The 52079-nt window shown below is 47.1% G+C and carries 38 protein-coding genes; 24 read left to right on the top strand and 14 right to left on the bottom strand.

The window, feature by feature from the left end:
• The 4 genes from QUA34_RS03040 to hppD form a co-directional block, all read left to right on the top strand.
• On the top strand, positions 1-1320 hold a 1320-nt coding region (locus tag QUA34_RS03040), incomplete at its 5' end, for an APC family permease (protein WP_333384031.1).
• Positions 1321-1362: 42 nt separating this feature from the next.
• Positions 1363-2772, top strand: coding sequence for an NYN domain-containing protein (locus QUA34_RS03045; protein ID WP_333384034.1), 1410 nt, complete (start codon positions 1363-1365; stop codon positions 2770-2772).
• Positions 2773-2855: 83 nt separating this feature from the next.
• On the top strand, positions 2856-3563 hold the full coding sequence (locus QUA34_RS03050; RefSeq protein ID WP_333085141.1) for an SDR family oxidoreductase: 708 nt from the start codon (positions 2856-2858) through the stop codon (positions 3561-3563).
• Between the two features lie 408 nt (positions 3564-3971).
• Complete coding sequence (gene hppD, locus QUA34_RS03055) at positions 3972-5033, top strand: 4-hydroxyphenylpyruvate dioxygenase (RefSeq protein ID WP_333384036.1); 1062 nt, start codon at positions 3972-3974, stop codon at positions 5031-5033.
• Positions 5034-5053: 20 nt separating this feature from the next.
• Here the strand turns inward: hppD and QUA34_RS03060 are convergent, their stop codons facing one another.
• Together QUA34_RS03060 and QUA34_RS03065 are read right to left on the bottom strand one after the other, a co-directional pair.
• Positions 5054-5587 carry a GNAT family N-acetyltransferase gene (locus QUA34_RS03060; protein ID WP_333322199.1) on the bottom strand — a complete coding sequence of 178 codons (534 nt, stop codon included), beginning with the start codon at positions 5585-5587 and terminating at the stop codon, positions 5054-5056.
• Positions 5568-7697, bottom strand: a complete 2130-nt coding sequence (locus QUA34_RS03065) for a diguanylate cyclase domain-containing protein (RefSeq protein WP_333384039.1) — start codon at positions 7695-7697, stop codon at positions 5568-5570. The genes QUA34_RS03060 and QUA34_RS03065 overlap by 20 nt, the downstream gene beginning before the upstream one ends.
• 598 nt (positions 7698-8295) lie before the next feature.
• On the opposite strand from QUA34_RS03065, the gene QUA34_RS03070 reads away from it, so the two are divergent.
• A complete protein-coding gene (locus QUA34_RS03070) occupies positions 8296-8982 on the top strand; it encodes an HAD family hydrolase (protein ID WP_333384042.1) in 687 nt (228 codons plus the stop codon).
• A 181-nt stretch (positions 8983-9163) separates the two neighbouring features.
• Here QUA34_RS03070 and QUA34_RS03075 read toward each other — a convergent pair whose 3' ends face one another.
• Positions 9164-9775 (bottom strand): CPP1-like family protein, encoded by a 612-nt coding sequence (locus tag QUA34_RS03075; RefSeq protein ID WP_333384045.1) that lies wholly within the window; start codon positions 9773-9775, stop codon positions 9164-9166.
• Between the two features lie 243 nt (positions 9776-10018).
• Positions 10019-10897 (bottom strand): peptidoglycan editing factor PgeF, encoded by an 879-nt coding sequence (pgeF, locus tag QUA34_RS03080; protein WP_333384048.1) that lies wholly within the window; start codon positions 10895-10897, stop codon positions 10019-10021.
• Between the two features lie 570 nt (positions 10898-11467).
• Between pgeF and QUA34_RS03085 the strand changes: the two genes are divergently transcribed.
• From QUA34_RS03085 to QUA34_RS03095, 3 genes are all read left to right on the top strand, one after another.
• The gene (locus QUA34_RS03085; protein ID WP_333384051.1) at positions 11468-13231 is read left to right on the top strand and encodes a peptidoglycan DD-metalloendopeptidase family protein; all 1764 of its coding nucleotides are present in this window, start codon (positions 11468-11470) and stop codon (positions 13229-13231) included.
• 74 nt (positions 13232-13305) lie between these two features.
• Positions 13306-15666 (top strand): hypothetical protein, encoded by a 2361-nt coding sequence (locus QUA34_RS03090; protein ID WP_333384054.1) that lies wholly within the window; start codon positions 13306-13308, stop codon positions 15664-15666.
• A gap of 171 nt (positions 15667-15837) precedes the next feature.
• The gene (locus QUA34_RS03095; RefSeq protein ID WP_333384057.1) at positions 15838-16728 is read left to right on the top strand and encodes a glycosyltransferase; all 891 of its coding nucleotides are present in this window, start codon (positions 15838-15840) and stop codon (positions 16726-16728) included.
• Between the two features lie 196 nt (positions 16729-16924).
• Here QUA34_RS03095 and ribE read toward each other — a convergent pair whose 3' ends face one another.
• On the bottom strand, positions 16925-17638 hold the full coding sequence (gene ribE / locus QUA34_RS03100) for a riboflavin synthase (protein WP_333384060.1): 714 nt from the start codon (positions 17636-17638) through the stop codon (positions 16925-16927).
• Between the two features lie 227 nt (positions 17639-17865).
• Here ribE and QUA34_RS03105 point away from each other — a divergent pair, with 227 nt between their 5' ends.
• From QUA34_RS03105 to QUA34_RS03120, 4 genes are all read left to right on the top strand, one after another.
• On the top strand, positions 17866-18372 hold the full coding sequence (locus tag QUA34_RS03105) for a bifunctional nuclease family protein (RefSeq protein ID WP_015176672.1): 507 nt from the start codon (positions 17866-17868) through the stop codon (positions 18370-18372).
• Positions 18373-18377: 5 nt separating this feature from the next.
• Positions 18378-19508, top strand: a complete 1131-nt coding sequence (locus QUA34_RS03110; protein ID WP_333384063.1) for an aldo/keto reductase — start codon at positions 18378-18380, stop codon at positions 19506-19508.
• 629 nt (positions 19509-20137) lie between these two features.
• The gene (locus QUA34_RS03115; RefSeq protein ID WP_333384066.1) at positions 20138-23383 is read left to right on the top strand and encodes a PAS domain-containing protein; all 3246 of its coding nucleotides are present in this window, start codon (positions 20138-20140) and stop codon (positions 23381-23383) included.
• Between the two features lie 135 nt (positions 23384-23518).
• Positions 23519-24046, top strand: a complete 528-nt coding sequence (locus tag QUA34_RS03120; RefSeq protein ID WP_333322185.1) for a hypothetical protein — start codon at positions 23519-23521, stop codon at positions 24044-24046.
• A 38-nt stretch (positions 24047-24084) separates the two neighbouring features.
• Here the strand turns inward: QUA34_RS03120 and QUA34_RS03125 are convergent, their stop codons facing one another.
• Positions 24085-25194 carry an extracellular solute-binding protein gene (locus QUA34_RS03125; RefSeq protein WP_333322184.1) on the bottom strand — a complete coding sequence of 370 codons (1110 nt, stop codon included), beginning with the start codon at positions 25192-25194 and terminating at the stop codon, positions 24085-24087.
• A 93-nt stretch (positions 25195-25287) separates the two neighbouring features.
• On the opposite strand from QUA34_RS03125, the gene QUA34_RS03130 reads away from it, so the two are divergent.
• A complete protein-coding gene (locus QUA34_RS03130; RefSeq protein ID WP_333322182.1) occupies positions 25288-25509 on the top strand; it encodes a hypothetical protein in 222 nt (73 codons plus the stop codon).
• Positions 25510-25977: 468 nt separating this feature from the next.
• Positions 25978-26376, top strand: a complete 399-nt coding sequence (locus QUA34_RS03135; protein WP_333213295.1) for a hypothetical protein — start codon at positions 25978-25980, stop codon at positions 26374-26376.
• 428 nt (positions 26377-26804) lie between these two features.
• Here QUA34_RS03135 and cobT read toward each other — a convergent pair whose 3' ends face one another.
• From cobT to QUA34_RS03155, 4 genes are all read right to left on the bottom strand, one after another.
• Positions 26805-27911: a nicotinate mononucleotide-dependent phosphoribosyltransferase CobT gene (gene cobT / locus QUA34_RS03140; protein ID WP_333322179.1), complete on the bottom strand. Its 1107-nt coding sequence runs from the start codon at positions 27909-27911 to the stop codon at positions 26805-26807.
• An 80-nt stretch (positions 27912-27991) separates the two neighbouring features.
• Positions 27992-28747, bottom strand: coding sequence for a DUF2232 domain-containing protein (locus QUA34_RS03145; protein ID WP_333322177.1), 756 nt, complete (start codon positions 28745-28747; stop codon positions 27992-27994).
• A gap of 249 nt (positions 28748-28996) precedes the next feature.
• The gene (locus tag QUA34_RS03150; RefSeq protein ID WP_333322175.1) at positions 28997-29494 is read right to left on the bottom strand and encodes a universal stress protein; all 498 of its coding nucleotides are present in this window, start codon (positions 29492-29494) and stop codon (positions 28997-28999) included.
• 90 nt (positions 29495-29584) lie between these two features.
• Complete coding sequence (locus tag QUA34_RS03155; RefSeq protein ID WP_333099436.1) at positions 29585-30298, bottom strand: Crp/Fnr family transcriptional regulator; 714 nt, start codon at positions 30296-30298, stop codon at positions 29585-29587.
• Between the two features lie 700 nt (positions 30299-30998).
• On the opposite strand from QUA34_RS03155, the gene QUA34_RS03160 reads away from it, so the two are divergent.
• From QUA34_RS03160 to pgsA, 8 genes are all read left to right on the top strand, one after another.
• On the top strand, positions 30999-31160 hold the full coding sequence (locus QUA34_RS03160; RefSeq protein ID WP_333322171.1) for a hypothetical protein: 162 nt from the start codon (positions 30999-31001) through the stop codon (positions 31158-31160).
• A gap of 232 nt (positions 31161-31392) precedes the next feature.
• Entirely contained in the window at positions 31393-35754 is a 4362-nt protein-coding gene (locus QUA34_RS03165) for a hypothetical protein (RefSeq protein ID WP_333384071.1), read from the top strand.
• Between the two features lie 274 nt (positions 35755-36028).
• A complete protein-coding gene (locus tag QUA34_RS03170; protein ID WP_333384074.1) occupies positions 36029-36739 on the top strand; it encodes a sugar transferase in 711 nt (236 codons plus the stop codon).
• Positions 36740-36821: 82 nt separating this feature from the next.
• Positions 36822-37667, top strand: a complete 846-nt coding sequence (locus QUA34_RS03175; RefSeq protein WP_333384077.1) for an ADP-ribosylglycohydrolase family protein — start codon at positions 36822-36824, stop codon at positions 37665-37667.
• Positions 37668-37816: 149 nt separating this feature from the next.
• Positions 37817-37981: a hypothetical protein gene (locus QUA34_RS03180; RefSeq protein ID WP_333384079.1), complete on the top strand. Its 165-nt coding sequence runs from the start codon at positions 37817-37819 to the stop codon at positions 37979-37981.
• Positions 37982-38696: 715 nt separating this feature from the next.
• On the top strand, positions 38697-40409 hold the full coding sequence (locus QUA34_RS03185) for a pentapeptide repeat-containing protein (protein WP_333384082.1): 1713 nt from the start codon (positions 38697-38699) through the stop codon (positions 40407-40409).
• 320 nt (positions 40410-40729) lie between these two features.
• Positions 40730-42091 carry a calcium-binding protein gene (locus QUA34_RS03190; protein WP_333384085.1) on the top strand — a complete coding sequence of 454 codons (1362 nt, stop codon included), beginning with the start codon at positions 40730-40732 and terminating at the stop codon, positions 42089-42091.
• 485 nt (positions 42092-42576) lie between these two features.
• On the top strand, positions 42577-43095 hold the full coding sequence (gene pgsA / locus QUA34_RS03195) for a CDP-diacylglycerol--glycerol-3-phosphate 3-phosphatidyltransferase (RefSeq protein WP_333384089.1): 519 nt from the start codon (positions 42577-42579) through the stop codon (positions 43093-43095).
• Positions 43096-43200: 105 nt separating this feature from the next.
• Here the strand turns inward: pgsA and QUA34_RS03200 are convergent, their stop codons facing one another.
• From QUA34_RS03200 to QUA34_RS03210, 3 genes are all read right to left on the bottom strand, one after another.
• Complete coding sequence (locus QUA34_RS03200; RefSeq protein WP_333384091.1) at positions 43201-44946, bottom strand: diflavin flavoprotein; 1746 nt, start codon at positions 44944-44946, stop codon at positions 43201-43203.
• The gene (locus QUA34_RS03205; protein ID WP_333082706.1) at positions 44939-45568 is read right to left on the bottom strand and encodes a hypothetical protein; all 630 of its coding nucleotides are present in this window, start codon (positions 45566-45568) and stop codon (positions 44939-44941) included. Before QUA34_RS03205 ends, QUA34_RS03200 begins: the two co-directional genes overlap by 8 nt.
• 324 nt (positions 45569-45892) lie before the next feature.
• Positions 45893-47620, bottom strand: coding sequence for a diflavin flavoprotein (locus QUA34_RS03210; protein ID WP_333384095.1), 1728 nt, complete (start codon positions 47618-47620; stop codon positions 45893-45895).
• A 238-nt stretch (positions 47621-47858) separates the two neighbouring features.
• Between QUA34_RS03210 and QUA34_RS03215 the strand changes: the two genes are divergently transcribed.
• Both QUA34_RS03215 and QUA34_RS03220 read left to right on the top strand, forming a co-directional pair.
• Positions 47859-48089: a hypothetical protein gene (locus tag QUA34_RS03215; RefSeq protein WP_333322151.1), complete on the top strand. Its 231-nt coding sequence runs from the start codon at positions 47859-47861 to the stop codon at positions 48087-48089.
• Positions 48090-48098: 9 nt separating this feature from the next.
• Positions 48099-48299, top strand: coding sequence for a hypothetical protein (locus tag QUA34_RS03220; protein ID WP_333384098.1), 201 nt, complete (start codon positions 48099-48101; stop codon positions 48297-48299).
• 472 nt (positions 48300-48771) lie between these two features.
• On the opposite strand, the gene QUA34_RS03225 is transcribed toward QUA34_RS03220, so the two are convergent.
• Positions 48772-51378 carry a Calx-beta domain-containing protein gene (locus QUA34_RS03225; RefSeq protein WP_333322145.1) on the bottom strand — a complete coding sequence of 869 codons (2607 nt, stop codon included), beginning with the start codon at positions 51376-51378 and terminating at the stop codon, positions 48772-48774.
• Positions 51379-52079 lie beyond the last annotated feature (701 nt).

A 52079-nucleotide genomic window follows, 5' to 3' on the forward strand; every position in this document is an offset into this window, starting at 1 on the left:
TCCACAACAAACAAATATTTTTGTGCAGGCATCTTGCCTAGTATATTTATGTCTTCACCACTGCTGAAGCGAGAGTTAGGTATTTTCGGCGCAACTCTCATGGGCCTGGGCTCAATCCTCGGTACCGGAGTATTTGTGAGTATCGGCATTGCTGCGGAAGTTGCGGGGCCGGGAGTGATTTTGGCTGTAGGTATTGCGGCTTTAGTGGCTGTTTGCAATGGCCTTAGCAGCGCTCAATTAGCGGCAAATCATCCTGTTAGCGGCGGTACTTATGAATATGGCTACAAATATCTCAATCCTTGGCTGGGTTTCACTGCCGGCTGGATGTTTCTGTTGGCGAAAACGGCTTCTGCGGCTACTGCTGCTTTAGGTTTTGCGGGGTATTTTTTAAATGCAGTTGGTGTAGCCGATCGCACTTACCTGATCCTAACAGCTTTATTCGCCCTCGCCACCCTCACTTTAATTGTATTGACGGGAATTAGGCGATCGAATATTGCCAATACTGCCATAGTCTCAGTTACACTTCTATCCTTAGCGGTGTTTGTTGCGGTCGGTTTGCCAGAGGTAAGGTGGGAAATGGCCACCGTACAGAATGATAGCTCGATCGGCTCCATCCTCCAAGCCACCGCCCTGATGTTTGTCGCTTATAGCGGTTACGCCCGCATCACCACAATGAGCGAGGAAGTGCGGGAACCGAGGGAAACCATTCCCAAAGCCATAATTTTCACTTTGGTGCTGACAATGCTGCTTTACGTCGGGGTAGCAGTAGTTGTCGCGGGCGCGGGGGGAGCCGATAAATTGTCTTTACAACCAGGCGGCACGACTGCACCCTTGGAAGTCATCGCCCGCAGTTTCCCAATTCCGGGAGTTTCTCAACTGCTAGCCGTCGGCGCCATTACCGCTATGTTGGGAGTTTTGCTGAACTTAATTTTAGGGCTGTCGCGCATCTGGCTGGCGATGGGGCGGCGCTTGGATATGCCGAGAGTCTTGGCGCGGCTGAATCCTTCGGGGACAACTCCCTACGTGGCTGTTGTGGTTGTGGAAGTTACGATCGCACTTTTAATCCTCGTCGGCGATGTCAAAACCACTTGGTCATTTAGCGCTTTTAGCGTTTTGATATATTACGCTATCACCAACCTCGCCGCGCTGCAACTTTCCCCCGCCGAAAGGCTTTATCCGCAGTGGTTGGCTTGGGTGGGTTTGGGGAATTGTCTGTTTCTGGCTTTCTGGGTGGAGAGGGAAATTTGGCTGACAGGATTGGCGCTGATTGCCGTCGGTTTAATTTGGCGGGCGATCGTCCGACTCCCGGCGAGAAACTAGAAGTGTGATAAATTGAAACAGCATCCCGCATTGTAGAGGGCCATGCCCGATCGAACTCCCTTGCTGGCGACTCAAGAATCTCTTGCATTCAGCGCCATCAGTCGCTATATAGCTCAAACCCTAATTACCATTCAGGAACAGCATCCCGAATGGATAGCTGAAAAATATAGGAAAACCCCCTGGGCTAAACCTGATTTTCAGTCAGTTTTGATTGGAAAATTGACAAAAAGTTTCACTGTAGCCAGCGATACAGATTCCCTGCTGCTGACTGCAAAAAAATACCTACAAATTCTGCTGGTTCCAGAATTCGTTAATTCACCTCAATTCAGCAAATTATTTGCCAAAATTCAGCAGCTAGCCCAATCTCAAACAGCACCCGCTAAATCACAAAACTCAGTTTCGTCCAAACCTCCCACTCCCACTACCAATCAAACAAATTCACTTCCTCTCGGCATTGCTATCTTGCTGCTAGATGTCGAAAACTTGCAACTCACCATCGAAACCGAAAAATTCCTAGAGGGAATTTGCCACTATCCCATCCAAATCAAAGTCGCCTTTGCCAACTGGCGCAGCATGGGCAAAAAAGATGCCGAATTTCACCAGCGCGGCTATCAACTAATTCACGTCCCCCCCGGCAAAGACAGTGCCGACTTAAAAATGGCTACAGTCGGCGCATCGATTTTCGTACATTATCCCACAGCCAAAGAGATTTTTGTCTGTTCGTCTGATCGCGCCCTCACTCACCTCAGCAATACACTGCAAGCCCACGGACTAACCGTATTTCAAGTCCGCAAACAAATAGATAAAATCATAGTTTTAAACAGCAAAACCGGACAAGTTGAAACCCATTCCCTTGTAACCCTACCGGAAATTACACCTCTCGAAGAATTAGTTATTCAGCTCAAAGAATTAATCAAAAAAGAGCAGAAACGCACCTCAACTCAGTGGATAAAACTTTCCACTGTTTCAGCTTTATTTAGAGAAAATTACGGCTTAGTCCTCAATCAAGTTGTTGCCCATCATTTGCTCGGTACTAAGACCAGGGATATCTTTCTGAAATATCCCACCGATTTTGTCCTCCACAAACCATCAGAAACTTCTCAAACTTATGTCACTCTTTTTGAAGTGAGATTGTCGCCCCCACCGCCAATACTAAGCCAAGAAAATCTGAATAACCACCAGGCAGCCCCTGCAACTTTGACAGATATTAATTCTCTGGAAGACTTGGAAAGAGCTCTTGTCAAAATCGTTGGCGACTTAACCGACAACTCTCCTGACAATTCTGTATTTCTCTCCAATGTAGGCAGCGAATTTCACCGACAATACGGTAAACAAATTACCCAAATAATTAAAGATTTTAATCTCGGTAGGAAATTTACTAAATTTTTGCAATCCTGCGCTTCTCTCCAGCTAAAAAAAGCCGAAAAAGGCTGGCAAGTTTCCCTCAATTAATTAAAAATTAAAATATATCAACATCCCCATTACTAGCAACTTGAGTTATCATACAATCTGGACGTAAAGAAATGTAAAGGGATATGCACGACAAAGTTGTGGTTGTGGTGGGTGCGACTGGCGGCATCGGTTCAGCAGTGGCCCGGAAACTTGCTGATGCGGGTGCGAGGCTAGTGCTCGCCGCCAGAGACAGCAGTAAATTAGACGCTTTAGCTAGCGAAATTTCGGCAACAGAGGTACTGTGCGTGCCCACAGATATCACCGATTTGCCACAAGTCGAGACGTTGATGCAGACAACTCTGGAACATTTCGGACAAATTGATGCCCTCATAAACGCCGCTGGTGCCGGAATTCTCAAGCAGTGGAACAAGTTAGAACCCGCTGATTTAGATGCAATGCTTGACTTGAACTTAAAAGGCAGTTTTTACACGTCTCAAGCAGCGGCGAATGTGATGAAAGAGCGTAAATCCGGCCACATTTGCAATGTCATCGGGATTTTGGGCAAGCATTCGATGGCGATGGGAACGGCTTATTGCGCTTCAAAGTTTGGGGTAGTTGGTTTCAGCAAGTGCATGGCAGATGAGCTGCGACGCTACGGCATTAAGTTTACGCTATTCTATTTTGGCGGGGTGGATTCTCCGTTTTGGGATAATGTGAGTTTGAAGGTAGACAGGTCAAAAATGCTGAGTACCGAAACTGCCGCCAATGCGATTATGTTTGCTCTTTCGGCTGACCCGCAAGCTGTGCCGATGGAGATTAATATTCAGCCGGAAAGTCATTTGTTCTTTTAGCTATTGAGGAATGATTTGAAGGCAGAACGCAGCGGAAGCTGAAGGCAAGAAAAATTATGATATTTTTAGGTTTGAGAACTTGTACAGCACTTAATTATGTAGGGTGCACGGGCTGGCGCACCTTACCCCTATAATTCGCGCGTCAAACTATTTGTTTTTTGCGTAAGTCCTTTTGGCGAAGGCGTCGCGGCAAACCCAAGTTATCCCAGACACCGGGTGTCTTTTCTTTTAAGTGCTGACGTATTTCTGCCTTCAGAGGGAGCTAGGATATTCAATCTTTAGGTTATTATTAAGTGGGCGCCCAATAAAAAGTATGAAAAATATCCATTACTCAGTCTCTACCTTGCAATTTTGCCTTGAAAATCAGCAGATTTTCCATTTTTCAGTTTCCATTTTCAATTATTGATTATGGAGTTCGATCGCATTCAATTTTACGTTGAAAACGCTAAAGTATCCCGCGACTGGTTTGTCGGCAAGTTAGGCTTTCAATCAATAGCAGGTTATGCCAACAGCCACACTCACACTGAAGTTGTCAGCAGCGGCAATGTATGTTTTGTTTTATCTTCGCCTCTGACACCCGCTAGTCCCGCTGCTAGTTGGTTGAAGTTTCATCCTCCAGGGATTGCCGATGTGGGTTTTCGGGTAAAAAATATTGAATTAGCGGTAGCTAGAGCGGCTGCTGAAGGCGCTAAAATCCTGGAACCGATTCAAGAAGACCTAAACGCAGGAGGCTATTTTAAGCGGGCAAAAATCGCGGGCTGGGGAGATTTAAGCCATACGATCGTGGAGCGAATTGGCAGCCATTCACTGCTATCGGCTTCGGATAAGCTGCCGTTGTTTACCCGGATTGACCACGTAGTGTTAAATGTTGAATCGGGCGATTTGTCAAGTGCTGTTAGTTGGTATCAAAAAATATTAGGTTTTCAACCGCAGCAAAATTTTGACATTCAGACTGAGAAATCGGCTTTGCGGAGCCAAGTTATGGTGCACGCTGAAGGTGGGGTGCAATTCCCGATTAATGAACCGGCATCAGCTAATTCTCAAATTCAAGAGTTTTTGAGCGCCAATCGGGGGCCGGGTATTCAGCACATGGCTTTGCAAACTAATAATATCGTGGGGGTTGTTGCCGATTTGCGATCGTGCGGTTTGCCTTTTCTGCCAGTTCCTCCAACATACTACTCCGAATTACAGCAGCGGCAAAACTATTTGCCCGCAGATTGGCAAGCAATTGCAGCTTGTCAAGTTTTGGCAGATTGGCAAGAAGATACTCCTGCAGCAATGCTGCTGCAAATATTTACCCAGCCAATTTTTGCAGAACCGACTTTCTTTTTCGAGATTATTGAGCGCCGAGTTAGTTTAGTTAACGGGAAACAGGTGCAAGCTGGAGGTTTTGGGGCGGGGAATTTTCGAGCTTTGTTTGAGGCAATTGAACGTGAACAAATGAAGAGAGGAAGTTTGATAGATGATTGATAAAACTTCCACTTTTTCGGTCATACAGGCGTGTTAATCAGCACTGCGATGTCTTTCCAACCGTAGGCAATTTCTTTGAGTGCAACTCCTGCTCTACTTGTTTGCTGTTCCTCTACTTTTTCACCTCCTAATAATTCATAAAACTTATAGGCTGGATTGTCTCCTAGTACCCAAACTAGCATCGAGTTCAAACTTAATTCTGCCAATTTTGTGGCAACTGTTTTCACGAGTTGCCGTCCAATTCCTTGACGCTGATATTCCTCCAAAATATAGATGGCAAATAATTCTCCTTTATATACATATTTGCCTGTGCGCTCGCAACCACCCGCAGCAAAACCCACAATTTCTCCCGATTCATTCTCAGCAAGGCAGACAAAAACGCCAGTCTTTTTGACGTTTGCCAGGATTTCTTGCCAATTGCTTTCTCGCTTTTCATAGGATAACTGTGCGAGGTAATTTGCTGGTACAATTTCCCGGTAAGCTGTGCGCCAAGTATCTAGATTCACCCGTGCGATTGCAGGTGCGTCAGCGATGTTAGCTTCTCTCACAATCATCAGAACATACTCCTTTCGGGCCCTGAAATTCTATTTTCAAGTCTAGGGCAACTATACGATCGCGTCCTTCTAGTTTAGCTCGATACAGCGCTCGATCGGCCTGTCCAATTAACTCCTCGATCGATAAACCAGCAGCAGGTACAGTAGTAGCGATACCCATACTGAGAGTTATAAACTTACTTACCTTGGAAGCAGCATGAAAAATTTCCGCTGCTTTCAAATCGCTGCGAATTGCTTCAGCTACCCGCTTTGCTTCTTGCACATCAGTTCGCGACAAAATTACCGCAAATTCTTCGCCACCGTAGCGGCCGGCTAAATCTCCTGCCCGCTGAGCGTTGCTAGCTAAAATCTCGGCTACTTGTTTTAAACATTCGTCGCCTCCTTGATGCCCGTAATGATCGTTGTAAAGTTTGAAAAAATCGATATCGCACAAAATTAAAGATAGCGACTCTTTTTCTCGCTCCATCAACTGCCATTCTAACTCCAATTTTTTGTCAAAACAGCGACGGTTGGGAATTTGAGTCAATCCATCCACCGCAGCGAGGCGCTGCAATTCCATGTTAGCTGCTTGTAATTCTAATTTGGCTTGTTCTAAAGCTAAGTTTTGCCGAGCTAATTCTTCACTTTGGCGTTTTTCTTGTTCGTACAAAAAGCGGATTGAAGCTTCAGCTTCTTGCAATTCTTGCTCTGCATATTTGCGCTTGACAAATTCTCCTAATTGAGAACTTACCACAGCTATGATCTGAAGTAAATCTTGATCTGGTTGCAGTTCTTCCCGGCAAAAAAAAGTCATTACTCCTACAACTTGGCTCCTAGCGTGAATGGGGAAACCGAATCCCGATCGCAATCCCGCTTCCTCGGCCAAGCGCGATCGCACGAAATTGGGATCGCCCACAAGATCAGTAATCCACTGCGTACAACCGCTTCTGGAAACCGCTCCCGGCAAACCCTCACCCGCAGCAAAAGTAATCTGCTGGTCGTTTTCGGCAAACTCCCTAACTTCCTCCGCTGCCTGCCAAACGGCCACCCGCCGCCAACAAGGAGTTTCCTCGATCGGACAGCAAAGCGGCAGGCACCAAAGCGGATCTGTTTCAGATTTTATTTCCTCACCCAATCTAGTTTCTTTCTCCGCCTCAGCAGGCGTCCAAAGTTCGCCAAAATCCCACCCAAAACTTTGGCAAATAGCTTGCAAAATTTTCGGAGTGGCGCTATCTAGAGAAGTTGATTCTGACAGGATATGAGTCACAGCATACTGTGCTTCTTGACACTTTTTTATGCGTTGTTGCTTGGTAATGTCTTTGCCGATATAAACAAAATCTTGTATAACCCCGCTATCTCCATCCTTGCTTCCTGGGCTTGTCTCGAAAGTAGAACATGAAAACGCAACAATCAGCTTTAAACCTATTTTCGTTTGGCAAGCTACTTTTACTTGAGGCCAATATTCGCTTTTAAGTGCAGGAGGTAGCTGGCTGACTTTGCGTAACAATTCCTCCTCTGCCGTAATCATGGATATGGATTTGCCAATTAATTCCGATTCGGTATATCCAAATAATTGCTGTGCAGCTTTATTCACTTTTTTGATTTGGCCCGATGTTCCTGTTACGAACAAAACATCCCCTAGGGAATTAATAATTTTGTCAATATAATCGCCAGCCGCCGCTAAGTTATCGCCTTTAATACTTGTTTTATTGGCAGCCTGAACAATGGTTGGCTGAGATCCAATGCTATCTGTCACATCTTCGCATAACATAATCAATCTGTCAGCATTGGCTTGTCCTTTACAACCAAAAATGTACAAATTTAGATACAAATAAGATCCGTCTTTGAGAACTCGGCTAATTGATTTTAACTGACAATCTTGCTGTCGTTCTTCAATAATATCTTCAAGGATTCCTTCAATTCCGATTAGTTCAGGAAAACTATCGCGCACGTCTTTTCCTTCGCCTACTTCCTCATGAATGTAGGCAAAATCTTGCACTTTCAAAGATATTTCTTTAATCTTAAGATCCCGATCGACTGTGAGGTACTCAATCCTGCGTAAGGATAACAGCTTATAAAGAAGAATATTAATACTTCTGGGGCTGCTCTCTACAGTTAATGTGGGAAGCATCTCGTTATTGTAGAGCATCTCTCTCAAAGGTTAGCCGGTAAAGTTAGTTGTTGTTTGGATGCGATTTCTCATGGGAATTTTTATCCTGGCAAATGTCATCACCTGTTACCGCTGGCTAATTTATGCAAACAGTACACTTTGGATTCTCCAAGCAGTTTTTTGCTTATTTTAAAAATGGGGTCAAATATTAATTGAACCAAATTTTTTTGAGAAAACGAAGTCAAAATCAGCCTCGATTGAGGTTGAGATTTATGAACAATATGTAGCGGTTTACACTATTTGTGCGGCACATTTTAATTTTAAATTCCCCGATATGGCTGACAACCGCTCAAGTTGAGGAACAGCACAGTTTAATTCAAATGTTTGCTTTAATTAGCACCATTCCTATAGACCTTACCTCCCCTGGGTATTTGTGTCAATTTTTGTAAAGAAAGTGTTACCTTTAAATGATATATAGCCTTTCTCAGTAACATGAGGTGCACGCTTGATAAGCGGGCATAGGGCATAGGCCTCCGTGGGCATAGGGCATACCTCACCAAGATTGAGAACTGCTATAGTATCGAAGGATTTGTATAAAAGCTTAAAAATACTCTGCTAAATGCTGAGACTTATTACCGACTTTGACGGCCCGATTATGGACGTGTCCGATCGCTACTACCGAGTTTACCAGTATTGTCTCGCCGAGACTAAGCGTTCGGGCCAACCAGTGCGAGAACTCCCCAAAGCCGAGTTTTGGGACATGAAGCGCGCGCGGGTTCCCGAAACCGAAATTGGCATTGTCTCAGGATTAGACGCAGCCCAAGCCCGCGATTTTGCCCAGAAACGCCGTCAAACCGTCCACACCCTACCCTACATGATTTATGATCAACCAGTTCCCACCGCTCTGGAAACTCTCGAAAAGGTGCAGGGCGCTGGAGTAGACTTAGCGGTGATGACCATGCGCCGTGTTAGGGAACTAGATGAAGCCTTCAACCGCTGCAATTTAGGGCATTTTTTCCCAGAAAACCGCCGCTATTGCCTCCCCAACGATTACGTTAAAACCGGGGATGTCAAAGATAAGCCGTTGTTGATGGCAAAAGCTCTTGCCGAACTGCCTCCGGCTTCTGACACTTGGATGGTTGGGGATACGGAGGCAGATATTATAGCAGCAAAGACGCACGGTGTCAAGGTAATTGGTGTTTTGTGCGGAATTCGCGATCGCGCCCAACTAGAAATGCACCAACCGGATTTAATTGCTAACAATTTGAGCGAAGCAGTTGAGATTATTTTAGGTCACAAAAATTAGTCATTAGTCATTAGTCATTAGTCATTAGTCATTAGTTATTAATTGTTAGTCATTAGTCATTAGTCATTAGTTATTAATTGTTAGCTGATGTTATTGGTCGGAGGTCTTGATTCCACAGTTATTAGTGGTTGGCTGCTGACTAATAACTGCTGACTAATAACTGCTGACTAATGACTGCTGACTATCGCAGAAAACCGCTGACCAGCCACAGAATTAAAAACGTAAACAAAGCGATAAATTTCTCTGTTGTTATAAATGCCGGACTGACCAAAGAACCCAAAAATCCTCCCAGCAACAAGCCTATAACCAAGCCAGCCACAGTCAGCAGCACGGCGCGACCAAATTTTTGTTCCTTGCGATTAATAAAATAAAGACAAGAGCCGACCCCAAGAGCCAGAGTCAACTGTAGTAAACCATCATTAGCCGCCGGATAAATACTCAGTCCGCCTAACCCCACATACACCCCAGCCGGCCACAAAATGTCTGATCGACTAGGAGTATCGATTAGCCGCTGCAACCAAGCTGGGCTGCCACTAGGAGGAGAGGGAGTAAAGCTTGGGGGTGGGGGAGTCAGCCGTTCGGGAAAGCGGATGCGTTCAGGTACTTTAATTTTCCCTTCCTGTCGCTGCCGCAGGCGATCCATGAGGATCGCGTCGTAAGCTGCTTCGAGCAATTCCAAACGTTTCTTGTCACCGCTGTACTGCTCAGCTAGGCGCGTGCGGGCCTCTTGCACTTCATCAAAGGAAGCATCTTCATCGACTTCAAGAAGTTGATAGGGAGTTGGCTCACTCATGGTAATAACCCGCTGAAGACTCTCGTTATAGAGTAATCTTAACAAGAGAGGAAAGCGGGGCGGGAGCTCTGCCGCTTTCCCAAAAGTTTTGCTGCTAGTTTTTGGTGCTTTAAAACAGGAACCAGCAAACCTTACGAAAATAGAAACTAGAAGGCATTTGGCATTCGTAAATAAAAAATAATGAATCCAAAGATTGTTATTTTTATCTTGGCCGTCTAAAATTTTACCTTCTGCCAAATGCCCTCAGAAGGGACTTGTCCTGCTGGAACTCACAATTCCCGACCACTGGACTTTTTTAAGTCGATCGCGGCGGTAGGAAAAAAAGCGAGCCGAGTCAGAATAAGTACAGAAAGGAGCGATCGCCACTTGAGAAACATCGATTCCCAACTGCTGCAATTGCAGAGCATTGCAGAGGCGAACATCCAAGCGTACTTTTCCCGGTTCTGGATCGGCTAAGACAGGCGTTTCCGGCAGTTGGTGCAAAAACTCTAGAATGCCGTCGGCTGTCGCACTAACGCCACTCTTAGGAGCAATGGTGGCTCCCAGTTCCGCTGCTACTTCCACAGATACCTGGTAAACCTCTCCAGCGATCGCCGGCCCCATAGCAATCTTCAGATTTTCTAGTTGACTGCCTTGTGCCACAAGTTGAGCGATCGCCTCTGGTAATATCTTAGCAGCAGTCCCGCGCCAACCCGCGTGAACTGCCGCAACCAGTCCCGTGCGATCGTCAGCAATCAGCACCGGCACACAGTCAGCCGAGCAAACCCACAGCGCCTCCAATTCTCGATGGGCAACCAAGCCATCAGCCTCAGCATAGCTTGGGGCAGCGGTTTCCGGGCCCGGAGCCACAACCGGGGACAACTCAGTGGTTTTGAGTACCGCATTGCCGTGTACCTGTTGGAGTCGGTAAACCTTAGCTCCAGGTTCCAGAACTTCCGTCAGATCGATCGGCCCCTGGGGCGAGAAATCGCGAGTAAAAAAGCCGTGAGACCAGCGAGAAAGCAAGCTGCAAGTCAGATAGGGCAAGCCTTCAGAACTCTGCCAGTCCCAACTGATACCGTCAGGCTGTCCGCCACACTCAGAGTCAGGAAAATTTGTCAAGCGATCGCCAGCTACAGTCATGAAACCTATCCTTACCCAAGCGAATCATTTAGCTTGTATTCTAAACAATCAAAAATTTTGTCCGCGAATTTTAAAGGCAGGGCCAGCTTTCAGGAAAAAATCGCGATGAGTAGGCGGTTTTAGGACAACTCACATCTTGCAGCATTCTCGCTCGCACAGGCTTTCCGGCCTGTTCCACAAAGAGTAGATTTTCTTGTGGGGAGTAGGGGTTGGGCAGGAGAGTCCGCCCTGAAAAGATTATTGAGAATGGTGCAATATTTCAGGACGACCGACAGCGCAGAAATTTTGCAGAATCTGACAAATATAGGCAACTAATTAACATAGACGAACGCCAAAGCGCTATCATCAGTGTGGCCCTAAGACACTTTTACGCAAGTGCCATCGGGATCAAAAAAACCGGATATCGATCGCGACTGAATGCGTAAAGCATTTGAGCTTGTTCTATGTGCAAAAAAAATTGCCTCAAGCCCGGTAAAATCAGTTAGGCCTGTATATAAAGACAAGGATTGCCATACATTCGATCCTGACTTCGAGATCCTTGTGCCCCCTGTTGAGTTGGGAAAAAAAATCGTGAAACCAGTTCCAGACAAGCAAATAACAGCCCCTTTGAACACCAAACAGCAAAAAAAGAACCCTACAGGCGCCCGGACTCGATCGCGCCTTTTGTCCGATCGCTCACTGCTGGTGGGACTGGGTTGCCTTGCCAGTCTGGGACTGCTCAGCAAAGGCTTAGTTTGGGCCCAAGCCGAAACTCCGCCCGCAGAACAAGCCGTCCCCGGCGCAGCAGACCTCCAGCCATTATTTGAAGCTCCTCTCCCGCCCCCGGAACCCGAATTTAGCCAAGGGTCGCCGGAACCCTACCCTGAACCGCAGGCAGAAGTTCCGCCGTCGGAGCCTTTCGATGCCGCACCGCCGTCAGAGCCTGAGTACGCCAGCGAATCACCTCCGACCCAATATTATCTGCCGGAACCCGCGCTGATTCCCCTGCCAGAAGCGACGGCCCAGGAGCCGCCTTTTGAAGCGCCAGTTAACCCAGCCCACGCTGAAATCGACCAAACAGACTACAGCGTTGGCGCTACCAGCGAGTACGAAGCGCCAACCAGGATAGAGTTTGCAGAACGATCGACTGGGTGCGAAGGAGAAGGCGGTTTGTGCGCGCCTCCTCCTGTTTCCGAGCCGGTGACGGCAGATGCAGGAGAACCCAACTACAGACAGGAACCTCCGATCGCAGACGACGGCTATATTGCAGCCCCTCCTCCTCGAAATCGGCCAGAAAGCCTTCCGGGCTTGGTTCGGGGAACTGTTGCCGGAAATAGTAGCGGAAATCCTGTGAGTAAACTCGGTCAAGCCGTTCAACAAATAGGCAGCCAGGTTTGGAGGGATTCAAACCCACCGGAATCTGCTTACGCACCCCCGCGCTACTCGGCTAACGCAGGATACTCAGCAGACACTGGATACTCGGCTAACATCGGCTACTCCGCAGACACTGGATACTCCGCAGACGCTGGGTATTATGCCGGATCTGCATCTTACAGCGGCGGCCCTCCAGCGCCCAGCATGGGACTCGGGCCGGTTCAAGTCGGTGCGGTTAGTGTCAGCAGCGGCAGCAATACCGGTTTTGCTTACTACAATCTCACACCGCGTCCCGCAGGCCTGCCCGGAAATGGCAACACCAGCTTGCTGTTTCCGCTATCTATTGCTTCGGCAATTACTTCGCCGTTTGGGTGGCGGACTCATCCGGTTATGGGCTACGGCAGGTTTCACACCGGAACTGACTTGGGGGCCCCGATGGGAACGCCCGTACTGGCAGCCTATGCAGGTCAAGTGGCGATCGCCGATTGGTTGGGCGGCTACGGTTTGACGGTGGTTCTCAACCACAGCAAAAAGTCTCAGGAAACTCTCTACGGCCACCTTTCGGAACTGTTTGTGAAACCGGGAGAGTGGGTGAAACAGGGAGAGACGATCGGCCGCGTCGGCAGTACGGGAATGTCTACAGGGCCTCACCTCCACTTCGAGATCCGGCAAATGACTGACCAGGGTTGGGTGGCGATCGACCCGGGCTCTCAACTAGAATTCGCTCTGGCAAAAATGATCGGCAGTTTGGAAACCGCCAAAGTACCGCAAATGCCGAAAATGGTGGAAATACAAACCGCTAGCGGACTCAAGGATTTGGAAAACGATCTGCCCCAGCTTCCACCTCTGCCGCTGGGAATGGACATCGAAGTTCACAACCTCCAGCCACCATTCCCAGAACTGTTAAAAGCTGACATTTCTAAGCCCAAAGATACTGAAGCAGTCAAACCCAAACCTCAGAAGCAAGCTAATAACAGGTAAAAATTGGGGATTGGCTAGATAAATTTTCTTGTGGAACGGTCGAAAAGCCCACCCCACAAGAAAATTTATGTTTTGTGCAACGAGCTCGCGTGTTCGTTACTTTTCCTCGTTACCAGGCTCTTTCGGGTAACGAGGAAAAACTGATAAAAAATGGTAACTTGCAGCTTATGCTAATAGCGCAGCATTTGTGGGAATTAATTTTATTTCTGATTATTCTAGTCGGGCCGATTCCCTTAAGCTTGTCTCTTGCCTTCGAGAATCAGAAACAAAACAATAACTATTCATTTCCCCATTTTCTCCTCATGCTCCTGACGGGATGGAGCATTGCACAAGTTTGTATCGGCTTGATTCTAGGAAGTGCCGATCGCCTAAATATTGCTGCGGTGATTATAGCAGAAATTTTGATTTGTGCGATCGGCTTAATCCTGATTTATGCCAAAAACCACAAAACTTTTACCTTCTCGCAGTGGCAGATTCCCCAACTCAAGCAACCTTTGGGCTACTCAGAATCCCTAATTATTGTTGCCACCGCTGTTGTAGGAGTTGTGCTGTTGGAAACTCTGGCAAGCAAACCCACCACCAATTATGATTCATTGTGGTTTCACCTGCCTGCGATCGCCCGATGGTATCAAACCCATTCATTGACATTATTAGATGCCGCCGGAAATTGGATTTTTGAACAAGAACAAGCACGAGTATATCCCTACAATTGGCACGTTTTATCTGCTTTGTGTGTAATCCCATTCAAAGAAGACTTTCTCGCAGCTTTTCCCCTGCTAATTGCGTGGCTACTTGAGGGAATTGCCGTCTATCTATTAAGCGTAAAATTTGGAGCAACACGACTTCACGGTATGGCAGCAGCATCTTTAGTATTGACAGTACCAATGATGCTCAACCAAGTGAACACCATTCAGCCAGACTTACCGCTAGCTGCAATATTTACAGTGGGTTTGTATCTAGGTTTATCCTATCATAGCAGCAGAGCGCAATCCGAACTCTCCATATTTTTGGCAGCCACAGGAATGCTAGCCGGAATTAAAATCACGGGAATAATCTATGCAGCCTCACTTTTAGGAGGATTAGCAATATTAGAAATTAAAAGATTCGCGGTTAATAAAAAATCTACACCAGCTAAATTTAGAATTCGCCACTTTCTCAAACCAGTCTTGCTGTGCGGCATAGCTTGTTGCTTGCTTTTAGGAGGTTTTTGGTATGCGAGAAACTTGCTGCAAATCAATTATCCTGTCGCCGAAGTCGGCGATATTAAAGTTCCCTTAGAGCCTGTCCCCTTACCGTCTCCCATACCTCCGGTACAGCAGCCGCCCGCTTCGCCACTTCTAAAGATTTGGCAAAGCACTTTAGCAGCTCAATTTAATCCCAGCAATATTTCCCACTGGCAAACTGTCGGCTTACAAATTATCATTAGATTGCAACTGCCCTTTCTGGCGATCACACTTCAGGTATTGGCAGCACCTCTGGCTTTTATCCAGGGTAAAACCAGAATAATTAATCAAAATAATATTATTTTAATTGTACTTCTCGCCAGCACAGGAATTCTGTATCTAATTACACCTTACACGTCCGGTACTGCCGGAGAGTCGATCGGTCAACTCAGCCCTATACTCGGTTTTAACCTCAGATACGGATTTCCCTTTTTAAGCGTACTCGCCATCGCCGCCGCAGCTACAGCAACTCTCTTGAAAACTCCAAATAAATTTATTCTGGCAGTGGTTTTGGTTAGTGGTTTGTTCGGAATTACTAGCAACACAATTTTTGATTATATTAAAAATGCTTCTTTCACCGGAGATAGCATTGTTTGGGGGAGTTTGTTGATTGACAATTTTAAGTCTAACCCCATAGAATCTATTAACAGTATCGGAAAAATATTACGAACCAGTTGGCAATATATATTACCCTATCCGACATTTTATCTTGTGTCAGTGACGCTGGCTGCAATATGGTTGAAAATCAATCCTGGCTTAGGATGGCTGAATCATCTATTTCCCACCCGAAAAAAATCGATTTACCTAGTGATAATTGGTGTCTGTATAGGATTGATAGTAATTGGTCATTGGAGGGAAAAGCGAGATATTGCACGCACAGAACTGTATCGTGGTATTTACGAATATATTGATAAAAATACAGTACCCGATGGAAGAATAGGCTTCTTTTTAAGTTCGCGCAGCTACCTGTTTTACGGGAGAAATTTGGACAGACAAGTTTTATATGTGCCGTTTAGAGCCGATCGACTTTCGGCATGGATTGAAAAACTCCGGAAAAATAAAATTAGGACTGTGGGATTCGGGCCCCTGACTGGGACAAACGCAGCTACCAGAAAAGCTTTATCTTGGCTGACAAGTGCCCAAGGCCCGCTGCAACCAGTTTTCGGTAAAGATTTTAATACTGAGTCGGTGCTATATCGCTTGAAAAATTAAAAGTTATTAGTTACCAGAAAGAATTGGTTTAAAGCCCCAAGCATAAGCGGGGGAAATTAAAAGAAGACTATTCATTACTCCAATCCTCGGACTTCCAGGTAGAAGTCGCTATAAAGCGGTCAACTGTCAACTGTCAACTGTCAACTGTCAACTGTCAACTGTCAACTGAACATGAACCAAGCTAAAACTCTATTTTCAATTATTGTTCCTACCTACAATCGCCCCGATAAATTAGCGGCGTGTATTCAGTCTTTTGTTGAAATTGAATATCCGCGCGATAAATTTCAAGTTATCGTCGTCAACGATAGCACCGAAATCTCTGTCGAAAATACAATTTCGCCTTTTCAAAATCAGCTAAATATCACCCTTCTGACACAACCCAACTCCGGCCCTGCAACGGCGCGAAATACTGGATCTTTTGCCGCAGAAGGCAAATTTTTAGTGTTTACAGACGATGACTGTACTGTGGGGGTAGATTGGCTACAAAATCTGGAAAAGCGATTTGTGGAAACACCAGATTGCTTAATCGGAGGTCGAACTGTAAACGCGCTGCCGGATAACATTTATTCTACTGCCAGCCAGCAACTGATCGATTACCTTTACAGTTACTATAATGCTATTGGTGATCGCGCGCAATTTTTCACTTCTAACAATTTTGCCCTTCCCGCTGAGGCCTTCCAAAAAATCGGCGGCTTTGACACGACTTTTTCTCTCGCGGCTGGAGAAGACCGGGAATTTTGCGATCGGTGGTTGCATTCGGGCAATGCCGCAATTTACGCTCCCGAAGTTATAGTTTATCACTCCCATGCACTAACTCTTCGCAAATTTTGGAAACAGCAATTCAATTATGGTAGAGGTGCTTTTTTGTTTCAGCAAATGATCTCGAAACGCGGGGCTAATGGGAAACTACAACATCCGTCATTTTATCTGAATTTGCTAACTTATCCATTTTTCCACGCACCGGGCTTTCAAAAGCTATTAATTGCTGCATTGTTTTTAGTTTCTCAGGTGGGGATTGCTGCGGGATTGTTTTGGGAGAAAAACAATTTTGTTGAGGAATAGAGTTGGATTATTGAACCGCAGAGAACGCAGAGGACGCAGAGAGAGAAGTAAGAGTTAGTAGGGTGCGTCTCCTTTTAGCCGTCAATTATTGATAAAATAATTCGCGGATTACGCACCAGACAAATTTATTCTTTAGTCCGCGGAGGCGGACTTCGTTTGTATAGTAGCGGTTTCAACCGCCGAGTGTGATCTACGATTAGATAAATCCGTGTTCTGCTAAGAATTCTGGTGTAATTGTTCCCAAACTGTTGATTGCCGGGGTTTCTTCCCACGGTTCGGGATGGGATTTTGAGTCGCTGCGGAGAAATTTGGCGACATATTTGCCCAGAATATCTGCTTCTAAGTTTACTAAACTTCCTGGTTGTAAATAGCTGAGGTTTGTCTCACCAAAACTGTGGGGAATGACAGCAACTTCAAACCAATTGCCGTCAGCATCGCAATCGGCCACGGTTAAGCTGATGCCGTTGACGGCGATACTGCCCTTGGAAACGATGTAAGGTGCGATTTGACGTTGCCATCCCGAGTTTGCTGTTGGTGGGGCAGTAAACCGCATCTCCCAAGCGTTGGCGGTTTGGGTGGATGTCGCTAAAGTGCCGATCGCATCTACGTGCCCCGTCACGAAATGTCCCCCCAATTTGCTACCGGCGCGCAGGGAGGTTTCTAGGTTCACCAAAGCATCGGGGAATGATCCCAGAGTTGTGCGCCGGAGAGTTTCTGGCGAAGCGACGGCGACAAAACCTGGCGGCAGAACTTCCACTACCGTCAAACAGACTCCATCCACGGCTACGCTGTCCCCAATGGCTAAATCTTGTAAAATCTGGTAGGAGTTCTTTGATGTGCAGGAAATTTGGAAATAATCGTTGCCTAGCGACTTCAGCTTTCCGAGAGATTGAATTAGTCCTGTAAACATAAGTATTTTTCCGTAGTCGATCGCTTATTTACATGAAACCATAGAGACAAACCATAGACAGGAGGTTTTGCCGTCCCCTCTCCCCCCGAGTCAATCTAAAATCTAAAATCGATAGTCCCAGATCTGTTGCAGATTCCGGCGAAGATCAAGTCATACTGGATTTAGGTGATCTTTATGTCCAAGTTCTCTACTGCCTTACAGTTTCTTAATTCTATGAGGCCGATCGAATGATTGAAATGAAAGTCGCTGGAATTGCCTTAGATGCAGCCACGCGCAGTCCTATTGTCCTATTGAGAGACGCTACGGAGCGACGGGCTTTGCCTATTTATATCGGTCAGGAGCAAGCAAAGGCTATTATTAGCGCGATCGAAGGCCACAAGCCTCCTCGGCCCTTAACTCACGATCTGATGGTCAATTTTTTAGAGGCATGGAGTCTTACCTTGGAGCGCATAGTTATTCACTCGCTGCAAGATAACACGTTCTATGCCGTCCTGATCGTCCGTCAGGGAGAAGTTAAAAAAGAGATCGATGCCCGACCTAGCGACGCGATCGCCCTGGCCCTGCGTACGAACTGCCCCATCTGGGTGATGGAAGAAGTCGTCGCCGATGCTTCGATACCGGTTGATCGAGATGCTGATGAGGCCGAACGCCGGGCCTTCCGGGAATTTATCTCAAACCTCCGTCCAGAGGATTTGATTAAGAGAAGCGGCTTGGGCCCGGGCGAAACTTCCTAAACTTTATGCGCTATCGACGGTTTGGCAAAACGGAGTTGCACCTGTCTGTATTTTCCTTGGGAACCATGCGCTATTTGGCTTCTGAGGAAACTGCCTGTCAGACTGTACAACAGGCGGTGTCTCAGGGAATCAATCACCTGGAAACGGCGGCGGGTTACGGTTGCAGCGAGGAATATCTTGGCGCGGCCCTTTCGGCTGGTTTGTCTGTCGATCGATCGCGCCTTCACGTCACTACAAAAATTTCCCCAACCGAGGATGCAGCAGCAATGGAACGCTGGATCGACGCATCCCTCAAACGCCTGAATTTAGACTATATCGATTGTCTGGCAATTCACGGTTTGAATACTTGGGAACATTTGGCTTGGGTGCGATCGCCCACAGGCTGCATGGAATCTGTACGCAAAGCCCTGGCTGATGGTCGCATTCGGCACGTTGGCTTTTCGACTCACGGGCCTCTGGATCTGATTTTGGCTGCAATCAATACAGATTTGTTTGAATTTGTCAATCTGCATTATTACTATTTTTTTCAGCGCAACGCCCCGGCAATTGAACTCGCCAAAAACAAAGATATGGGCGTTTTCATCATTTCCCCAGCCGATAAAGGAGGGCAACTCTACACGCCCCCGGAAACACTCGCACAATTGTGCTCGCCTTTCTCGCCCTTAGAGTTAAACTATCGGTTTTTACTTAGCGATACTAGGATTGGGACTTTGAGTGTGGGGGCTGCAAATGCGACAGAATTAGAGCAACCTCTGAAATATGGCGATCGCGACTTTCCCCTCACCAACGCCGAAATCGCTGCGTTCGATCGGCTAGAATCGGCTATTGCAGACACTTTGAAAACTGACAAATGCAGCCAGTGCTATGCCTGTTTGCCTTGCCCGGAAAACATCAACATTCCCGAAGTATTGCGACTCCGCAATCTCGCCGTCGGGTGCGACATGACTGACTTTGGCAAATACCGCTACGCCATGTTTGAAAATGCCGGACACTGGTTCCCCGGCAGCAAAGGCAACCGCTGCACCGATTGCGGCGAATGTTTGCCCAGGTGTCCCGAAGAGTTAGACATCCCAATTTTGCTCAAAGATACTCACCAGCGACTGGGCGGCAAAGCAGGCAGGCGGTTGTGGGATTGAAAAAAAGGTGAAGGCGGGAAAAGGTCGATCGAGCCTATCTAAGTGTTGCAATAATTACGCTAAACTTTTTTTAAGTGAATTTACTCTATAGTCGATCAAAAAACTACTTAACTTGCGGACTGTCTGCAGGCATTGGTGTCCACTTAACGTCTTATGTTGTACCAATCTACTGTTTGAGTTCATAGTCTTGCTGATTCCCCCTAACCCCCCAGGGACAAGAGCGTCAAAGTCCCCCTTCTTAAGGGGGATTTACGGGGAGCGAGACTCGGCTATAAACGAGAGATACAAATGGTTTTAGTCTGAAGTTGACACCAATGTCCCCTGTCTGCTCGCAACAAACTTTAAATAGGAGCCGACAGTATATGGAAAAACAACTAAATAAGACAATCTGATTGAACACCGATAAATTGATTTATTTAAAAATATCCCAGTCATTTTCTTGCTTTATTGCCCCCGGCGAGAGCTAACAATTTTATGATGAGTGACTAAGCGAACTCGATATAAAATATAAAATCGTTCGACTGAGCGCTCACGCCGAAGTCTAAAATCTCAAATCTCAAATTTCTAATTAATTCCCTTCCCGATTAATTGATGGCCTGTCATCTACAACCGATCTCGCATCTACTACTATGGCTCATACTCAGTTAAACGACAGCCAGCAAAATTGTCTGCAGCAAACTAAAGTTGCGACTTCCGAAAGAAAATTGAAAGCTGCTTTCAATCCGTCCACTTACAACTTGTCCGTCACCAGAAAACAGCTAATTGGACTGGTGGCTTTACAAACAATTTTGCCAGTTGGGCTAACGGGAGCAGCACTTTTACTAACATCGGCCGTTGCAAACAATCAACTGCAAAATCAAGCAAAATCAGAACTGAGCCTTAGTGAAATTAACTATAATCTCCAACTCGAACGCGCCGCCGACCGTTTGCAAAACTCCTCTGACAGCAAAACGATCGCCCAAACAGCCTTAGCTTACAACAGCGGCAAAAAAGTATCAGATTTGCAAAAATCTGTCAAGCAAATTCTAGAAAATCAAGTCAAAACAGGGGAAATAGACAGCGCGGCATTAGTGGGAAAAAACAGGCAGATAGTGGTTAGCGTCAACTCCAACCAGAAGGGAAAAATTTTTAAACTGCAAAAAATAGTCGATCGAGCATTTGGTGCAAAAAACCCAATTACGGCTACCGAAATCATTGCCAAATCAGAAGTTCAGGAACAATTGGGATCTTTGCCGCCCGGAAAGGGCGATCGACCTGTTCTCGTCCACTACGCAGCAATTCCCATAAAAGATCCAAAAACTCAGACAGTGATTGCGGCCTTAGTATTAGGAAAAATTATCAGCACAACGTCGGTAGTTGCTAGCAGCAAAACCCTCAATTTACAGGGCGGGGGATATCAGGCTATCTACGCACCGCTGGCTGACGGCAAATTTGTTTTGGCAAGTTCGCAAGCAGTTACAAAAAAACAACAGTTACCAGACTTAAATTCCATAGACAAATCTCTCCTACAATCTGCACTCGCCGGTGGCGGCAAACCAGTCGCCGGAAACCTACAAACAGGCAGTCAAACTTATGCAGTAGCTGCCAAATCCCTTGGCAATTTAGCGGGAAAACCCGCAGCAATTTTAGTTCGGGGCATCCCCAAAACCTCGATCGCAACTTGGTGGGGCAACAACTGGCTGCTGGCAATGTCTGCGGCTGCCCTTGTCCCCTTCGCCTTGGGAGTTGCCGTCACTCGCCGGATTGCCAAACCCGCTAACTCAGATTTATCAACAGCAGACGGGAATTGGGCATTTAACTCCACCGCCGAACCGCACCAGCGATCGCGGACATTTGATATAATTTATGACAATTTAAATTTCGGTGAATTCCCCGATTTATTTCCCAAAAAATCGAGTTTAGATGGTCAATTAGCCGTAGATTTTCGATATAATAAAAAATTGGCGGGCGCTCGCCCGTTAGCGAAGCCCTCGAAGAGGATCGCAAATCCCCACATCCCGCTCGCTTTCCAACCCCTAGAATTGCCCGAAAACTCCGTCTCAAATCAGTCGCAGCAGGTAAATACAGAACTAGAAAAAAGCGCGATCGCCTTAAATCTAGTCCAGGAAGCTTGGCAAGACTTAAATCGCCTCAACTGGGAATTGCAGCCAGAAATAGTCGATCGCCAAAACACTCAAAAAGCCCTGCGAAAGAGCGAAGCACTGCTGCAAGCGATTTTAGACAACTCAACAGCAGTAATTTACATCAAAGACCTTGAGGGAAAATACCTGCTCACCAACCGCCATTTTGACAATTTGTTTGACATCGCAAAGGAGCAAATAACAGGGAAAACCGATGGCGATATTTTTCCCCAAGACAAAGCAGCAGCCTTGCGAGAAAACGACCTGAAAGTTCTCGAATCCTGCTCGCCCCTAACCATCGAAGAAATCATCCCTCAAGACGATGGCCCGCACACTTATATTTCTCTGAAATTTCCCCTCTGCAACTCCGAAGGTAAAGTTTATGCAGTCGGTACAATTTCTACAGATGTGAGCGATCGCAAACTTGCCGAACTCACCCTAGAAAAAGCCAAAGCAGAACTAGAAATAGAAGTCGAACAGCGCACCCTATTCCTCAAACAAGCCAACGAACTCTTGCGGTTTGAACTAGCCGCCAGAGTCCGCGGCGCCATCACAGTCAGACAAATGACGGCTCAGGTAGCCCGACACGCCCGAACAGTTGACGGCATTCTAGGCGCTTCTCTTGACCTAATTTTTCTAGTAGATCGATCGGGAAAATACACCTATGTCAGCCGCACCGCCGCTCAAGCCGCCGGCATGAACCCCAGAGAAATGATTGGCAAAACCTGGCAGGAATTAGGCTGGTCGCCCACAATTATGCAGCGGGTTCACCAAGAATGCCAGGGCATATTTGCCACAGCCGAACCCGTGAAAGGCGAAGTAATTGTCCCCACGGCAAACTGGGGAACCCGCGACTACGAGTACATTCTCAGCCCGGTTTGTGCGACAGACGGCAGCGTCGAAGCCGTGGTGGCGACACTGCGGGATATCACCGAACGCAAAGACGCTGAGGAAGCATGGCAGTTGGCCAAAGAAGCCGCAGAACTCGCCAATCGCGCCAAGAGTGCTTTTCTGGCAAACATGAGCCACGAGTTACGCACTCCCCTCAATGCGATTATCGGCTACAGCGATATGCTAGCGGAAGATGCCGAAGAGTTAGGCAATTTAGAGGTAGTCTCGGATTTAGACAAAATTCGCACTGCTGGCAAACACTTGCTGCGCCTAATTGACGACATTCTAGACATTTCCAAAATTGAAGCTGACAAGATGGAGATTTACCTCGAAAGCTTTGATGTTGGAGGCTTAATCGAGGAGGTAGTAACAACTATCAAACCGCTAATGGATAAAAACGGCAATACTTTGCAAGTATTGAGTTCTGACAATATCGGCGCGATGCACGGCGATTTGATGAAAGTGCGGCAGGTAATGCTGAATTTGCTCAGCAATGCTGCTAAATTTTCTGCTAATGGGGCGATCGTGCTTACTGTCGAAAGAATTACCAGTGAAGAATTAAAAAATAAATATCAACCGAGAGTTGCTCAAATGTTAATTTTGGATTCAGACTTTTTAATTTTCCGAGTGACGGACACGGGCATCGGCATGACACCAGAGCAGCAAGAGCGCCTGTTCCAACCTTTCACTCAAGCGGACAATTCAACTACTCGCAAGTACGGCGGTACGGGTTTGGGGCTGACTATCAGTCAGCGTTTTTGTCAGATGATGGGCGGCGATATTGAAGTTACTAGCGAGTTAGATTGCGGCTCTACTTTTGCTGCTTGTCTGCCTGCTTCATTGTTTAGGCGATCGGAATTTTAACAACAATTGTGCCGGTTCGCAGTAAGAACTTCAGTCCTCAAAATTTCCTGCACACTAAATTCCTCACTACAAACCTATTTTACAGGAATCGATATTAACAGATAACTTTTGTACAAAACCGGCTCTTGCCAATTTATGAATTACCACAAATTTAGCCACAAAAATCAAGTTTTCCGCCGCAAACACGGCATTTTGACAAAAAGTTTATTTTTGTTCCCGATCGCCTGTTCTGCGTGCCTCGGAGCCTTGCTGTGGGAGCAATCTGCTGCCTTTTCCCAGGAGCCGGTCTGCCCGACTGGCAACGCTGCTAATTTCCCGTCGCCCCCGCTTTCGCAAACCGAAAAAAGCGTGCCGAGTCTGTGGTTAGCTCAAAAACTCTTTGGGGGCAAATTGCTCGATCGCTGGTTTGTCGATCCCGGCAATACTTGGGTAATTATCATAGTCAATCGCCAACTTTGGAGTTTGCTCGATTATATGGAACGCTATCAGTTTGTTAACCGCTTTGGCACTGTCGCCAACGATTATGGTTACAATGTGCGAGTTTGCAACCGTCAAGGGACAGCTTTGGCAGTTTATTCGTGCAAGGGCGATCGGCTTAACTGTCGGATTGATTTAGAATCTCTCTCAAATCCAGGTCTTCGAGGAAGGGTGAAAGGATTTTAGATTACTGTCCTTACAAGAGCTATGTACCTCACTGTAATTTAACTTCTCACTACTTGCCTAGTTTCTTGCCAGAGCGATCGATACAGCGAGATCCCCGCATCCCCAAAAGGCAGCAGAAAGTCGCTAGCAGCAAGAATCTTAGCATCAGGCAATAACACAGAATTAGTGCGAACAGCTTCCGGTAAATCTTCGGGTTTCATGCCGACAATTATCGGCGAACTAGCCTTAGCCAGTAAAGATAATTGAGGAGCAACCCGAGGCTGCAAGCAAAAATCAATCCATTTTTCCACTAAAGAAACTGGATTCCCTGATGCTGGTTGTACCCACAAATCCGTCCAAAGTGCAGTTCCCGAACCCGGAACTACTAAAGCAATATCCTTTTGAGTTTGCAGCAGCGGCAGCAAGTCCCCAGAGGAACCTACGGCCAACCAAGTATCGCCTAAAATTAAGGGTTGCAGGTAAGCGTCAGAACTATAAAGTTTAACTTGTTGGTGCAGATTTGCAAGTTCTTTTTTAAGATTTGGGACTTGATCTAATTGCTGCGTATTGTAAGATTTTCCTAGTTTTTTTAATGTTAAACCGATAACTTCTCTGGCACTGTCCGGCAGAGAAATTCGATCGCGCAATTCGACTCGCCACAAGTCTTTCCAATCTGTCGGAGTCCACCCCAAAGCCTTAAATTTGTCGGTTCGATAGGCAATTACCGTACTTCCCCAGCGGTAAGGTGCAGCCCACACTTTACCTTGAGGATCTAATTTACCCTCATCGTTGCGCCTGACGAGTTTTTGCCATCTTTCGGGCAATTGTGGCCAATTAGCAAACTTAGCAGGATCGATCGGCTTAATCAATTTTTGCCTAATTGCCAGAGTCAGCCAGTAATCTCCCAACATCACCAAGTTAGCTTGATTTTTTGATTCGGGAACCCGTTTCCACTCCTGCAACAGGGCGAATAATTCTTTTAATTGTGCTTCTTGCGTTACCTGCAAAAGCGGAGACGGTTGTACATCGCGGCTAAATTTGCTTACCAGTTGGGCCGGAATACCGTTTTTGAGCGATCGAATTTTGAGAATGGGCTTCGAGTCGCACCCTGCCGCCAATTGACTTAAAGTTAGGGTGGCGGCCCCCAATAGCAAAGACCTTCGTTTCACCTGTGAATCCGCTTTTCTAAATATTGACCCATCGTTTTGTGTTCTACAGCCCGGGAAATAATTGTTTGTCGAGTCCGGTAGTTGGCGCCGATTTTGTCTTATTTCTTCCTCAAACACAGAGCCATTGTACTCGGTTCTGCTGCGAAGAGAGTCTGTTTGGCTCTTGCCCTGATTTTACCTTCTAACTTGTCGATCGAGCTTTCCGATGCCGAAAACTCCCTCAACTTAACGCCTAATTTCTCTGCTGCAAGTTCCTTTGAGCCAGTTTTGCTCGCCAGCCGGGTCGATCGACCGCATCTGTGTTACATTTTTTAATATAACGAAACAACGAGAGCGCTGCCATCTGCAGTTGGATGAGCCTTTTCACACAACCGAAGTAAAAAAATATTTTTAAATCGGCGACAGCTTAATAACTAAAAAAACTAAAAATTCATTCATCTCAATCCTGAAAGCACTGGCGAGAGCGCAGTCAATCTAATAGGACGCTCTGCGATCCGACTCTCAGAAACCCGACGTTTTAGCTCTGATTGAAGGTTTGAACGAAGTATGGGGGTTAACCCACCCGCTTCCTGTGTCCAAGACTATCTAAAATCTAAAATCTAAAATCTACAATCGACTCACGAATGGCGAGCGATTATCTTCAAGCTGCCTCCCTAAATCTACCGTCAGGATTGGGAACACAACAATTACGTCAAAAATTAAATAATTTAGTGATAAATCCAAGTTATTTAAAGATTTACCTAAAATGTAAAGATATTAAGTTACGAGCCAAAGGATGATTGTATGGAAGCGCTCCGCCAGCAAGTTACAGTATTGAGCCAACAAGTCGAGGCCCTCTACAAACTCATAGAAAACCTCAATGAAAAGCTCTTGGAGTCTGCCAAGGAGACGAAGCTGACCCAGCAACAGAGAAACGATCGCTCTGGAACGGTAGGAAATAACCAAACCTCGCCCTATCAAAGCTACAGCAGTCTCGACGGCCTCCTCGAACACAAGGACATACTGTTAGATGACAGCTACTTCGACAAGAATTCTCAAAGCTTGGAAAAAGAGCTGAGCGCAGAGATTCAAATCCAGCGTTTAACAGCTCAGCTAACAGCAGCTTACAATCGAATTGCCGCCTTGGAAGAACAGTTGCTCTCCAAAAGAATGCACTCGCAACATCTAGGCGGGCCTAATTAAATATTGCTAGCGGGGATGGGGTACTAATCAAAAACAAATACAAATTGCGTTGATTTATGCTCGTCTACTTATAGAGTTATTGCAGAGAGTTTTTCCGGTCGGGAATTAACAGGAAGAATACTGCATGAAAGCGAGATATTGTGTAGAAATAGGAAGGCTATTTCTTTGGTGAACAAGATTTTTTTGACAAACCGCAGAGGGCGCAGAGGACGCAGAGAGATAGAAGACAGAGAAGAAAGAGAAGAAAGAGAAGAAAGAGAGAAGTTCACAAATCCGGCATCGATTCTTATAACTCAATACGCTTGGGTTAGTGCTAAAAACAGATGCTGTGTAGGTTGGGCCCGTGGAACGAACCCTCCGTTTCACTCCGCCCAACATTTTCGCTACAATTTTCCTTAACTGAACCGTATTGTCTTATAACTATCTACTTAATGTTTAATCTCACAGCGCGAGGCTAAAGCTTCAACAGCGTGGAGGAGTTGAGTTGGAGTCCAATTTGCAGTCAAGCCACTGGCGATCGCACACGCTCCCGCACCGACACCTTCCTTAACATAGCCGCGATCGTAAGCTTGCAATTGCCCGTAGCGAGATCCAGCAAAACTTAGCTGCGCCGCCAACAGAGGCACACCGCCGATCTCATTAGCGAGTCCTACAGTGTCTCCTGTAGGGTCTTCGGCCACCCAGCGCGTAGTCCCCACCGCAACTTGTTTGGGACGCCATACTAGAGCATATTCACGGGCTAAGGCTTGCATCAAAGCGTACACTGCCAGCATTTGCGTACCCCCGGCCAGAAGCACCCCGCAAGTCCGACTCGCGGCGATCGCCATTGCAGCCACCGCTATTTGCATCGGATCGCCCACCGCCGCTACCAATTCCAGGGGAGTGCTGTTTTGTCCGCCAATTTCCCACTCAGCATTATTGAGTCCCGCTGTCACCGCAGCCAATTTTTGAGCGTGATTGCAGCGAGGATGAGAACTATTAACTTTGCCCGCCGCTGCAATACCCAAACCCATTAACACGCCCAAAGCAGTAGTAGTTCCCCCAACTACGCACTCTCCTAAAATTAAATAGCTGCCATTAGTTTGAGCGGCTAATTTAGCTCCCCAAATTAATCCTTGTTCGAGTAAATGTTTGACTGTTTCGAGTTCTAAAGCATTCCCAGAAATCAGACACTTTGCCGGAGTACCACCCAAATCAATTGCAGGTACCCGAGGTGGGAGGGGCAAACCAGCATTAAATAGATAAAGGGGAAGTTCCAAAGCTTCGACTACAGCGCGAGATATGAGTACCGGTGATGCACCCGCTTCTAGGGGTGGCAAAGGATATTGGGGCGACGGTTTAGGGCCGTTATACAAAAATTCTGCATCAGCTAAACAAGTAAATTGTCGATCGTGCGGGGTTGCTCCTGCTGCTGAAATCCCCGGAATTAAGCCAGTAGCGGTAAATCCTAACACGCAGGCAAATATCGGTTTTCGTCCCCGATAGCGATCGAGCCACCGCTGCCCCTGTTCAATTTCTGTATAAATACCAATCATAAATTAGTCATTAGTTATTAGTTATTAGTCAACCGTCAACCGTCAACCGTCAACCGTCAACCGTCAACAACTCCGAATAACTACTCTTCATAATCGATCAAAACTTGCACCCAGCTTGGCGGCCGCGGAATTGGATTTCCCAAACGATCTAATAGCAGCAAAGCTACTAAATGCACTACAAATAAATAGACAATATTGTTAACCAAAATCATCCCGGCGGCGATCGCCCCAATTGTGTTCAAACTCGGTACATTAAGCCAGCCCAGCTTCACAAACACCCATTCCACCATCTCTGTTACCTGGGCGGTTACGTAAACCCATAAATCTTGACCCACCAACGCTGACAGCAGCCAAAACCGAAAAAAGAAGCCTACAGTACCAATTACTGCACCCACACTAACAGAGAGTGACCAACTCGCTTTGCGCCTCCAAAGTCCTCCCAGCGCAACTCCCATAATTCCAAAAGGCATCACGTATAAAATGCTCCGCGTCGGGCCCATCAGTACCGACAGCAGCAAACCCGATACCAAAGCTGCCATCCAAGCTGCTCGGTTGCCCCAGCGCAAGTAAACCAGGGCGATGGGTATCGGGAAAAAAACCCGCAGCAAAGGCCCCAGCGGAAAGTAATAATTTACCAGCCAAATTAAGCTAGCGGTACTTGCCAAAAAAGCCGTTTCTACCAGCCTTAAAGGCGCTTCCCCAGAGGCGCGCTTCCCCGGATCTGGATTTGTGCGATCGCCAGCCATTGCTGAAATATCGGCGGTTTGCCGCTCGTTATTTGTACTGGGAGAACTACTCGCATTAGACGCAGCATCTGCTGACAAAAAATCACTCATCCGATTTTAGATTTTAGATTTTAGATTTTAGATTTTACGGGACTTGCGCCCCATACGGCTGATTCCCGATTTTAGATTTTAGATTTTAGATTTTAGATTTTACGGGACTTGCGCCCCATACGGCTGATTCCCGGTTTCACTGTTTGGATGCCTCGCCGCCAAATTTAATATTGCTCGCAGAAACCGGGTTTAGGTAGGAACGCAAGTCTTACTTTAGATGGGTTTTCTCAGCCTAAATTTTCAGCAGCATTATTTTTCAATTTTGGCTTCCTGGATTACCAAAACCGAACAAGATGCGTGGTGAACGACATAATTGCTGACGCTGCCGAGGAAAGCTTCTGTGAACCCCGTGCGGCCACGCCTCCCCAACACTATTAAATCTGCGCCCCAATTTTCGGCAGATTCACAGATACAATGCCCCGGATCGCCCTCCATTTTGCAGTCAAATTCCACTTGCAATCCTTTGTTTGCTGCGGCGTCGCAGTAATTTTTCAACAAACCAGAAGCCTGTTTTACCTCCCTTTCCAGGCGCAAACGTTGAGCTTGATAAGCTTGATCCATTAACTCGACATTCATGCCCAAATCTACCGGAATTGGCACTGCCGTCTCGCCCAGCGAGTTAACAGTAACGCAGTTAAAGAGCATCACCTGGGCGCGATCGTTCAGAGCTAATTCTAAAGCTTGAGTGAAGACGCGGTGGCCGAGTTCAGAATCATCTAAGGCGGCGAAAATTTTCTTAAAACTCACAGCTTTACCTCCTGCGGGAAATCATTAATATCAGTTAGTTAACAGAGAGTGCTTTTGAATTAGATTCAATAAAAGCAAACTCTGATACTTCTAGACTAACAGACGCTCTAAGGCGTGCAGGTCGGGAATGCACAAAACGTCACGTTCGCGCTGAATAGTTCCTTTTTTTTCCAGCTTGCTCAGCACTCGCGTTACTGTTTCGCGAGCCAGCCCGCTGAGGCTGCTCAGTTCTCTGTGTGGCAGGTTCGGTATTTCAGTACCTCCTGTTTCCAGGATTTTTTTGCCTTGCCCCTCTGCCAAAAATAATAGAATATCTGCTACTCGCGACGTACTGTCAGACTCTCGCAAACGCAGGCGGCGGTTGACTTGTCGCAGGCGACGCGCCATCAGTTGAGCTAGGCGAATGCCTGCTAGCGGCTCGGTATGAATGAGCTGCACAAAATCCTGAGATGGCATATTGCCGATCAGTGTCGGGGCTAGGGTGATCACATCTGTCGATCGCGGTGCTTCTTCGATCGCGGCCATTTCCCCGAATAATTCTCCTTTCCCTAAAATATTCAGTGTTACTTCTTTTCCGTCTAGGTTGTAGGTGCGAATTTTCACCCAACCATCCAATATAAAATACACTGATGTTCCCCAGTCATTTTCGAGTAAAATCACTTGATTTGACGGATGACTTCGGGTAACAATGTGGACAGTTGCTCTCTCGATTACAGAATCGGGTAATCCTGCAAAAAAAGGAGTAGAAACTATCAATTGATTTATATTAGAATTCGGATCTCGGGTGTTAAAGCGGTCTTCCATGAGGCCATCATTTTAATTTATGCGCTTGAGCTGCGCTGGGCAGTTAGAAATAGCTTGCAGCCGAGTCATTCGATTTGAGATTCAAGATTTGAGAAACAATGATCTAAAATCAAGGATCTAAAATCGGCAATTTTACCTCTAAAGTTTTGCGGTCAAAGGCTCAATATGGGAATTAATAGCCTCAAGCTCTAATTGGGAGCTAGAAACTAAAGAATATACCATAATTTTTTAGATATATACCACTGAGCAAATTTTATTAACAAAATTTTAGCAATGTGGCAAACGACTGAGCCGATCGAATTACCTTTGAAAGCACTTCGCGAAGACAAGCTTAACACTGCTGAGAGATTTGTTGTCACTCGGCCCTGCAGTCGAGAACGCAGAATCCACGAGTACCAGCCTGCAAGCACGGTAGACAGATCCCAAGTCCAAACTACCTAGAACCTGGCCAATGTCAGCACGAGCGGCAAAATCCCCAGCCATTGCGAGCCTAAAGACAGGCGCTCTTGGCGAGCCAAACCCACCCACTTCCCAGCAAACTTTTCTGCTACCCCAAGATTATTGTACCATTAGTATCTAGTCATGAAGACAGATAAAAGGCTATAATTAAAGGTTACTCAAATCCAGTATACGGGGACAATCCCGAATCTCGGTATCCCAAATCGCAAATTGTTTGAGGTTTTTTCCAAGTCGGTGAAAAATGAACAGACACTGGCGCGCCACCATGCTAATGAAACTCGCGGTGACAGTGTGCGACCCGCCGTTCAAGCAGGTGAAGGCAAAAGTTCGTCGGGCTCGCAGCTATTCCGAGCAGGAATCAGCCTCCCGGCAGGGAAACTCGCCCCTGAGTCGCAGAATTTGAAAGCACTTGGAATTGATAGAAGCGGGCATTTGGTGCGGAAGTACCGACTAACCTATCATAGGCAATAGAAGCGCTCCGAAGGCAAAAGGTTAATTAACAGTTGTCAGAAAATATTAGTAAATTATTGACGGACTCGCATTCAGATTATTCTATCTATTGGCATCGCTGCCGCCTGACTTCAGTCTTTTGTCGGTAAAGTTTCTCCCAAGCCGCATTCCCAGAGGTTCCGCCCTTGAATTCTCAGAAGTACAAAATTCAAGCACTGATTGCTGAGATAGACGAGGTACTCAGCAAGCCCGCACCCCGCTTGCCTTGGACGGGTTCTCTTGATACTGTCCACCAGCGCCAACTTTTAGAGCGAGTTCGCGCTTATCTGGTTTCCTCAGACTCAAAGCTAACGGCCCCAAAGGCCCCCGCCCGCCCAAATGTCCGCCCGCAACCAGTTCCAGTACCCAAAGTGCCTCTGCCCGCCCCTGGCCCCTCAGCAGCAGAGCAAATCATGCTTGCCGTAACCGGAGAAATCAGCAACCTGCGTTCCAACCTGACAGGGCCGCTCCAAGAAGACATAGAAGCTCTGCGGCAAGAGCAGCAAGCTCTAATTCAAGAAATCAAACAGCTAGAAGCAAAACGGCAGCAGCAACAATCCCTAGCTCAACAACAAGCCAACCAACAGCAAATCATTGCTGAATTCTTGCAGGTACTGACTGCTCGCTTGGAAGAGACCTTGACTAGCGATTTCTCCCAAATTCTAAGTTCCCTAGAAAATCAGTTATTGCAAAGCATCTCAGCACCATACTCTTTGGGCAGTGCGCCTGATGAACAATCGGCTATTGACGTAACACTTAACCGACAAACCTCAGAAGAACACCCGCTGCTGACGCCGGGTCAGAGGTTGGAGCAAATGCAACTTTTCCAATCTCATGCTGACAGTCTGCTGATGAGTCTCGATTCTAGGATGGCTATCGTGTTCGAGGCTTTGCAAGCAAATCTGCAAAGCTATCAAGCTTCCTTGACACAAGAACTCGAAAATATGTACGGTTTGAGCCAGCAGAGCGAGGCGATGTTCGCGGCTTTGGTCAACCACTTAGCTGCACAGTTGGGGCGAGAAGCTTCATCCTACGTTCAACAGCCGATCGATTTAGCAAATAATCTCGAAACCGTCACCCCAACAGCAGCCGATCAATCTCCTGTCGCTCCAGCCCCTTCAAATACTGCGATCGAGCACTCAGCCGCAGAGAGTCAGACGGGAGACTCGGTGCAGGAAATTCGCACCGGTGAATTCGGAGAACAAGACAGATTTCCCTACGCCGGTACAGAAATTTCTCCGCAATTCAGACAGTTGAGGCGCGATCGCGACCGCATTCAAGCCCCAGGTTTGCTCCCGAAGTTGGAAGATAATTTGTTGGGTTCTACCGCCGAAATATCTCGAAATGCAACTCGGTTTACTGGCGGTGAATCGGAGAATAGGCTAACAGAAACCGAAGAAGAGATTGAGGATTTGTATGCAAGTTTGTTTGCGGGAGAAGCGGTTCCTGAAGTAGAATTAGAAATCGAAACTTTCCCGGTAGAAAATAATGTAATTGAGACCAAAAGTGAAGGTGTAGAATATCAAGCTGCGACGGATAAGGAAACTGCCGAATCGCTAAAAATGACCGAAGATTTGTTTGTAAATCTGCTGGATGAAGGCGAATCTCTGGAAGAGACTTTAGTAGATGAAGATTCAGACTTTGTAATGGGGAATTCTGTAGAGTCTCTAACTTTAGATAGTGCAGATTTATTTGAACCGCAAGTGGCAACAGTACCTCAAGTTTCAGAAGCACCACCCTCAACCGCTGAGGTGCAACTTGACGGGGACGATCGAGAAAATCTAGAAACGGGTCAAAACCAAGGCGAGCAGTTCGGCGCTACACTCCCTCAATCACCAGCTTTGCCGTTGAGAACGCCTGGAGAAATTAGCCCTCACCGACCCAGTGCTACCCCCGCTGTGCCAAGTGCCGGTGACGTTCAAACTGGCGAGTTTGACTCATCCTCGCAGCGGCTCGATGATGGGTACATCCAAGCTTCGCCGGACGAGGATTTGCTGCCGGTCGAGGCATTAGAAGATGACCTCGATCGAGCTCTTAATTTGGACAACAATACTCTGGAACTTTTGGAGGCAGACCTCTACAATCTGGAGGGATTGGAAAATACTAGCTTCGGGCGATCAAATTTCTCAGCCGCTAACAGCTTGGATTTATCGGCGAGTTCCCCCGAAGGCATTGCAAACAATCCCTTTGCGGAGGCGGCAGAGGAAGAACTCGGCACGCTGGAGGATTTGTTCTCCGATGTGTTGGAACTCTCCTCTGATGATGAACCTTTTGTTTTGGAAAACGAACTTGAGGATGATTTGTTTGCGGAGGAAGAGGACTCGAATTTGACGCTAGACGAGATTTTGGCTAGTTTAACCGAGACCGATCGACCTTTGACTGATTCTCCCCCTCCAGAAACTGCCGAAACTAACGAACTGCGATCGAGTCCTCCAGAAAGTCAAAAAAAAAACCTAATTTCGACAGAGAGTAAAGCAGCAGTTGTTGAGGGGAAAACTGATTTTAGCGAGTTTGCCGGAACACAGCAGCAAGACTCGGCTGGGCATTCTGCAGCAGGTGCGATCGCCCCATCCCCAGAACGCCGGAATTCTAGCTGGTATTTGGGCATTGATTTCGGTTCCAGCGGCCTGTCTGCGGCTTTGCTCGATCGCACCAGCGGCCAGTTGCACCCAATTTACTGGGAAGCATCGCAGGCTGAGGCTTCCCCAACAGACCCCAGCTTTCGGATTCCCTCGGCTGCGGTGCTGGCGGAAACAGCCCCAGGCAGCCCAGGGTCAGAGGTGACAGTCAAGTCGGTGGGATTCCGACCCCAGGCTTTGGCTGCAGGAGAATTTTTACTGGAAAATTTTAAATTGCCTTTAAAGGTGGGCATTCCTTATCAGCGGGAGGCTGCTGGGATGTACGAACCGCTGTTGCAGTGGTCGCCCTTGCAGGCTTTTTCGATCGCCTTGCCGCTGCAAGCTGTGCGGGCGCTGCTGGCTACTTTGAATCCGAGGAAGCAGGGGCAAAAATTTGCCGAATCCGAGGAAATTTTGGATTCTGCAATGCCGAGGGCGAATTTTGCAGGATTGCCAGTTTCCAATTTAATTTGTAGGGCTTCGGGACTAACGCCAGAAACTCTTGATGCGGCGCTTTTAGACTTGCAGGGTGTAATTTTGGGGACTCCGGCCGGCTGGTCGGATGTTTATATGTTTAATCTGCGGGAGGCGGTTTTGGGCGCGTCTCTGGTGGCTTCTGGTTCGCAAATTTTTGTGGTGGAAGATGCGATCGCCACTTTGCTTGCGGCTGTAAGTCCTGTGAAAAATGGCATGGAAGTCGAGTCGTCAGCCGTGGATTCTGCTAAGGGCACTGAAGAAGCTGCACCGCTGACTGTGAATGCTTCGTCTTTTAGCGGGGGAACTTTGATTTTGAATGCGGGGGCGGCGACGGTGGAATTAGCTTTAGTTGAGTTGCCGTCCAATCTTCAAGATTTAACTCGTGCTGATTTTACTTGCCACAGTTTTGGTTTTGCGGGCGATGCTTTCGATCAGGATATTATCTGTCAGTTGTTGGCTAAAAATGAAACTTGGGGAATGTCGATCGATTTGCCACGTCCTGGCCATCCTGATTTGCCGAGCCGCTATCAATTGCAGCAGCGGTTACAAGGTTCTGCTTTTGGTCTGCAATTGTTAGAAGCGGCAAGGCAAATAAAAGTTATTTTGCAACATCAAAAAAGTTTTGCTTTGGATATTGGTCAGCAGCATTGGGATGTGAAGCGCAAAGATTTGGAAAGTCTGGTTTTAGTGCCTTTTGTGCAGCAGTTGAACCGTGAATTGAATGCTTTGCTCAGCCGCGCGGGAATGTCGCCGGCGGGAATTAATCAGGCGATTTGTGCCGGGGGTATGGGTGCTTGGCCTGCGATCGCCCGCTGGTTGCGGCAGAAGTTGCCGAATGCGATCGTGGTTCAAGACCAGGAATTGCAGGGCGATCGAGATATTTTTGAGATTCACAATTCTGCATTAAATTCTGTATCTCAAAGTACAAATTTTCCCCAAAAAATTGGTCGAGTGGCCTGTGGGTTAGCGAGTTTGGCTCTCTATCCTCAAATTTTGGATGTGTCGCAGCAGCAGTACAGCGACTTTTTTCTGCTGTGGGAATTAATGCAGGTTTTGGGCGGGGAAACTCTGAGCTTTCAGGAAATTTTGCAGTTGTTGGAACGCCAGGGCGTGAATACCCGTACCTGCGAGCCCCGGATTTTGCGGATTTTGGAAGGAAATTTGCCGGCGGGACTTGTGCCTGCGGAGGAAGATTTCATACTGCTGGGCGATAAGTCGAGGCAAAATCCCGATTGGGAAGCAATTTTGGCCGAGCCGCTTTTCTTTGAAGATGTCTCACGGGGTTATCGTTTGAATCTCGAACACGCCTCTGTTGTTCGTGAATATTTAGGCAAACTCGCCTCTAGCAGCCAGCAAAAATTGTTAGAGCCGCTAACACTTGCTTGGGATGTTCGCACCGATATTTATCGCTAAACGGCAAAAAACCCGGTTTCTCAGTAGAATCCTCCCTGTCTTCCGGGAAGAGTCCTAGCCGAAACCAGGTTTTTTTGGGTACTGGACTAACTTTTTTATGTAAATTTACGTAATTTTACATAAAAATTATACGTTTTTAGAAAAACTACATAGAAACTTTATAAAAGTGTGATGGCTTTTTAAAGATTGTGCAAAGCTCAGCACTTCAGGTTCTGCAGATTTGGGATGGCTAATAAGATGGACGTAAGAGATCGTTAAAGTTGAGAGAAATCATATGAAATTTCCGATGGGTGCCTCGTCGAAATCATCATTATCAGAAATGCTGTCCTTATTTTTTCAAGAGTCTACTTACAAAGTCTGTGTATCAAAACAACAGCATCACCGATCCGTAACGAGCAAGGTAAAACGGTCGATCGATATTTTGGGTGCGCTGCTGGGACTGGCAATTGCTGCTGTGGTGGCGGTGCCGGTGGCAGTGGCGATGCTGTTGGACAATCCGGGCCCGCTGCTTTACAGTCAAGTCCGCTGCAGCTTCAAAGGGCGACATTTCAGAATATGGAAATTTCGATCTATGGTTGTCGGTGCAGAAAATCTCAAACATTTAGTTAGCAACCAAGCCAAGGGTCACATTTTTAAGAATGAAAATGACCCGCGAATTACGCGCGTCGGCCGCTTCTTGCGGAGCACGAGTTTGGACGAGTTGCCTCAATTCTGGAATGTGTTAGTTGGCGACATGAGTTTGGTGGGAACTCGACCGCCAACTCCCGATGAAGTTGCTGCCTATGACGAGTTCCACTGGCAGCGTTTAAATGTCAAACCCGGTCTGACTGGGGAGTGGCAAGTCAACGGACGGTCTAGAGTTAAAGACTTTGACGAGATTGTCCGCATGGATCTCGACTATCAGGGCAAGTGGTCTGTTGTCTACGACATCACTCTGATTTGCAAAACAATTTTGGTTGTCTTAAGTAAAAACGGTGCGTGTTAATAGACTTGCTGTTTTGGGGGGTTTTTGGATTTTAAATTTTAGGAAAAATAGGGGATGAAATAGTAGGAAACGGATTAAATATATGTTAATAGAATTAGCGATTGGTGACGCTTACGGTGCTGGTTTTGAATTTGTTGACCAGCAGACGATCGAATTGTACAACAATCTCAACGGTTACATCAAGCATCCCCGCCACGACATCCAGCCTGGATGTTACACAGACGATACGCAGATGAGTTTAGCCGTCGCAGAAGCTATCGTCAGCCGAGAACCTTGGACACCGGAACTTTTAGCCAGCAAATTTGTTGCAGCTTTTCAGCGCGATCGGCGATTTGGTTATGCTGGTAAATTTTACAATTTTTTGCTACAAGTTCAAGACGGAAAAGAATTCTTAGAAAAAATTCACTCCGCTAGCGATAAAAGCGGATCGGCGATGCGAGCCGGGCCGATTGGCATTTTTCCTACTATTGAAAAAGTCATCGAAAATGCTACCATTCAAGCTGCCATTACTCACAACAGTCCTGATGGCATTAATGCAGCTATAGCAGCAGCTTTGATGTCCCATTACTTTATTTATCAGCTAGGTTTAAAGAAAAATTTGGGAAATTTTCTAGAAAGGCACGTCGCTGGTGAGTGGTCGATACCTTGGCAAGGAGAAGTCAGCGTTAAAGGTTTGGTCTGTGTTAGAGCAGCTATTACTGCCGTCATGCGAAATCATAGTATGAGCAAACTGCTCCAAGATTGCATTGCCTTTTCGGGAGATGTCGATACAGTAGCAACTATTGCTTTAGCTGCTGGTTCCTGTAGCAGTGAAATTGCCCAAGACCTGCCAGAAAATCTGGTACAAGGATTAGAAAATCAATCTTACGGTCGAGATTATATCATAGAACTGGATCGAAAGTTAATGAATTGTGCGATCGACTTTTGACTTCTTCCTGAGATAGGTTACATCCGTTAAATTCCTTACACTGTATCGTTGCCAAACTTCTTTCTATTATGAATTTGCCTAATTTGCCTAATTTGATTACTTTTTATAGCTTGCTGGAAGTGCCTTTTGTGCAGTAGTTTAACCGCCAATTGAATACTTGGCTCAGCCGCGCGGGAATGTCGCTAGTGGGGATTAATCAGGCGATTTCTGCGGGGGTTATGGGTGCTTGGTCTGCGATCGATCGCCTGCTGGTTGCGGCAGAGAAGCTGCCGAATGCGATCGTCGTTCAAGACCAGGAATTGCAGGTCGATTGAGATATTTTTTAAATCCACAATTCTCTATTAAATTCTGTATCTTAAATTACAAAAATATCAGAAAAAAAATAGTCTAGTTGCCTGCGGGTTGGGGAGTTTGGCTCTCTATCCTCTAGCAGCAGCAATGCCAAAAATTGTTAGAGCCCCTCACAATTACTTCGGATATTCGCACCGATAGTTATCGGTAAGTATATAGACTTATCTAACCCCATTAGATAAAGATTATAGTCCTGGACGCAACGGTCACACTTAAGTCAATTTGTATGGTGCGTCAGACCTCGTTGTTATTGGTCGATTATCAAGGGTTTCAGGTTTCGGGCAACCCTACCAATTGTGCCAGTTGCGTAAGTTTTGAATAAGAAACAGAATACCCAGAACCCGCAGCACTTACAGCAGAATTCAGGAGTCAAGAGCGTTACCCTGACGAAGGCCATAACAGCGAATAGTCAGAATCAGTTTGTGCTTTTTCAGTAAAAATACTGGATTTTCTTATAAGAAGATATACTTTTGGAGAAGAAATTCACACCATCTTTATAAAAGTATGTTTTTTTTAAAGATTGTGTAAAGAAGAGCCTTTACCGGTTGTGGGAAATTTGGGGCTCTCATAAGATGTAGCCAGATTCAGCTATTAAAAATATTTGAGTCTTTAGTCTCAAGTCCAGACCAATTGCTTCACACTTCAAAATCCGCAATTTTCATTTTCTGGGGACTACAAATGGTAGCGCAAAACTTTAGCAATCAAAACCTGGTAGGCAATAACTTTAGTGGGCAAAATCTGAATGGTTCCACATTCTTTAAAGCGAGACTGGAAAATGTCTTGTTCAGGCGCAACGCTCAAGGTACCCGCACTCAACTCAGAGGTACCAACTTTGAAGAAGCCTTTCTCCTGAATGTAGATGCAACGGATGCGATTTTTGCTGCCAATACCAGCTTTGGACCGGCGAATTTTTATAAAGCGACCTTAGAAAACGTCAATTTCAGTCGCGCCAACCTAACAGGAGTAAATCTCTCCCTGATCAGCACAAAATTCATCAACCTGTCCAACGCCAACCTGACCAATGCCATTCTGCATGAGGCCAATCTCAGCGGCGAACAATCGGATCGACCGAACCTTAGAGGTGCCAACTTTACCGGGGCTGATTTCTACAAAGCGAAGCTGAAAGCGGCTGACTTTACGGGCGCCAATTTGACCAATGGCAAATTCCAAGGTGCTGACCTGGAAGGAACCTTGTTGATCGATGCGAACTTTACCGGCGCTCAATTCGACGCATCGACTAATTTCACAGACATTATCCTCAGCAACACCATCTTTGACCTTGCCAACCTGAGTGAGGTTAATCTGACGGATACCGACCCACCCGATGGATTGACACGGACAACTTCTCGCTTTCGCGGAGCCAATATGGCTGGCTTTAGTGCCGAAGATGTCAATCTGGCTGGTGCTGACTTCAGCCCCCATGCAAATGGTACGCGCACTCAAATGGGCGGTGCTAGTTTCGCAGATTCTGAGTTGAACAACGCGAACCTGACTCAGGTGATTGCAGAAGGCATATCCCTGGACGGTGCTAACTTGAGCAATGCAATCATGGTTGGTGCCGATCTCAGCAACGCCAACCTGGCTGGAGCAATTCTCGTTGACGCTAACCTGACGGGTGGAGTCGAGTTAGACAACGCTCTTATTGAGAAGAGTAATGTGGCTGGAGCCAACTTTACAGGGGCAAACCTGGCAGGCGCTAACCTGAAGGAGGCGGTTGGAGATAACCTGACCAAGTTTAGAAACGCCAATCTGACAGGCGCCAACCTGGAAGTGGGGAGTTTTATCGGTACCGACTTCACCAATGCCAACTTAACTAATGCCAACCTGGGCAAAGCCAACTTCACCGATGCCACCATGGTTGGGGCGAACCTGACCGGGGTCAATGCAGTCGATGTTGTGGGTCTGACGATCGGGACTAGCGGCAACGAGACCCTAACTGGAACCGGCAGCAAAGATAATATCTTCGGGATGGACGGCGATGACTCCATCAATGGCGGTGACGCGGATGATTACCTGGATGGCGGCAGTGGTGCTGATATCCTGACAGGCGGCCCCGGCAATGATGGGTTGTTTGGTGGTGCGGGAAATGACACCCTCACGGGCGGCGGTGGCAGAGATACCATTTACTACCGCAGCGGTCATGGTTCCGATCGCGTGAATGGTTTCACCCTCGGCTCCAGCGGAGACATCCTATCCTTCAGCGGAATTGCAGCGATCGATGTGGTGCAATCTGGCGCGAACACTCAATTGCGATCGGGTAATGGCATTGCTGGCGATGCCGGTTTTGGCACAGGCGCGCTGTTGATGACCCTAGCCAACACTTCGTTTACGGCGGCTAATGTGACCACCAATGTCAGCTCGACCAATCGTCCAATCTTCCAGTTCTCGTAACCTCATATATCAAGTCCGAGCAATTCCCTCCGCTTCGCTGGGTCCCTAATGACAATGCTTTGACAGTAAGGCTTTTCGATATTTCTATTAAGGCGATCGATCGGACATTATCTCAACCGGAGTCTTTGTGATGATTTCTCGCATTTTATTTCTCCTCTCCATGCCTTGGCATCCCCCTTTTCAACGTTGGAAAGGGGGGAAATGGTGAGGATTGCCAGCGGTAACGAAGCACCGAATTCTAGGGTGCACTAATCACTTTTGTGCGATGCCGACAGTTCAAATAACACTACGACACACTTACATAACAACAGGAGAAAATTATGGCTATCAGAAATGGAACTCCAGAACCCGATACCCTGACCGGAACCAATAACGCCGACATAATTCGCGGCTTTGGCAAGGAAGATCTGCTGTATGGCTTAGGCGCTAACGACAGCATCTACGGTGGAGACGACAAAGACACTATGTATGGTGGTGCTGGAGCCGATAGTCTCTTTGGAGAAAACGGCGAAGACGATCTATATGGTGAGGATGGTAACGACTTCCTCTACGGTGGGCTGGAGAAGGACAACCTGTATGGTGGAATCGGAGCCGATCGACTTTTTGGCGATTCAGGCGAAGACTCATTGTATGGCGAGGATGGCAATGACATCCTGTACGGAGGCTCAAATGCCGACGATGCCAACGATGGTAAAGATTTCCTCGATGGTGGGGCTGGAAGAGACCGAGTCTTTGTAGGTTTCGAGGATACAGGGTTTGGTGGTGCTGGCGATGACACCGTGATTGGTGGCTTTACCGATGACAAGATCTACGGCGATGATGAAAAAGGCGAAATTTTTGGCGGAGCAGATTCCCTGGTTGGAGGCGACGGCAACGACACCCTCTACGGAGAAGGCGACAGCTTAGCAGGCGGCGGCAACGATACCCTCGATGGTGGCGTAGGCAATGATACTCTGCTCGGCTATGCCGGAAGTGACTCCCTGTTTGGTGGCGATGGTATTGACTTCCTCGATGGTGGCGATGGCAATGACATTCTCGACGGTGGTGCTGGCACCAGCACTCTGATCGGTGGCGCTGGCTTAGAAACCATCAGGGGTGGTGCTGAAGGCGACTTCATTGACGGCGGAGAGGGGAATGACAACCTCAATGGTCTCGGTGGCAATGACACTATCTATGGCGACTACGGAGTTGCTGAAACACTGGCTGGCGATGACATCCTCAATGGTGGTGCAGGCGATGACTTCCTGGATGCTGGTGCAGGAGTCGATCGCATCATCGGTGGCGCTGGCATTGACCTGCTGTTTGGCGGCGAAGATGCGGAAACTCAAACCGCCCGCGACACGCTAACCGGCGGGGCTGACACCGACTACTTCCAGTTGTTATTCACCGATTTTGTGCCCGAACCAATCGATCCCGGTGAGCCAGTTGTTACTCCTCCTGCTGGTGACTACATCGTTGACTTCGTGAAAGGCACTGACTACTTCTTACTGGAGGGGATTACCTTTGAGCAGCTATCGTTCCAGAACATCTCGCTGACAGTTAACGGGGTTGCTACTCCGAGCACTCGGATCTACGTCACGCCTGAAGCCGGAATTCCGATTTCTCAAGCGGAAACGCTAGCTGTGGTTCAAGGAGTGCGTCAATTTAACGCCTCGCATTTCGTTGAGGAACCACTCATTTAATTAACGGGACTTCAACAAATTTTAAGCCCAAACCAAGCGCAAACTGGCTTTAGACGCGGTAAATAAGTTCATTTTTTCTAGCCACCACCGCACAAATCTATATTCTGTCCCTTGACAGTTTTTATCTCCTGATGTCTCTTTAAAGGCACCAGGACTTTAGTCTTTGACCAGGAATCCGCAGATTCTTTTTCTTCATGCCAATTTCCCTGCCCAGTTTGGCCTTGTCGGTAGCCGCGCTCGCCAAAGATTAGCCTAAGCTAGTGAACTCTGTTTCAGAATTTTTCTAGCCAGTTAAGATCGCCAATCGCGAGTAAAAATCGAATTCGATCGCGCGAGGCGACACAACAAATTGAGCCGATAAATTCTCCAATCTTGTGACAAGTATAATCAGAATGTTGTTTAATTAAGTAAATCCACCTGATTATCAGTCGTGTAAATGTTAAATTAAGGAAAGCCTTGGTAGAGTAGCCCTTAATTTTTGATTTATGAATTTGCCTAATTTGATTACTTTTTCTCGCTTACTGGGAGTGCCTTTTCTGCTCTACGGTTTGTACGACCCAAGCCCGCAAAGCCGCTGGATTTGCACCGCAATTTTTGTGGTAGCTGCGGCTACTGATTGGCTGGACGGCTATTTGGCTAGGAAGCTGAATCAAATTACCGATTTGGGAAAGTTTCTCGATCCTTTGGTGGATAAATTGTTGGTGCTCGCGCCGCTTTTGGTATTGATTGAGTTGGGGAAAATCCCGGCTTGGGGAGTGTTTTTGATTTTTGGTCGGGAGTTGACAATTGCGGGGTGGCGTGTTAATAAAACTACGATTTCGGGAGCTAATATTTGGGGCAAGTTGAAGACGGTGAGTCAGATTGTGGCGATCGCACTTTTAATTGCTCCTCTGTCTGAAGCGTGGAATTTTTCGGCATTAATTGCTTTTTGGGTTTCTGTAACTTTAACTTTGATTTCTGGCGCTATTTATCTGTGGCCGGAACAGGAAATAAAAGAAAAGTAAGGGAGTTTTATATATTATGAAACACGCGCTTTCCCCGAGTCCGGCAGGGGTTTAAACCCCCGGCGGACTTGTGGAAAAGCGAGGATTTATCAAGATTACTTCCCCTTAATAATGACTCCCAGATTTCCGGTAGTGCACCGCTGTCACCCCATCATTTTGCAGCAAATGACCGTTTTCAATCGCTGCATAAACTACCCAGTGATCGCCGCATTCCATCCGACTTATTACCTCGCATTCCAAATAAGCTAAAGCATCAGTCAAAACCGGACAGCCGTTGCTAGCTTCCATTGTTTCGACTCCGGCAAATCTGTCTTCTCCGGGAGCAAAGTTTTTCATGAAATTCTTCCGCAACTGTCGCCCTTCGGCTAAGATATTCAGCACAAATTTATCTCCGGCGTACATCAAAGCTTCGATCGATCGATCTTTCGCCACCGCAATCGTCACACCGGGCGGATTAAAAGTTGCTTGCGACACCCACGAAGCCAGCATCGCACTGCTAACCTCCCCCCGCTTCGCCGAGAGTACACACAGCGAACCAACCAATCTCCCTACTGCTTGTTCAGTGCGATCGCTCCCTGCTGCTAACTGCGGTTTCGGTGCCCGCAATTTTTGCGATCGAATCAAAGCTTGAGCAAAATCCGTTCCCGCTTCTTTGCACTCGTGAATTGTGGCCGCCGTCGGCTTAAATTTAGCTCGAATCGGCTCAAATCCAATTCGATACCCAGCATCTTTCAGCTTATTTTCCACTAAGTCGATCGCCTCTCCACTCCAGCCAAAAGAACCGAAAACCCCCGCTAATTTGCTCTTAGTTGCGGTAGATAAAACAATCCCCAAAGCAGTTTGAATTTGCGTCGGAGCGTGTCCTGCTAGCGTGGGAGTTCCGATGATAAATCCCGCGCATTTTTCGATCGCCTCTTGAATTTCTCCCGGTTCGGCAAATTCGCAGTTAATACTTTCCACCGCAACGCCGGCTTTCGTAATTCCTTTGGCGATCGCCTGCGCTAAAGTAGCCGTATTTCCGTAAGCAGAAGCATAAATCAAAGCAACTGTCAAGTCTTTTGAATTTTGTTGCTGGCTCCATTCCCGATACAAATTGCTCAGTTCATTAAGGCCGTAACGGACGATCGGGCCGTGACCGGGAGCATAAAATGCTGCTGGTAAATCGGCGAATTTATCCATTGCCGTCAGCACTTGTTTTGCCTGAGATGCGTGCAGAGAATCGTAATAATAGCGCCGATCTTCGCTGTAAACGCTCCAGCCTTCATCGAATACTTGGTCGCCGCAAACGTGAGCTCCAAATAGTTTGTCCGTGAACACGATTCGAGTGTGCGGATCGTAGGTGCAAAGTTGGTCAGGCCAGCGGGGAGTCGGAGTCGCAATGAATTTTAAGGCGTGACCTTTTCCTAAGTTGAGAGTTTCTTCTCCCCGAACGATCATAATGTTTAATTCTTGGTCTGGAAAAGCGGCTCGCAAACTAATTGCGGCGGGATTCGTGCAAACCAAAGCTACTTCAGGAGCTAATTCTAACAGAGCTTTAATCGTAGTTGCTCTGTTAGCATTGAAATGCCCCAAAATTATGTAATCCAGCTTTGTCAAGTCCACCCGTTGCTGCAAAAATTCCAGGTAATTTTCAGTAAAAGATTCCCCCGGCGGGTCGAACAAAGCAGTTTTGTCAGCTTGAATAATATAGCTATTTGCTGTCGTACCCTTTTGCAGCGAATACTCGACTTCAAATTTGAGTCTGTCCCAAGTGCGCGATCGCACAATAAAAGTATCGAGTGCGATCGGGATAAACTGCACGTCGCGGGGTTTGGCATCGGATGCGAGTCTAGGAGTCAAAGTGTTAGTCATTAATTGCACCTATGAGAAACTGAACTACAGAACTTCTTTTGATTTCGTGCCAAAACTTGGTATCTACAATGTCAAACCTTGCACCTCGACCCTGTAAATTGGTATCCAGGTCAATCAGAAATTCCCTGGTTGTCAAATCATCCCCAATTTGGATAAAGCTCACTCCAATTTCTTCATCTTTATCTATGGTATTGGCCGCACTTACAAGAATTTCGGCAACAGCAGCAGTATTTTCTGGTTTTTGATCTAGGACTGCAACAATTATTGCTCCGTTCTTCCCTTTGGCATTTGGTTTGCTTGCGAAATAATCACTAAAAGTTGCTTTCAGAGCTTCTTCCAAATTAATTGCAGTCGGGTTTTCTGAATCCGGTTCCGTATTTTGTCGCTGCAAAATTTGAGCTAACCGGGCAACATTTGAATTTTTATACTTCCACATAGGAGTAGAAGCTTCGTAAAGGGTGATGCCGTCGCTGTCAAATTCCTGACATTTTTTTGCTAAGTCGATCAGAGATGCCTGTGCTTCTACCCAATCCTCGTACCAAGGATGGTGAGGGTCTCTGCTGGCATCGCTTCTGGCAATAATAATTGTGTAATCTCGGTCTTCTAAAAGATTGGCAGGCATTGGCAATTCCCCTATTAAAATGGAGTCTAAATGACAACGGTTTGCCCGGTTTGCTGCTTGTGGCGCACCCAACACCCTGAACCTGGTAAGGTGCGCCACAAGCACCCAAAGTTGAGAGTTTTTGGCTAGCCAGTTGTGTCCTGGACTGTAATTGTAGGGTGCGTCAGTAGATAGTCGATGATGAAGTCGAATAAAACATCGGCTGACGCACCTTACTAATATGTTGGGGGTGTGTTGACTCAGACAGTCGATCAATATATCGTTGGATTTCCCTCTTGCTTCTGACAACTGACAACAGTCAACTGACAACCCTCAACTGAATTCCTAATAATGATTTCCGACTTTTCGGTGGTGAACTGCAGGCAGTGCATCGGGATTGGAGACGCGGCCACTATCGACGATCGCATATACGATATGATGATCCGAAAGTTCCATCCGGCTGACTACTTCGCATTCCATGTACGCCAAAGCATCTGTCAAAATCGGAGAACCGTTGGTTGCTGGTTGAGTTTTAACTCCGGCAAATCGATCTGCACCAGGAGCAAAACGCTTTAAAAAGTGCCTCATCAAAGTTTGATAATTGCCTTCTTCGAGCACGTTGAGAACAAATTTATCTCCCGCGTGCATCATCGATTCGATAGCCCGATCCTTCGCAACTGCTATTGTTAAACCTAGCGGTTTAAAGCTAGCTTGAGTTACCCAAGAAGCCAGCATCGCACCGCTAACATCGCCTTTTTGGGCGGTGATGATGTACAGTCCGCCGCTGATTCGTCCCAAAGCTTTATCGAGGTCGCTGTCGAGGGATTTCATCTGTTTGACAGCCTTGTCCCGCGTCAGCCACTGTCCCAAGTCGGTGCCTGCTTCGTCGCAAAGTTGATAACTAGCTTCTGTCGGTGATTCTTTAATTAAAATGTTGGGAAATGCTTCTTTTAAACCCAACTCTTTGAACTTGTTTCGCAGCGGGTAAATCGATGCGTCATCGCCACCGCCGGATTCGCACAAACCGAAAGATTGTTTGTTGTTAGCCGCAACTAAAATTGTGTTGATAGCAGCTTCGGCATTCGCAGCAGCCGTACCACTACTCGGCGGCGAACAAATCACGATACCGGCGGCGGTACCAACAAGTTCGCGGACTTCTTGCAAGTCGGCGATTCTCAAATCCATCATTTCCACAGCGACACCGGTTTTGGTGATACCGTGGGCGATCGCTTGGCTGAGTCGATCACTCCATCCGTAGTCGGAGGTGTAAAATACCGCTACAGTGGTTTCTGCCTTAGCTTGCGCTTGGCTCCACTTTTTGTAGCGTCCGGTAAGTTCAACTACGTTGTGTCGCAGCAAGGGGCCGTGACCGGTCGCAACTGTACTGATTTCTCCCAACTCTGCCATCCGCTTCATCGCACTGAGTACCGATCGAGCATTGGGAGCCATCAAACACTCATAATAAAAGTGGTAATCTTCCTCAACTGCTGCTAAATCGTCATCGAAGGTGCTGTCGGAACAGTAGTGCATCCCGAAAGCATCGCAGGTGAACAGCACTTGAGTTTTGCTGTCGTAGCTGAAAATAGTATCGGGCCAGTGCAAGTTCGGCGCCGATACAAATTCGATAATGTGGCCGTTTCCTAAATCTAGTTTGTCCCCGTTTTTGACTACCAATCGCTCAAATGGTTGGTGTACAAGGTTTTCTAAAAATTGAATTGCTACTTTTGCCCCCACGACAATGGCTTGGGGTGCCAACGCCAGCACGTCTTTGACTAAACCGCTGTGGTCTGGTTCGGTGTGGCTGATAATTAAATAGTCAATCTCTTTGGGGTCAATTTCGCCCGTCAGAGTTTCCATGTATTGCTGGCGAAACTTCTCGTGCGAGGTATCGACGAGGGCTGTTTTTTCACCGCGAATGATGAATGAGTTGTAAGTTGTACCGTTTTTGAGTCCGAATTCGATGTCAAAGCGGTCTCTATCCCAGTCCAGGCATCGAATTGCCGTTGTATCAGAGGCAATTTCGACTTTTTCCACCGTCAATCTGCGTTGGACTCGTTCAGTCAGCGCTACCATCAGTGCCTCCTTGTCTGTTACCCATTACCTTATTGTCTTCATTCTGACACGTTTTTTTTGTAAATCTTTATAAATTTTCTTATGAGGCTGTTAAGTATCCCAAAAGTTATGGCATAAGGCAGTTCGGCAACGCGCACTGAATCGGGATTTAACGGATTTGAGGAAGAAGGAAAATTCAATAAAATCAATTTTGGATCTATAAACAGTTGACAATAAACTTATCTCTGTGGTAATAAAAATGAGTTCAATCGGTTGGGCGATCGCCACTTTAGAAGAATATCACTCAAATGCGATTCTCGATCGCGCGGCGATTTGGATTAGGGACAATAACTCGGCATTTAAGTCAACCTTATCAAACGTCAAATGCGATCGCGTTCTCTTATTCCAGATTTCTTTAAAAAGTCGGGGATTTGGGGATAATGATAGAAGAAAAAAATTTCCAATCCGTAATCAAAAATCTACTTATTGATGTAAAGCTATGTCTGAAACTTCCTTTGATAAAACTAATTTTGGTGGGCAATTAGGACACGGGCAACAGGGATTGCAGGAGTGGTGGGAACTAGAAACTGCCCCAAATATACCGACTGTGAAATTGCCATCTTGGTTTGATTCCCCATCTTGGGCAGGGGTGTTTCATTCTCTTGTAGGGGCAGCCCCCCGTGGCTGCCCCCATGTCTAAAACGCCTGTGAAATCGTCTGTGGGGGGGTAGGCTCGTGGGGGTAGGCACGGGGGCACTACCCCTACAGAGTCAAAATTGCGATTTTCGTGAGAATGAAACCGCCCTGATTGTTGTCGGCTCTGAACCACCAAACAAGCTGGAATCCTGTAACCCGATACCACCTCTGTTGAGACCACCACCAATAGTAGCGTTGGTGATATCGTTGTTCTCAATATCGGTATGGCCACCTGGCAACCGAATCCCATCTTGCCTGACATTGCTAACTTTGTTATTGTCGATCGTACTAGCCAAACGAAAGTCAGTAATTGAATAATCACCGACAATGCTCGCTGCACTTAACCTAGCGAAGATTTTACCCGCGTACCTCACTTTTTTGAAAAAAGCTGTAGTGAGGAGCCAGACTGATAAAAAGCATTTAACTACGTGCCGGACATATTAGTAGAGCAAGGATTGCTCGCCCTACTAATAGCCTTAGATGAGAGTGATACTTGTTGCCGCTGTACTGCCGAAACTGTAGCCCGCAGTGGGGTTAGCAAGACCTAAGCGCACAATCCCATTATTGGTACTAAATGGGTTGTCTTGAAGAGCAAAGGTTTGGCTGAGTTGGCCGTCGGCGAAGGACAACGTGCCACCAGTGGCGCCGCCCGGGTTAAGCAGGTAGTCGGTACCATATACAGGTGCAGGGCCGGCGCCTGGAGTCCCCGCCAGAATAATATAATCAATCGATGCTGCACCTAAGCCGCTTGAGCGGGTAACTGTAACCGTTGTGCCGCCCCCCTGAGCGCCGATCGAGCCGTAATTAGACGCACTATACTGGAAGACATTGCCAGATGCACTGCTGCTACCGTCAATAATGTCTAGTCTTGCTGTTGACGGAGTGCCGACGGGACCGTTGTTGAGATATAGGTTAACACTCTCAGTCATTTCAGGCACAGTATCAGCATTGACAAAGATGTTGAACGTCGTGGAAGTTACCCCAGGGCCAAAGGTGAGTACACCAGCAGTAGACGCATAATCAGCCGCAGTTCCTCCAGTTGATAGGGCGCTGCCGTCAAGAGTACTGTAGCTAATGGTTCCGGCAGCCGTAGTGGGGCCGATGCGATTGACTGTCACCGTAGCAAAGCCAGATGATTCCGGAGTGGTGAAAGTAGCCGCACTAAAAACAAACTGGCTTGCTGTTGATGTTGCTGGAGTGGGCGTCGGAGTTACCGTTGTCCCAGTTGGCGGCACATCATTAATCGTCAAAATTGACGGACCACTGCCGACATTGCCACCGAAGAGCACCAAATTCACCGTTTCCGGCGATGATTCCACATTCAAATCAGTCAAAGCCGTCACGGTGAAACTAGCGGTAGTTTGCCCCGCAGCAAAATTCAACACCCCTGTCGCCGGAGTGTAATCGCCGGCAGTGCCTGCTGAACTTGCCGAACCGTCAAGAGTCTGGTAGTTAATCGATCCAGCCGCCGTGCCACCGGTGCGAGTAACGTTAATCGTCGCCACGCCGCCTTCAGCCACCGTGTAATTTGGTTGCTGGAACTGGAAGATACTTGGAGAGGTCGGAGTTGGGGTCGGAGTTACCGTTGTCCCAGTTGGCGGCACATCACTAATCGTCAAAATTGACGGACTACTGCCGACATTGCCACCGAAGAGCACCAAATTCACCGTTTCCGGCGATGATTCCACATTCAAATCAGTCAAAGCCGTCACGGTGAAACTAGCGGTTGTTTGCCCCGCAGCAAAATTCAACACCCCTGTCGCGCTAGTGTAATCCGCTGCTGTGCCTGCTGAACTTGCCGAACCGTCAAGAGTAGAGTAGTTAATCGATGCAGCATCCGTGCCACCAGTACGAGTAACGTTAATCGTCGCCACCCCACCTTCAGCCACCGTGTAATTTGGTTGCTGGAACTGGAAGATACTTGGAGTTGTCGCCGTCGGCGTCGGAGTTGTCCCCGGAGTTGGCGGCACATCACTAATCGTCAAAATTGACGGACTACTGCCGACATTGCCACCGAAGAGCACCAAATTCACCGTTTCCGGCGATTCCACATTCAAATCAGTCAAAGCCGGCACGGTGAAACTAGCGGTTGTTTGCCCCGCAGCAAAATTCAACACCCCCGCCGCCGAAGTGTAATCTGCTGCTGTGCCTGCTGAACTTGCCGAACCGTCAAGAGTAGTGTAGCTAATCGATGCAGCCGCCGTGCCACCGGTGCGAGTAACGTTAATCGTAGCCACGCCGCCTTCAGCCACCGTGTAATTTGGTTGGGCGAACTGGAAGAGACTTGGAGATGTCGGCGTCGGCGTCGGAGTTGGCGTCGGCGTCGGCGTTGGCGTCACATCAAAGCCTTGATATTGAATACTCCGCACTAGGTAGTCGGAACTATCGGTTTTAGTGGAGGCAGCGAGGTAGGCAGCGGTGGGGTTCGCGTAGGCTGTGGCGGAGAACCGCAGTTCGTCAAAAGTAATGCCGGTGAGAGAGTCTCCTACTATCTGGAATGTGAAATTGCCATCGGTACGATCGCCAGTGAAAGTAACTCCATCTGAAGACACACCGAGCGGTTTTGGAGTGCCAGGAGCGCTGAGGCGAGTGATCGTAAAATTGCTGGCCGATACCCGCGCCCCATCCTTAAAGAGTTGCAGCGAACCAACTTCATCGCCTTGATCGTCGGCTGTAGTAGAACTTGATTTGGGAAATAATCCACTGAGGCCGATCGTGGCGCTAGTGATGTCTTTGTTATCTGCCCATTTCACCTTCAGCGTCTGAGATAGATTGGTGTTGGGGTCATAGTTGATTTCCGCCCGACTTTTAGTGGGGTCGGTAAACCAACCACTATAAGAGCCTAGGACACCAATACCAGCCGGAGCGCCGTAGCTCAACCCGCTTTTAGGGGTTTCGTTCGTTGCTAACGTGAGGTTGGCGATGGGTTCAGGGCTAGTGTAGTTCGTTTCAAAGCCATCAAAAGCTATCCCAGACAGTTGGATGCCTTGATTCTTGGCGGCAGTAGGCCATTGTGTAATTAGGTCACTGATGCTGCTGTAATTAGTGGTTGTACCCAAAGAACCAGTGAATGAAGTAGCCATAGCTTCTCCTTTGATGATGAGTAATTAAGGATTAGAAGTCACTGAAAACCAGAGGTTGGGCTTTCTTGTAGCGATCTGTTACTGCAAGAAACATTTCCTCATACGTGTAGGTAAATCAAGTAAAAATGCTTGCCCAATAAGCATCTGAAGGTATTATTGCCCCTGATCGAAGGTTGAGTGTAAATAATTACACCTACTTACACATATTTACTTAGGTATGTTTAACTTTCATCATCAATAAGTTTTATCCGGAAAAATTGCGATCTTTTTTTCAGACCTATAAAAAGCGGGTTTTCCACATCTGTAGAGGAGAGCTGAAATCCCACATTCCGGCCCCCCAAGAGGCAGCGTTCACTGCTTCAGCGGACAAAAGTGCATCAGGAGAGACAATCATGAGTAAAAATACTTAGAGTTTTATATGTCTAAGCATCACCCAGTTGGGAATTTGTGAAAATTGAGGTTCGGGTGTAAGTTAAATGTGATTCCCTTAAAAATGCGTTAGCGAAGCTGGCCGTAGGCATCGCTAAAAAACCAAGTTTATTGGTGATCCGTAATGTGATTTACGATCGCCCTCAAGATGTCAAATGGGTTCTCTACTACTGCCAGAGTGACAAAACACGGTTAATATCAGGTTCGGATAATTAGTTATAATTAAGGGCAGCCGATTCACAGGGACGCCAAACCCCCTATGCCAAAAAAAG

The sequence above is a fragment of the Microcoleus sp. POL10_C6 genome, assembly GCF_036701585.1.
Taxonomy (GTDB): Bacteria; Cyanobacteriota; Cyanobacteriia; order Cyanobacteriales; family Microcoleaceae; genus Microcoleus.

Excerpts from the sequence above, each read along its gene's own strand:
- QUA34_RS03170 (WP_333384074.1), top strand. The coding sequence starts at position 36,029 with ATGAAATTTCCGATGGGTGCCTCGTCGAAATCATCATTATCAGAAATG.
- pgeF (WP_333384048.1), bottom strand. The coding sequence starts at position 10,897 with ATGACTGTAGCTGGCGATCGCTTGACAAATTTTCCTGACTCTGAGTGT.
- QUA34_RS03095 (WP_333384057.1), top strand. The coding sequence starts at position 15,838 with ATGAACCAAGCTAAAACTCTATTTTCAATTATTGTTCCTACCTACAAT.
- pgsA (WP_333384089.1), top strand. The coding sequence starts at position 42,577 with ATGAATTTGCCTAATTTGATTACTTTTTCTCGCTTACTGGGAGTGCCT.
- ribE (WP_333384060.1), bottom strand. The coding sequence starts at position 17,638 with ATGTTTACAGGACTAATTCAATCTCTCGGAAAGCTGAAGTCGCTAGGC.
- cobT (WP_333322179.1), bottom strand. The coding sequence starts at position 27,911 with ATGATTGGTATTTATACAGAAATTGAACAGGGGCAGCGGTGGCTCGAT.
- QUA34_RS03120 (WP_333322185.1), top strand. The coding sequence starts at position 23,519 with ATGAATTACCACAAATTTAGCCACAAAAATCAAGTTTTCCGCCGCAAA.
- QUA34_RS03155 (WP_333099436.1), bottom strand. The coding sequence starts at position 30,298 with ATGGAAGACCGCTTTAACACCCGAGATCCGAATTCTAATATAAATCAA.
- QUA34_RS03160 (WP_333322171.1), top strand. The coding sequence starts at position 30,999 with ATGAACAGACACTGGCGCGCCACCATGCTAATGAAACTCGCGGTGACA.
- QUA34_RS03115 (WP_333384066.1), top strand. The coding sequence starts at position 20,138 with ATGGCTCATACTCAGTTAAACGACAGCCAGCAAAATTGTCTGCAGCAA.
- QUA34_RS03110 (WP_333384063.1), top strand. The coding sequence starts at position 18,378 with ATGCGCTATCGACGGTTTGGCAAAACGGAGTTGCACCTGTCTGTATTT.
- QUA34_RS03105 (WP_015176672.1), top strand. The coding sequence starts at position 17,866 with ATGATTGAAATGAAAGTCGCTGGAATTGCCTTAGATGCAGCCACGCGC.
- QUA34_RS03205 (WP_333082706.1), bottom strand. The coding sequence starts at position 45,568 with ATGCCTGCCAATCTTTTAGAAGACCGAGATTACACAATTATTATTGCC.
- QUA34_RS03175 (WP_333384077.1), top strand. The coding sequence starts at position 36,822 with ATGTTAATAGAATTAGCGATTGGTGACGCTTACGGTGCTGGTTTTGAA.
- QUA34_RS03050 (WP_333085141.1), top strand. The coding sequence starts at position 2,856 with ATGCACGACAAAGTTGTGGTTGTGGTGGGTGCGACTGGCGGCATCGGT.
- QUA34_RS03065 (WP_333384039.1), bottom strand. The coding sequence starts at position 7,697 with ATGCTTCCCACATTAACTGTAGAGAGCAGCCCCAGAAGTATTAATATT.
- QUA34_RS03200 (WP_333384091.1), bottom strand. The coding sequence starts at position 44,946 with ATGACTAACACTTTGACTCCTAGACTCGCATCCGATGCCAAACCCCGC.
- QUA34_RS03190 (WP_333384085.1), top strand. The coding sequence starts at position 40,730 with ATGGCTATCAGAAATGGAACTCCAGAACCCGATACCCTGACCGGAACC.
- QUA34_RS03145 (WP_333322177.1), bottom strand. The coding sequence starts at position 28,747 with ATGAGTGATTTTTTGTCAGCAGATGCTGCGTCTAATGCGAGTAGTTCT.
- QUA34_RS03060 (WP_333322199.1), bottom strand. The coding sequence starts at position 5,587 with ATGATTGTGAGAGAAGCTAACATCGCTGACGCACCTGCAATCGCACGG.
- QUA34_RS03210 (WP_333384095.1), bottom strand. The coding sequence starts at position 47,620 with ATGGTAGCGCTGACTGAACGAGTCCAACGCAGATTGACGGTGGAAAAA.
- QUA34_RS03135 (WP_333213295.1), top strand. The coding sequence starts at position 25,978 with ATGGAAGCGCTCCGCCAGCAAGTTACAGTATTGAGCCAACAAGTCGAG.
- QUA34_RS03070 (WP_333384042.1), top strand. The coding sequence starts at position 8,296 with ATGCTGAGACTTATTACCGACTTTGACGGCCCGATTATGGACGTGTCC.
- QUA34_RS03185 (WP_333384082.1), top strand. The coding sequence starts at position 38,697 with ATGGTAGCGCAAAACTTTAGCAATCAAAACCTGGTAGGCAATAACTTT.
- QUA34_RS03215 (WP_333322151.1), top strand. The coding sequence starts at position 47,859 with ATGAGTTCAATCGGTTGGGCGATCGCCACTTTAGAAGAATATCACTCA.
- QUA34_RS03225 (WP_333322145.1), bottom strand. The coding sequence starts at position 51,378 with ATGGCTACTTCATTCACTGGTTCTTTGGGTACAACCACTAATTACAGC.
- QUA34_RS03075 (WP_333384045.1), bottom strand. The coding sequence starts at position 9,775 with ATGAGTGAGCCAACTCCCTATCAACTTCTTGAAGTCGATGAAGATGCT.
- QUA34_RS03220 (WP_333384098.1), top strand. The coding sequence starts at position 48,099 with ATGTCTGAAACTTCCTTTGATAAAACTAATTTTGGTGGGCAATTAGGA.
- QUA34_RS03045 (WP_333384034.1), top strand. The coding sequence starts at position 1,363 with ATGCCCGATCGAACTCCCTTGCTGGCGACTCAAGAATCTCTTGCATTC.
- hppD (WP_333384036.1), top strand. The coding sequence starts at position 3,972 with ATGGAGTTCGATCGCATTCAATTTTACGTTGAAAACGCTAAAGTATCC.